The organism is Streptomyces spororaveus (assembly GCF_016755875.1).
Taxonomy (GTDB): Bacteria; Actinomycetota; Actinomycetes; order Streptomycetales; family Streptomycetaceae; genus Streptomyces; species Streptomyces spororaveus.
Genome location: NZ_BNED01000005.1, coordinates 6957501 through 7015171 on the forward strand (window position 1 = coordinate 6957501; position 57671 = coordinate 7015171).

Annotated in this window: 39 protein-coding genes, 2 rRNA genes and 1 riboswitch (2 of these 42 cut by a window edge); of the genes, 23 read left to right on the forward strand and 18 right to left on the reverse strand. The window is 71.2% G+C overall.

The genetic code is table 11. The annotated features are described in order from the left end of the window. From Sspor_RS34015 to Sspor_RS34070, 12 genes are all read left to right on the forward strand, one after another. Positions 1-3052, forward strand: a 23S ribosomal RNA gene (locus tag Sspor_RS34015); it begins 71 nt to the left of the window's first position. 78 nt (positions 3053-3130) lie between these two features. After that, a 5S ribosomal RNA gene (gene rrf, locus Sspor_RS34020) occupies positions 3131-3247 on the forward strand. 136 nt (positions 3248-3383) lie between these two features. Then, entirely contained in the window at positions 3384-3974 is a 591-nt protein-coding gene (gene clsA / locus Sspor_RS34025) for a cardiolipin synthase ClsA (RefSeq protein ID WP_030718774.1), read from the forward strand. 100 nt (positions 3975-4074) lie between these two features. Continuing rightward, a complete protein-coding gene (locus Sspor_RS34030; protein ID WP_202202517.1) occupies positions 4075-6570 on the forward strand; it encodes a mannose-1-phosphate guanyltransferase in 2496 nt (831 codons plus the stop codon). Positions 6571-6681: 111 nt separating this feature from the next. After that, complete coding sequence (locus Sspor_RS34035; RefSeq protein ID WP_202202518.1) at positions 6682-7590, forward strand: DUF881 domain-containing protein; 909 nt, start codon at positions 6682-6684, stop codon at positions 7588-7590. Then, a complete protein-coding gene (locus Sspor_RS34040) occupies positions 7587-7919 on the forward strand; it encodes a small basic family protein (protein ID WP_030010496.1) in 333 nt (110 codons plus the stop codon). The genes Sspor_RS34035 and Sspor_RS34040 overlap by 4 nt, the downstream gene beginning before the upstream one ends. Positions 7920-7924: 5 nt before the next feature. Further along, positions 7925-8833 (forward strand): DUF881 domain-containing protein, encoded by a 909-nt coding sequence (locus Sspor_RS34045; protein WP_202202519.1) that lies wholly within the window; start codon positions 7925-7927, stop codon positions 8831-8833. Between the two features lie 85 nt (positions 8834-8918). After that, positions 8919-9866 carry an FHA domain-containing protein gene (locus tag Sspor_RS34050; RefSeq protein ID WP_202204029.1) on the forward strand — a complete coding sequence of 316 codons (948 nt, stop codon included), beginning with the start codon at positions 8919-8921 and terminating at the stop codon, positions 9864-9866. 19 nt (positions 9867-9885) lie between these two features. Beyond that, positions 9886-10650: a transcriptional regulator FtsR gene (gene ftsR, locus Sspor_RS34055; protein ID WP_202202520.1), complete on the forward strand. Its 765-nt coding sequence runs from the start codon at positions 9886-9888 to the stop codon at positions 10648-10650. Between the two features lie 51 nt (positions 10651-10701). After that, on the forward strand, positions 10702-11175 hold the full coding sequence (locus Sspor_RS34060; RefSeq protein WP_007262890.1) for a bifunctional nuclease family protein: 474 nt from the start codon (positions 10702-10704) through the stop codon (positions 11173-11175). Between the two features lie 180 nt (positions 11176-11355). After that, positions 11356-11994: a MerR family transcriptional regulator gene (locus Sspor_RS34065; RefSeq protein WP_202202522.1), complete on the forward strand. Its 639-nt coding sequence runs from the start codon at positions 11356-11358 to the stop codon at positions 11992-11994. 43 nt (positions 11995-12037) lie between these two features. Next, complete coding sequence (locus Sspor_RS34070) at positions 12038-13489, forward strand: DNA polymerase IV (RefSeq protein ID WP_202202523.1); 1452 nt, start codon at positions 12038-12040, stop codon at positions 13487-13489. Positions 13490-13647: 158 nt separating this feature from the next. On the opposite strand, the gene Sspor_RS34075 is transcribed toward Sspor_RS34070, so the two are convergent. Continuing rightward, a complete protein-coding gene (locus Sspor_RS34075) occupies positions 13648-14013 on the reverse strand; it encodes a PRC-barrel domain-containing protein (RefSeq protein ID WP_030770347.1) in 366 nt (121 codons plus the stop codon). Positions 14014-14126: 113 nt separating this feature from the next. Then, positions 14127-14225: riboswitch (glycine riboswitch) on the forward strand. 195 nt (positions 14226-14420) lie between these two features. Here Sspor_RS34075 and gcvP point away from each other — a divergent pair. Continuing rightward, on the forward strand, positions 14421-17306 hold the full coding sequence (gene gcvP / locus Sspor_RS34080; RefSeq protein ID WP_202202524.1) for an aminomethyl-transferring glycine dehydrogenase: 2886 nt from the start codon (positions 14421-14423) through the stop codon (positions 17304-17306). Between the two features lie 123 nt (positions 17307-17429). On the opposite strand, the gene Sspor_RS34085 is transcribed toward gcvP, so the two are convergent. After that, the gene (locus Sspor_RS34085; RefSeq protein WP_030009772.1) at positions 17430-17618 is read right to left on the reverse strand and encodes a DUF5999 family protein; all 189 of its coding nucleotides are present in this window, start codon (positions 17616-17618) and stop codon (positions 17430-17432) included. Positions 17619-17879: 261 nt separating this feature from the next. Further along, the gene (locus Sspor_RS34090) at positions 17880-18500 is read right to left on the reverse strand and encodes a hypothetical protein (RefSeq protein ID WP_202202525.1); all 621 of its coding nucleotides are present in this window, start codon (positions 18498-18500) and stop codon (positions 17880-17882) included. A gap of 487 nt (positions 18501-18987) precedes the next feature. Here Sspor_RS34090 and Sspor_RS34095 point away from each other — a divergent pair, with 487 nt between their 5' ends. The 3 genes from Sspor_RS34095 to Sspor_RS34105 all read left to right on the forward strand — a co-directional run bounded on the left by Sspor_RS34095 (position 18988) and on the right by Sspor_RS34105 (position 22280). Beyond that, positions 18988-20520 carry a glutamate-cysteine ligase family protein gene (locus Sspor_RS34095; protein WP_202202526.1) on the forward strand — a complete coding sequence of 511 codons (1533 nt, stop codon included), beginning with the start codon at positions 18988-18990 and terminating at the stop codon, positions 20518-20520. A gap of 126 nt (positions 20521-20646) precedes the next feature. Continuing rightward, on the forward strand, positions 20647-21447 hold the full coding sequence (locus tag Sspor_RS34100; protein WP_237404143.1) for a CPBP family intramembrane glutamic endopeptidase: 801 nt from the start codon (positions 20647-20649) through the stop codon (positions 21445-21447). Between the two features lie 95 nt (positions 21448-21542). Further along, positions 21543-22280, forward strand: a complete 738-nt coding sequence (locus Sspor_RS34105; protein WP_202202527.1) for a hypothetical protein — start codon at positions 21543-21545, stop codon at positions 22278-22280. 62 nt (positions 22281-22342) lie between these two features. Here Sspor_RS34105 and Sspor_RS34110 read toward each other — a convergent pair whose 3' ends face one another. After that, positions 22343-23185, reverse strand: a complete 843-nt coding sequence (locus Sspor_RS34110) for a PhzF family phenazine biosynthesis protein (protein ID WP_202202528.1) — start codon at positions 23183-23185, stop codon at positions 22343-22345. A gap of 350 nt (positions 23186-23535) precedes the next feature. Here Sspor_RS34110 and Sspor_RS34115 point away from each other — a divergent pair, with 350 nt between their 5' ends. After that, positions 23536-24156 carry a PadR family transcriptional regulator gene (locus Sspor_RS34115; protein WP_202202529.1) on the forward strand — a complete coding sequence of 207 codons (621 nt, stop codon included), beginning with the start codon at positions 23536-23538 and terminating at the stop codon, positions 24154-24156. A gap of 120 nt (positions 24157-24276) precedes the next feature. Here the strand turns inward: Sspor_RS34115 and Sspor_RS34120 are convergent, their stop codons facing one another. Continuing rightward, positions 24277-24705, reverse strand: a complete 429-nt coding sequence (locus Sspor_RS34120) for a type II toxin-antitoxin system Rv0910 family toxin (RefSeq protein ID WP_202202530.1) — start codon at positions 24703-24705, stop codon at positions 24277-24279. Between the two features lie 171 nt (positions 24706-24876). Between Sspor_RS34120 and Sspor_RS34125 the strand changes: the two genes are divergently transcribed. Next, on the forward strand, positions 24877-25869 hold the full coding sequence (locus tag Sspor_RS34125) for an EamA family transporter (RefSeq protein ID WP_237404144.1): 993 nt from the start codon (positions 24877-24879) through the stop codon (positions 25867-25869). A 160-nt stretch (positions 25870-26029) separates the two neighbouring features. Further along, positions 26030-26992, forward strand: coding sequence for a DMT family transporter (locus tag Sspor_RS34130; RefSeq protein WP_237404145.1), 963 nt, complete (start codon positions 26030-26032; stop codon positions 26990-26992). On the opposite strand, the gene Sspor_RS34135 is transcribed toward Sspor_RS34130, so the two are convergent. Continuing rightward, positions 26974-27636 carry a pyridoxamine 5'-phosphate oxidase family protein gene (locus Sspor_RS34135; RefSeq protein ID WP_202202531.1) on the reverse strand — a complete coding sequence of 221 codons (663 nt, stop codon included), beginning with the start codon at positions 27634-27636 and terminating at the stop codon, positions 26974-26976. The two genes, Sspor_RS34130 and Sspor_RS34135, sit on opposite strands and share 19 nt — an antisense overlap. A gap of 37 nt (positions 27637-27673) precedes the next feature. On the opposite strand from Sspor_RS34135, the gene Sspor_RS34140 reads away from it, so the two are divergent. Then, entirely contained in the window at positions 27674-29005 is a 1332-nt protein-coding gene (locus Sspor_RS34140; RefSeq protein WP_202202532.1) for an aminotransferase class I/II-fold pyridoxal phosphate-dependent enzyme, read from the forward strand. Positions 29006-29029: 24 nt separating this feature from the next. Here the strand turns inward: Sspor_RS34140 and Sspor_RS34145 are convergent, their stop codons facing one another. Next, on the reverse strand, positions 29030-29287 hold the full coding sequence (locus tag Sspor_RS34145) for a hypothetical protein (RefSeq protein WP_202202533.1): 258 nt from the start codon (positions 29285-29287) through the stop codon (positions 29030-29032). A gap of 59 nt (positions 29288-29346) precedes the next feature. Next, a complete protein-coding gene (locus Sspor_RS34150) occupies positions 29347-30363 on the reverse strand; it encodes a DMT family transporter (protein ID WP_202202534.1) in 1017 nt (338 codons plus the stop codon). A gap of 74 nt (positions 30364-30437) precedes the next feature. On the opposite strand from Sspor_RS34150, the gene Sspor_RS34155 reads away from it, so the two are divergent. Beyond that, positions 30438-31358, forward strand: coding sequence for a LysR family transcriptional regulator (locus tag Sspor_RS34155; protein WP_202202535.1), 921 nt, complete (start codon positions 30438-30440; stop codon positions 31356-31358). Positions 31359-31399: 41 nt separating this feature from the next. Here Sspor_RS34155 and Sspor_RS34160 read toward each other — a convergent pair whose 3' ends face one another. Further along, on the reverse strand, positions 31400-31825 hold the full coding sequence (locus Sspor_RS34160; RefSeq protein ID WP_237404423.1) for a pyridoxamine 5'-phosphate oxidase family protein: 426 nt from the start codon (positions 31823-31825) through the stop codon (positions 31400-31402). A gap of 139 nt (positions 31826-31964) precedes the next feature. Between Sspor_RS34160 and Sspor_RS34165 the strand changes: the two genes are divergently transcribed. Beyond that, the gene (locus tag Sspor_RS34165; protein ID WP_202202537.1) at positions 31965-32591 is read left to right on the forward strand and encodes a cysteine hydrolase family protein; all 627 of its coding nucleotides are present in this window, start codon (positions 31965-31967) and stop codon (positions 32589-32591) included. 41 nt (positions 32592-32632) lie between these two features. Here the strand turns inward: Sspor_RS34165 and Sspor_RS34170 are convergent, their stop codons facing one another. From Sspor_RS34170 to Sspor_RS34185, 5 genes are all read right to left on the reverse strand, one after another. Further along, entirely contained in the window at positions 32633-33592 is a 960-nt protein-coding gene (locus Sspor_RS34170; protein ID WP_202202539.1) for a hypothetical protein, read from the reverse strand. Positions 33593-33667: 75 nt separating this feature from the next. Beyond that, positions 33668-33820 (reverse strand): hypothetical protein, encoded by a 153-nt coding sequence (locus Sspor_RS41805; protein WP_237404146.1) that lies wholly within the window; start codon positions 33818-33820, stop codon positions 33668-33670. Continuing rightward, positions 33817-34440 carry a thioesterase II family protein gene (locus Sspor_RS34175; protein ID WP_237404147.1) on the reverse strand — a complete coding sequence of 208 codons (624 nt, stop codon included), beginning with the start codon at positions 34438-34440 and terminating at the stop codon, positions 33817-33819. The genes Sspor_RS41805 and Sspor_RS34175 overlap by 4 nt, the downstream gene beginning before the upstream one ends. Positions 34441-34446: 6 nt before the next feature. Continuing rightward, complete coding sequence (locus Sspor_RS34180) at positions 34447-35070, reverse strand: ATP-dependent Clp protease proteolytic subunit (protein WP_202204032.1); 624 nt, start codon at positions 35068-35070, stop codon at positions 34447-34449. A gap of 124 nt (positions 35071-35194) precedes the next feature. Then, positions 35195-35794 (reverse strand): ATP-dependent Clp protease proteolytic subunit, encoded by a 600-nt coding sequence (locus Sspor_RS34185; protein ID WP_202204033.1) that lies wholly within the window; start codon positions 35792-35794, stop codon positions 35195-35197. Between the two features lie 423 nt (positions 35795-36217). Here Sspor_RS34185 and Sspor_RS34190 point away from each other — a divergent pair, with 423 nt between their 5' ends. Next, positions 36218-36955: a helix-turn-helix domain-containing protein gene (locus Sspor_RS34190; protein ID WP_237404148.1), complete on the forward strand. Its 738-nt coding sequence runs from the start codon at positions 36218-36220 to the stop codon at positions 36953-36955. A 55-nt stretch (positions 36956-37010) separates the two neighbouring features. Here Sspor_RS34190 and Sspor_RS34195 read toward each other — a convergent pair whose 3' ends face one another. The 4 genes from Sspor_RS34195 to Sspor_RS34210 form a co-directional block, all read right to left on the reverse strand. Further along, positions 37011-55139 carry a type I polyketide synthase gene (locus Sspor_RS34195; RefSeq protein WP_202202542.1) on the reverse strand — a complete coding sequence of 6043 codons (18129 nt, stop codon included), beginning with the start codon at positions 55137-55139 and terminating at the stop codon, positions 37011-37013. 130 nt (positions 55140-55269) lie between these two features. After that, the gene (locus Sspor_RS34200) at positions 55270-55731 is read right to left on the reverse strand and encodes a nuclear transport factor 2 family protein (protein WP_202202543.1); all 462 of its coding nucleotides are present in this window, start codon (positions 55729-55731) and stop codon (positions 55270-55272) included. Between the two features lie 84 nt (positions 55732-55815). Further along, entirely contained in the window at positions 55816-56703 is an 888-nt protein-coding gene (locus Sspor_RS34205) for an SDR family oxidoreductase (protein ID WP_237404149.1), read from the reverse strand. Between the two features lie 43 nt (positions 56704-56746). Then, a protein-coding gene (locus Sspor_RS34210; protein WP_202202545.1) for a phthiocerol/phthiodiolone dimycocerosyl transferase family protein crosses the window boundary here: on the reverse strand, positions 56747-57671 show its 3' portion. The gene runs 488 nt beyond the window's last position; only the last 925 of its 1413 coding nucleotides appear in the window; its start codon lies beyond the right edge, outside the window; the stop codon is at positions 56747-56749.

The following is a 57671-nucleotide window of genomic DNA, read 5'->3' on the forward strand; positions in this document are numbered from 1 at the left end:
TAGGCCCCGGGGAGCTGCCAACTGAGCTTTGATCCGGGGGTGTCCGAATGGGGAAACCCGGCAGTCGTCATGGGCTGTCACCCACTGCTGAACACATAGGCAGTGTGGAGGGAACGAGGGGAAGTGAAACATCTCAGTACCCTCAGGAAGAGAAAACAACCGTGATTCCGGGAGTAGTGGCGAGCGAAACCGGATGAGGCCAAACCGTATGCGTGTGATACCCGGCAGGGGTTGCGCATGCGGGGTTGTGGGAATTCTTTTGATCGGTCTGCCGGCCGGTCGGCGAGTCAGAAACCGTTGATGTAGTCGAAGGACATGCGAAAGGTCCGGCGTAGAGGGTAAGACCCCCGTAGACGAAACATCAGCGGCTTGCTTAAGAATCTCCCAAGTAGCACGGGGCCCGAGAAATCCCGTGTGAATCTGGCGGGACCACCCGCTAAGCCTAAATATTCCCTGGTGACCGATAGCGGATAGTACCGTGAGGGAATGGTGAAAAGTACCGCGGGAGCGGAGTGAAATAGTACCTGAAACCGTGTGCCTACAAGCCGTGGGAGCGTCGCTCATTGGGTTTACCCAATGGGTCGTGACTGCGTGCCTTTTGAAGAATGAGCCTGCGAGTTAGCGGTGTGTAGCGAGGTTAACCCGTGTGGGGAAGCCGTAGCGAAAGCGAGTCCGAATAGGGCGATTGAGTTGCACGCTCTAGACCCGAAGCGGAGTGATCTAGCCATGGGCAGGTTGAAGCGGAGGTAAGACTTCGTGGAGGACCGAACCCACCAGGGTTGAAAACCTGGGGGATGACCTGTGGTTAGGGGTGAAAGGCCAATCAAACTCCGTGATAGCTGGTTCTCCCCGAAATGCATTTAGGTGCAGCGTCGTGTGTTTCTTGCCGGAGGTAGAGCACTGGATAGGCGATGGGCCCTACCGGGTTACTGACCTTAGCCAAACTCCGAATGCCGGTAAGTGAGAGCACGGCAGTGAGACTGTGGGGGATAAGCTCCATGGTCGAGAGGGAAACAGCCCAGAGCATCGACTAAGGCCCCTAAGCGTACGCTAAGTGGGAAAGGATGTGGAGTCGCAGAGACAACCAGGAGGTTGGCTTAGAAGCAGCCACCCTTGAAAGAGTGCGTAATAGCTCACTGGTCAAGTGATTCCGCGCCGACAATGTAGCGGGGCTCAAGCGTACCGCCGAAGTCGTGTCATTGCAGCAATAGGGCCAACGCCCGCTGTGATGGGTAGGGGAGCGTCGTGTGCCGGGTGAAGCAGCAGCGGAAGCTAGTTGTGGACGGTTCACGAGTGAGAATGCAGGCATGAGTAGCGATACACACGTGAGAAACGTGTGCGCCGATTGACTAAGGGTTCCTGGGTCAAGCTGATCTGCCCAGGGTAAGTCGGGACCTAAGGCGAGGCCGACAGGCGTAGTCGATGGACAACCGGTTGATATTCCGGTACCCGCTTTGAAACGCCCAATATCGAATCAGGCGATGCTAAGTCCGTGAAGCCGTTCCGGACCCTTCGGGGAAAGGAAAGTGGTGGAGCCGACGAACCAGACTTGTAGTAGGTAAGCGATGGGGTGACGCAGGAAGGTAGTCCAGCCCGGGCGGTGGTAGTCCCGGGGTAAGGGTGTAGGCCGAGGGGTAGGCAAATCCGTCCCTCATTAAGGCTGAGACCTGATGCCGAGCCGATTGTGGTGAAGTGGATGATCCTATGCTGTCGAGAAAAGCCTCTAGCGAGTTTCATGGCGGCCCGTACCCTAAACCGACTCAGGTGGTCAGGTAGAGAATACCGAGGCGTTCGGGTGAACTATGGTTAAGGAACTCGGCAAAATGCCCCCGTAACTTCGGGAGAAGGGGGGCCATCACTGGTGATCGGACTTGCTCCGTGAGCTGGGGGTGGCCGCAGAGACCAGCGAGAAGCGACTGTTTACTAAAAACACAGGTCCGTGCGAAGCCGTAAGGCGATGTATACGGACTGACGCCTGCCCGGTGCTGGAACGTTAAGGGGACCGGTTAGTGACCTTTCGGGGTTGCGAAGCTGAGAACTTAAGCGCCAGTAAACGGCGGTGGTAACTATAACCATCCTAAGGTAGCGAAATTCCTTGTCGGGTAAGTTCCGACCTGCACGAATGGCGTAACGACTTCTCGACTGTCTCAACCATAGGCCCGGTGAAATTGCACTACGAGTAAAGATGCTCGTTTCGCGCAGCAGGACGGAAAGACCCCGGGACCTTTACTACAGTTTGATATTGGTGTTCGGTTCGGCTTGTGTAGGATAGGTGGGAGACTTTGAAGCAGCCACGCCAGTGGTTGTGGAGTCGCCGTTGAAATACCACTCTGGTCGTGCTGGATGTCTAACCTCGGTCCGTGATCCGGATCAGGGACAGTGTCTGATGGGTAGTTTAACTGGGGCGGTTGCCTCCCAAAGGGTAACGGAGGCGCCCAAAGGTTCCCTCAGCCTGGTTGGCAATCAGGTGTTGAGTGTAAGTGCACAAGGGAGCTTGACTGTGAGACCGACGGGTCGAGCAGGGACGAAAGTCGGGACTAGTGATCCGGCGGTGGCTTGTGGAAGCGCCGTCGCTCAACGGATAAAAGGTACCCCGGGGATAACAGGCTGATCTTCCCCAAGAGTCCATATCGACGGGATGGTTTGGCACCTCGATGTCGGCTCGTCGCATCCTGGGGCTGGAGTCGGTCCCAAGGGTTGGGCTGTTCGCCCATTAAAGCGGTACGCGAGCTGGGTTTAGAACGTCGTGAGACAGTTCGGTCCCTATCCGCTGTGCGCGTAGGAATATTGAGAAGGGCTGTCCCTAGTACGAGAGGACCGGGACGGACGAACCTCTGGTGTGCCAGTTGTCCTGCCAAGGGCATGGCTGGTTGGCTACGTTCGGGAGGGATAACCGCTGAAAGCATCTAAGCGGGAAGCCTGCTTCAAGATGAGTATTCCCACCTCCTTGAGAGGGTAAGGCTCCCAGTAGACGACTGGGTTGATAGGCCAGATGTGGAAGCCCGGTAACGGGTGAAGCTGACTGGTACTAATAGGCCGAGGGCTTGTCCTCAGTTGCTCGCGTCCACTGTGTTAGTTCTGAAATAACGAACAGCTGTGTCCATGCCAGCGTGTTCAAATTTCATAGTGTTTCGGTGGTCATAGCGTTAGGGAAACGCCCGGTTACATTCCGAACCCGGAAGCTAAGCCTTTCAGCGCCGATGGTACTGCAGGGGGGACCCTGTGGGAGAGTAGGACGCCGCCGAACAATCATTGCGGAAGCCCCGCACCAAACCTTCGGGTTCGGTGCGGGGCTTTTCTGCGTTCGGGACACGTGTGCGGTCTCCTGTAGGGTCAGGGGGCATCGAACGACCAATTTCTACAGTCACAGTGGAGGCCCCCGGGTGGAGGTCCAGGAGACTCGGGTTCAGACTGACCGAATTTTCACCATTCCCAACATCCTGAGCATGGCTCGCCTGGCCGGCGTGCCCCTGTTCTTGTGGCTGATCCTCGCTGAGTACGACGGGTGGGCCCTTGCCGTCCTCATGCTCAGCGGGATCAGTGACTACCTCGACGGGAAGCTCGCACGGCGCTGGAATCAGATCAGCAAGCTCGGCCGGCTGCTCGATCCCGCCGCGGACCGGCTCTACATCCTGTCGACACTCTTCGGTCTGACTTATCGCGAGATTCTGCCGCTGTGGCTCACCGGAGCGTTGCTCGCGCGCGAGCTGATGTTGCTGGTCATGGTGTGGATCCTGCGTCGTCACGGCTATCCGCCGCCGCAGGTCAACTTCCTCGGCAAGGCCGCCACCTTCAACCTCATGTACGCGTTTCCCTTGCTGCTGCTCAGTGATGGAAGCGGCTGGTTGGCCTGGTTGGCCGCAGTTTTCGGATGGGCGTTCGCCGTATGGGGTACAACCCTCTACTGGTGGGCAGGAATCCTTTACGTGGTTCAGGTCCGCCGTCTGGTGAAGGCCGACTCCACGGCCGATTGAGCCCGTCCGGCGCCGGATGACACGGAGGAGTTGCGGAGTCACCGCCCGAGACGGGTGAGGGTCGGCACGACTGTCGTCTCCCAAGGAGGACTCTTCCGACATGAAGGCCGTCGTGATGGCCGGTGGCGAAGGCACGCGTCTTCGCCCCATGACTTCGAGCATGCCCAAGCCGCTCCTGCCGGTGGCCAACCGGCCGATCATGGAGCACGTACTCAGGCTGCTCAAGCGGCATGGACTCAGTGAGACCGTGGTCACCGTGCAGTTCCTGGCGTCACTCGTCAAGAACTATTTCGGGGATGGCGAAGAGCTCGGAATGGAGCTCACCTATGCCCACGAGGAGAAGCCACTCGGGACCGCCGGCAGTGTGAAGAATGCCGAGGAGGCTCTCAAGGACGACGCCTTCGTCGTCATTTCCGGCGATGCGCTCACCGACTTCGACCTCACCGATCTGATCCGCTTCCACAAGGAGAAGGGCGCGCTCGTCACGGTGTGCCTGACACGGGTGCCGAACCCGCTGGAATTCGGCATCACGATCGTGGACGAGGAGGGCAAGGTCGAGCGGTTCCTGGAGAAGCCGACCTGGGGACAGGTGTTCTCGGACACCGTCAACACCGGCATCTACGTCATGGAGCCGGAGGTCTTCGACTACGTGGCCCCGGATGTATCCGTCGACTGGTCCGGCGACGTCTTCCCTCAGCTGATGAAGGAAGGCAAGCCGATCTTCGGCTACGTGGCCGAGGGCTACTGGGAGGACGTCGGCACGCACGAGAGCTACGTCAAGGCCCAGGCCGACGTGCTTGAGGGCAAGGTCCAGATCGAGATGGACGGCTTCGAGATCTCGCCCGGGGTGTGGATCGCCGAAGGTGCCGAGGTGAGCCCGGACGCGGTGCTGCGCGGGCCGCTGTACATCGGGGACTACGCCAAGGTCGAAGCCGGGGCGGAGATCCGGGAGCACACGGTCATCGGGTCGAACGTCGTCGTCAAGAGCGGGGCCTTCCTGCACCGGGCCGTCGTCCACGACAACGTGTACATCGGGCCGCACAGCAACCTCCGCGGCTGTGTCATCGGCAAGAACACCGACATCATGCGGGCCGCGCGAATCGAGGACGGCGCCGTCATCGGCGACGAGTGCCTCGTCGGTGAGGAATCGATCGTCCAGGGGAACGTGCGGGTCTACCCGTTCAAGACCATCGAGGCCGGCGCCTTCGTCAACACATCGGTGATCTGGGAGTCCCGCGGCCAGGCGCATCTGTTCGGCGCGCGCGGGGTCTCCGGGATCCTGAACGTGGAGATCACTCCCGAGGTGGTGGTCCGGCTCGCCGGCGCGTACGCCACGACCCTGAAGAAGGGGGCGACCGTCACCACGGCCCGTGACCACTCGCGAGGCGCCAGGGCGCTCAAGCGGGCCGTGATCTCCGCGCTCCAGGCCAGCGCCATCAACGTACGGGACCTGGAGAACGTACCGCTGCCGGTGGCACGGCAGCAGACCGCGCGCGGCAGCGCGGGCGGGATCGTCCTGCGGACGTCGCCGGGCGTGCCGGACTCCGTGGACATCATGTTCCTGGACGAGCGGGGAGCGGACCTCTCCCTGCAGGGGCAGCGCAAGCTGGACCGGGTGTACGCGCGCCAGGAGTACCGGCGGGCGTTCCCCGGTGAGATCGGCGACCTGCAGTTCCCGGGCAGTGTCTTCGACGCCTACACCGGCTCGCTGCTGCGGCGGGTGGACACCACCGGCATCGGCGACGCCGGGCTCAAGGTGGTCGTGGACGCCTCGAACGGAAGCGCCGGCCTGGTTCTGCCCAGCCTGCTCGGCCGGCTCGGTGTGGACGCACTGACGATCAATCCGGGGCTCGACGAGTCCCGCCCGACGGAGTCCCGGGAGTCCCGGCGGGCCGGGCTGGTGCGGCTGGGGGAGATGGTGGCCTCGGCGCGAGCGGCCTTCGGGGTGCGGTTCGACCCCGTGGGCGAGCGGATCTCCCTGGTCGACGAGCGCGGCCGGATCATCGAGGACGACCGGGCACTGCTGGTGATGCTCGACCTGGTGGCCGCGGAGAAGCGCAGCGGCAAGGTCGCGCTGCCGGTGACCACGACGCGGGTGGCCGAGCAGGTGGCGGCGTACCACGGTACGCAGGTCGAGTGGACGACGACCTCGCCCGACGACCTGACCCGGGTGGGGCGGGCGGAGAACACCATCTTCGGCGGAGACGGCCAGGGCGGCTTCATCGTTCCGGAGTTCAGCAGCGTCTTCGACGGTTCGGCCGCCTTCGTGCAGCTGCTCGGGCTGGTGGCGCGTACCCAGCTCACGCTGAGCCAGATCGACGCCCGGATCCCGCGGGCCCATGTCCTCAGGCGGGACGTTTCGACGCCGTGGGCCGTGAAGGGGCTCGTCATGCGGCGGGTCGTGGAGGTGGCCGGCGACCGGCAGGTCGACACGACCGACGGGGTACGGGTGGTCGAGGCCGACGGACGGTGGGCGCTGGTCCTGCCGGATCCGGCGGAAGCGGTCACCCACCTGTGGGCCGAGGGCCCCGACGACGCCACCGCGCAGGCCCTGCTCGACGAGTGGGCGGGCGTGGTGGAGGGCGCCGGGCAGTGAGTCCCGGGCCTGCGACGACGTAGGCCGGAAGTCCGGTGGGCCGGGTGCGGGGAGTGCCGGCCCGGCCCACCGGATGGACGCATTCGGTGACTGCGCCGCCGACATGCGACGATGTGCGGCATGTCGCAGCCGCCCCACAACCGGACGCCGGCGTCTCCTGTGCCCGCGCGCCCGGACGCTTCCATGTCGCTGCTGACGCACGTGATGGACCACAGTCTCGACGAGGGCTACGCGGAGGCCGCTGCCCGGCGCGAGGCGGAGGGCACGGCGGGCCTGCCGCGCACCCTCAAGGCCAAGCTGGGGCTCGCCGCCGGCCTCGTCGTCACCGCCATGGTCGTCACGCTCGGTGCGGCCGAGGCGCGGGTGGCCGCGCCGGTGCTGGCCAAGGAGCGTCAGGAACTGATCGACCGGGTGGAGCGGGCGGACGACCGCGCGCACGGCCTGGAGCGTGACATCGACCGCCTCAGGACCGATGTCGCGGCCCGCCAGCGTGCGGCGCTGAAGCAGCCCGGCGGGGGTCAGGGCGAGCTCGTGGCCCTCCTGGCGGGTGCCACGGAGGTCCGGGGGCCGGGGATCAAGCTGACGGTGGACGACGCGAAGGGCAGTTCGACGGGCGGCGGTGGCAAACCGCGCGAGAGCTCGGGCTTCTCGGACACCGGCCGGCTCCGCGACCGTGACATGCAGAAGATCGTCAACGGGCTCTGGCAGTCGGGTGCGGAGGCCATCTCCATCAACGGGCAGCGGCTGACCGAACTGTCGGCGATCAGAGCCGCGGGTGACGCGATACTGGTCGACAACAGGCCGCTGGTGCCGCCGTACGAAGTGCTGGCGGTGGGGGACAAGAAGCGGCTCGGCACGGCCTTCCAGGACTCGGCCGACGGACAGTACCTGCACGTGCTGCAGGAGAGCTACGGGATCCGTTACGGCCTGTCCCCGGCGGACGACCTGCGGTTGCCGGCCGCGTCGAGCCTGACCGTACGTACAGCTACACCGGCAGAGCAGCAGAAGGGTGCATCGTGATCGCGGTACTGGGCCTCTTGGCCGGAGTGGTGGCCGGACTTCTGGTCCGGCCCGAAGTGCCGGCCGTGGTGGAGCCATATCTGCCGATCGCCGTGGTGGCGGCGCTGGACGCGGTCTTCGGCGGCCTCCGCGCGATGCTGGACGGCATCTTCGTGGACAAGGTCTTCGTGGTGTCGTTCCTGTCGAACGTGGTCGTGGCCGCGCTGATCGTCTTCCTCGGTGACAAGCTCGGGGTCGGCTCGCAGCTGTCCACGGGTGTGGTCGTGGTCCTCGGCATCCGCATCTTCTCCAACGCCGCGGCCATCCGCCGGCACGTGTTCCGGGCGTGAGGCCGATGAGTGCGAACGACAGCCCCGAGGAGCCGGAGGGCGCGGCACGGCCGCCGGAGCCCCCGGAGGCGCCGCGCTCCCCGGAGCCCGCGCAGCCCCCGCGGTCCGCCGAGCCCGTACCGCCGGCCGAGCCCGCGCAGCGGCCGCCGGCGCCGGAGCCCGCGGAGCCGTCCGAGGAGGTGCCGGGGCAGCCCGAGGAGACCGGTCGGCAGCGGCTCGCGGCCGGGCTGTGGCCCCCGCGGGTGAGCCGGGCCCAACTGATCGTGGCGCTGCTGCTGTTCGTTCTGGGGCTGGGTCTGGCGATCCAGGTGCGGTCCAACAGCGACTCCAGCGCGCTGCGCGGGGCCCGCCAGGAGGACCTCGTACGGATCCTCGACGAGCTCGACGGGCGGACCAAGCGCCTGGAGGACGAGAAGCAGCGCCTGGAGGACCAGCGCAAGGAGTTGGAGAACAGCTCCAACCAGGCCGAGGAGGCCCGCAAGCAGACCGTCGAGAAGGAACGCCAACTGGGCATCCTGGCCGGTACGGTGGCAGCCCAGGGGCCGGGCATCACACTGAGGATCACGGATCCCACGGGTCAGGTGCAGTCCGACCAGCTGCTGGACACCCTTCAGGAGTTGCGGGCGGCCGGGGCCGAGGCGATCCAGATCAACGGGGTGCGCATCGTGGCGGGCTCGTACTTCTCGGACGAGGACGGCGGGGTCGCCATCGACGGTAAGAAGATCACACAACCCTATGAGTTCAGGGTGATCGGCAAGCCACAGGATCTGGAGCCCGCGCTGAACATCCCCGGCGGTGTCGTCCAGACGCTGGAGAAGGAGCAGGCCACCGTCGCCGTCACACGGTCGGCGAAGATCGTTGTGGATGCCTTGCGGGCAGCGAAGCAGCCTGACTACGCTCGGTCGTCATCGTGATGAATCGGAGTGAAGAGTGGTGCGGTCCACGCGGGCGGATGCCTGCGGGGGGTCGGCGCACCGAAGTCGCGGTGCGTGGTGGAAACTGTCTGGTGGTTACGGACGTTGTGAGAATGTCCGGGTCGGCAGGTGTCTGCATTCGGAGTTCGTCCTGCCCCACGGGCGGGTCTATTTCGGTCAAGGGGAATCGCCCGTGAAGTTGTTTGAGAAGTTGTTCGGCAAGAAGAACCGCGAGGAAGGCGGCGCGGCACGGCACCGCGCCGGGCACGGGGACGTGGAAGGGCAGGGCGACCGGCCGCTCTTCCGCGACGAGGTCGCCGGCGCGGGCGATGTTCCGGGTGGGACCGGCGCGTCGGCTGTTGACCCTGCTGGTACCGGCCGCATAGGTTTCGGTGAACCATCAACCTCAAGTGCGGGTGGAGGGTTTGCCCCCGACCCGTATGCCACCAATGCATCCGCGGGGCAGCCGCGGCGCGAGGAGCCGTCCATGTCGGCCGAGCAGATTTGCAGCAGGTGCGGACACCGCAGCGATGCGGCCAGTCGGTTCTGCTCGAACTGCGGCGCGCCGCTGCGGGCGGGTCTGACGCCGGAGCGTGCCTCGGAGACCACGTCCACGATCTCGATCTCGGGCCTTGAGGCCTACGAGGCCGAGGTGTCGGGACAGCCGCACGTGTCGTCCTCCTCGCTGTCCCCCGAGGCCCAGGCCGCGGTGGAAGCGCTGCCCCCCGGTTCCGCTCTGCTCATCGTGCGACGAGGCCCCAACTCCGGGAGCCGTTTCCTGCTGGACGGTGAGCTGACCACGGCCGGCCGCCACCCGCAGAGCGACATCTTCCTGGACGACGTCACCGTCTCCCGGCGCCATGTCGAGTTCCGCAGGAGCCAGGACGGCGGCTTCACCGTCGGCGATGTCGGCAGCCTCAACGGCACGTACGTGAACCGTGAGCCGATCGACTCCGTCGCCCTGCAGAACGGCGACGAGGTGCAGATCGGCAAGTACCGGCTGGTCTTCTACGCGAGCCTGCGGGGCATCTGACCCTTTTAGGGAAGGTTCCATGCTGCGTACCCCGACCGGCGGTGCCCCGCGAAGCGGCACCGCCGGCCCGGCCGGGCGGCTGGTGAGCATCGGCACGGTGCTCACCACGCTGCGTGACGAGTTCCCCGACGTCACCATCTCGAAGATCCGCTTCCTGGAGGCGGAAGGGCTCGTCGAGCCCCGGCGCACGCCTTCGGGATACCGCAAGTTCAGCACCGAGGACGTGGAACGGCTCGCTCGCATCCTGCGTCTTCAGCGCGACCACTACCTGCCGCTGAAGGTCATCCGAGAGCAGCTCGACGCGCTCGCACGCGGGGAGCAGATCCGCATCCCGGCGCCCACCGCGCACGGGGACTCCACCGATCCCGCCGGACCGGCGGCCGTCTACGGCGAAGTCGGGCGGGAACGGGCCACCGCGGCCCGGGTCGGCCGGGCGGAGCTGCTCGCTGCCGCCGGGGTGGACGAGGTGCAGCTGGTCGAGTGGGAGTCGTACGGGCTGCTCGCCGAGGGCCCGGACGGCGGGTTCGACGCCGAGGCGGTCACGGTCGCCCGCCTGGTGGCCGATCTGGGCCGCTTCGGGCTGGAGCCGCGGCACCTGCGTGCCATGAAGGCCGCCGCGGACCGCGAGGCGGGGCTGGTGGAGCAGGTCGTGGCACCGCTGCGCCGGCATCGCAACCCGCAGACCCGGGCTCATGCGGAGGCCACCCTGAAGGAGCTCGCGGGGCTTTCCGTACGGCTCCACGAGGCGCTCGTACAGACCGCTCTCGGGGTTCGGCTGCCCTGAGGTGAGGGGCCCGACTACCCAAACCTGCCGAGCAGGTCCTAGGGTTGCTGTGTGAACGAGCTCGACGTTGTGGGTGTCCGGGTGGAAATGCCCTCCAACCAACCGATCGTGCTCCTGCGTGAAGTGGGAGGCGACCGGTACCTCCCCATCTGGATCGGTCCAGGGGAGGCGACCGCCATTGCCTTCGCGCAGCAGGGGATGGCCCCTGCCCGACCGCTGACGCACGACCTGTTCAAGGACGTGCTGGAGGCGGTCGGCGAGGAGCTCACCGAGGTCCGCATCACGGATCTGCGGGAGGGTGTCTTCTACGCGGAGCTCGTCTTCGCCAGCGGGGTCGAGGTGAGTGCGCGGCCTTCGGACGCCATAGCTCTCGCCCTGCGGACGGGGACGCCGATCTACGGCAGTGACGGCGTGCTGGACGACGCCGGAATCGCCATTCCGGACGAGCAGGAGGACGAGGTGGAGAAGTTCCGCGAGTTCCTCGACCAGATCTCGCCGGAGGACTTCGGTACCGGCCCGCAGTGAGGTGTCGGCCGCGTCGTCCTCGGGGATCCTCCGCCCATTCGATTAGCCTTTCCCCGCAAAGGGATACGGGAAACCACTCTCAGGGTGATTATCACTCGGCGTGCCGAGTGTGGCGATCGTTGACGCACCCCTGGTGACTGCCTACCTTCGAGGTGGGCAGGTCAAGGACGGAGGGTCGGCGTGAGGATCACGGGCGACGGTACGACCGGGGGCACCCCCGCACGGAGTGAGGCTGGGCCGTACCCGTTGCACGGCGGGGCGGTCGGTGCCGCGCGCCGTCAGCCGGAGTCGACGCACGTCGGACCGGTGAGCGGTGACCCGGAGCCCGAGCAGATCGGCTACCGCGGGCCTACCGCGTGCGCCGCGGCCGGCATCACCTACCGGCAGCTCGACTACTGGGCCCGGACCGGGCTGGTGGAGCCCAGCGTGCGGGCCGCCCACGCGGCGGGGACGCAGCGGCTGTACAGCTTCCGCGACGTCATGGTCCTCAAGATCGTCAAGCGCTTCCTGGACACCGGGGTGGCGCTGCAGAACATCCGCACGGCGGTGCAGCACCTGCACGACCGGGACCTCGCGGACCTCGAACGGATGACGCTGATGAGCGACGGCGCCACCGTGTACGAGTGCACCTCGCCGGACCAGGTCGTGAGCCTGCTCCAGGGCGGTCAGGGCGTTTTCGGCATCGCCGTGGGCGTGGTGTGGCGCGACGTGGAGAGCGCGCTGTCGCAGCTGCACGGGGAGCGCGTGGACACCGGCGAGACCCTCGTCCGGCACAACCCGACCGACGAGCTCGCCGCCCGCCGCAACCGGGCCGTCTGACCCGAGCCCCGGCGTTGTCAGTGGCGTAGGGCAGCATCGGGCTGTGAGAGCCGCGCCGACCATCCTGCACCTGGACATGGACGCCTTCTACGCCTCCGTGGAGCAGGCGTCGAAGCCGAGCCTGCGGGGCAAGGCCGTCATCGTCGGCGGCCTCGGGCCCCGTGGGGTCGTCGCCACCGCCTCGTACGAGGCCAGGCGGTTCGGCGTGCATTCCGCGATGCCGATGGGGCAGGCACGGCGGCTCTGCCCGAACGGCGCGTACCTGATTCCCCGCTTCAGCCTCTACCGGCAGGTCAGCGACGTGGTGATGGCCATGCTGCGGGAACTGTCGCCCCTGGTGGAGCCCCTGAGCCTGGACGAGGCCTTCGTGGACCTGGAGGCGGGCGGGGTGGCCTTCGACTCGCGCAGCGCGCGGGAGACGGGGGAGCGGCTGCGGGCCGACATCAGGGCCGTGACGGGGCTCAGCGGGTCGGTGGGGCTGGCCGGGTCGAAGATGCTGGCCAAAGTGGCGTCGGAGGAGGCCAAGCCCGCCGGGCTGCTGCTGATCGAGCCGGGGACGGAGCGCGAGCTGCTCGCGCCGATGTCGGTGCGGACCCTGCCCGGGGTGGGGCCGGCCACGGGCGAGCACTTGCGCCGGGCCGGGATCACCACGGTGGGGGAGCTGGCGGAGGCCGGGGAGGACGAGCTGGTCCGGATGGTCGGCCGCTCGGCCGGTGCCGGGCTGTACCGGATGGCGCTCGGGCTGGACGACCGGCCGGTGGTCGCGGAGCGCGACGCCAAGTCGGTGTCGGTCGAGGACACCTTCGACGTGGACCTGCACGACCGGGTACGGATCCGCGGGGAGGTGCAGCGGCTCGCCGACCGGTGTGTGCAGCGGCTGCGGGGCTCGGGGCACTCGGGGCGCACGATCGTGCTCAAGGTGCGGCGGTACGACTTCTCCACGCTGACCCGGTCCGAGACCCTGCGCGGGCCCACGGACGACCCGGCGGTCGTGCGGGAGGCGGCGGCACGGCTGCTGGAGGGCGTGGACACCACGGGTGGGGTGCGGCTGCTGGGCGTGGGGGTGAGCGGCCTGGCGGACTACACGCAGGAGGACCTGTTCGCACAGTCGCTCGCCGCTGAGCCGGACGTGGCGGAAGGATCGGACGGAGCGGAAGGATCGGACGGAGCGGAAGGAGCGGGCGGGGCTGACGGAGCGGGCGGGGTCGGAGGGCAGGCGGCGGCCGTTGCCGCCCCGGCGGAGACCGAGGGGGCCCAGGAGGCGGCCGGGCCGCCAGGGGCGCCCGAACCGGCCCCTGAACGCCGCTGGACGGCCGGGAGCGACGTGCGGCATTCCGTGTACGGGCCCGGATGGGTGCAGGGCAGTGGCGTCGGGCGGGTGACCGTGCGGTTCGAGCAGCCCGGATCGGAGCCCGGCCGGGTGCGGACCTTCCGGGTGGACGACCCCGAGCTGGAGCCGTCCGATCCGCTCCCACTGGTGGGGGACACCCCCTAGCGGGTGTCTTGCCGATCAGGGCGGGCTCGCGGTGGCCGGTGCCGCGCCTCGCCGCGTTGTCCTCGGTCGGCGACGCTCCGCGTCGCCTCCCTCGTCCGCCTTGCCATGCACGGCACCGGCCACCGCTCCCTGATCCACCCTGATCGACAAGACACCCCCTAGCTCTCGTCACCCGCCAGGCGGCCGAAATCGCGGTTGAAGTCCGCGGGGAGGGTCGTGTCCAGCCCGTAGTGGTGGTAGAGCTGCAGCTCCTGCTCGGGGGAGAGGTGGCGCCCGACGCCGAAGTCCGGGGCGTCCCTGATCAGCGCGCGTTCGAAGGGCACCCGGAGGGTGTCGCCCACCAGCTCGCTCGGCTCCAGCGGGACGAAGGCGTCCCGGCTGAAGAGCCCCGTCCGGACCGCGGCCCACTCCGGCACGCCCGTGGCATCGTCGAGGTAGACCTCGTCGATCGTGCCGATCTTGGTGCCATTGCGGTCGAACGCCTTGCGGCCGATCAGGCTGCGCGGATCGATGTCGGTCTGCACGGTCCCTCCAAAAGGTCGCAACTGCTCCGTAATGACTACAGAAGTGCATATCCGCAGCGGAGGCCACTCGGGGGAGGGTCCAGATCCTCGCTGGTACGCTGGTGAACGGCTGTCGACCCTGTGCGGGAGAGTCCTCCGAGTGAACGAGACGGAGGCGCCGAAGGAGCAAATCCTCCCCGGAATCTCTCAGGCATACGTACCGCACGGACGAGGCCACTCTGGAAAGCAGGGCGGGTACCGGGCGCGCAGTGCCGGTCCCCCTCCTCACCGACGGTGAAAGCCGGACCTCTCGGGCGACCCCCGTGACTCCGGTGAAACTCTCAGGTGCAGATGACAGAGGGGGAGGCCGTCCGGGTGCCAGCGCCGTGGTGCCCCTCGCAGGTCATACGACCAGGAGGCCTCCGTACATGACCGCCAACCGCATTCCGCTCTCCCAGCTGGAGCGAGGCATCCCCTTCGAACAGCGCCACATCGGCCCGGATGCCGAGGCGCAGGCGAAGATGCTCGCCCAGGTGGGCTACGGCTCCCTGGACGAACTGACCGCTGCCGCGGTACCGGATGTGATCAAGACCGCCGAGGCGCTCGACCTGCCCGAGGCGCGCACCGAGGCCGAGGTGCTGGCCGAGCTGCGCTCGCTCGCCGACCGCAACCAGGTCCTCTCGCCGATGATCGGTCTCGGCTACTACGGGACCTTCACGCCGCCGGTGATCCTCCGCAACGTCATGGAGAACCCGGCCTGGTACACGGCGTACACGCCCTACCAGCCGGAGATCTCCCAGGGCCGCCTCGAAGCGCTCCTGAACTTCCAGACCGTCGTCGCCGAGCTGACCGGCCTGCCGACCTCGGGCGCCTCGCTGCTCGACGAGGGCACCGCGGCCGCCGAGGCCATGACCCTGGCCCGCCGCGTGGGCAGGGCCAAGGGCAACATCTTCCTGGTGGACGCCGACGCGCTGCCGCAGACCATCGCCGTCATCGAGACCCGCGCCGAGCCGATCGGCATCGAGGTCGTCGTCGCGGACCTGTCCGCCGGTATCCCGGCCGAGGTCGCCGAGCGCGGCATCTACGGCGTCCTGGTCCAGTACCCGGGTGCCTCCGGTGCCGTCCGGGACATCAAGCCGGTCATCGACCAGGCGCACGAGCTCGGCGCCATCGTCGCCGTCTCCGCCGACCTGCTCGCGCTGACCCTGCTGACCTCCCCGGGCGCGCTCGGCGCGGACATCGCCGTCGGCACCACCCAGCGCTTCGGTGTCCCGATGGGCTTCGGCGGACCGCACGCCGGCTACATGGCCGTCCAGGACAAGCACGCCCGCTCGCTGCCCGGCCGCCTCGTCGGCGTCTCCGTGGACGCGGACGGCAACAAGGCGTACCGCCTGGCGCTGCAGACCCGTGAGCAGCACATCCGCCGTGAGAAGGCCACCAGCAACATCTGTACCGCGCAGGTGCTGCTCGCCGTCATGGCCGGCATGTACGCCGTCTACCACGGCCCGGACGGCCTGCGGACGATCGCGAGCCGCACCCACCGCTACGCCACCCTGCTCGCCGCGGGTCTGAAGGCCGGCGGGGTCGAGATCGTGCACGGCTCGTACTTCGACACCATCACCGCCCGCGTCCCGGGCCGTGCGGCCGAGGTCGTCGCCGCAGCCCGCGAGGGCGGCGTCAACCTGTTCCAGGCCGACGCCGACCTGGTCTCCGTCGCCTGCGACGAGACCACCCTGCGCGCCGACATCGAGGCCGTCTGGGCCGCCTTCGGCGTCACCGCGGACATCGAGGCGCTGGACGCGGACACGGCCGACACCCTGCCCGAGGGCCTGCTGCGCTCGGACGCGTACCTGACGCACCCGGTCTTCCACCAGCACCGCTCCGAGACCGCGATGCTGCGCTACCTGCGCAAGCTCTCGGACAAGGACTACGCGCTGGACCGCGGCATGATCCCGCTGGGCTCCTGCACCATGAAGCTCAACGCGACCACCGAGATGGAGCCGGTGACCTGGCCCGAGTTCGGTCAGCTGCACCCCTTCGCGCCGGTGGAGCAGGCCGAGGGCTACCTCACGCTCATCACCGAGCTGGAGGAACGTCTCTGCGAGGTGACCGGCTACGACAAGGTCTCCATCCAGCCGAACGCCGGCTCCCAGGGTGAGCTCGCGGGCCTGCTGGCCGTCCGTGCCTACCACCGCGCGAACGGCGACGAGCAGCGCACCATCTGCCTGATCCCGTCCTCGGCGCACGGCACCAACGCCGCCAGCGCCGTGATGGCCGGGATGAAGGTCGTCGTCGTCAAGACCGCCGACGACGGCGAGGTGGACGCGGCCGACCTGCGCGCCAAGATCGAGCAGCACCGCGACGAGCTCGCCGTGCTGATGATCACGTACCCCTCGACGCACGGTGTGTTCGAGGAGCACGTCGCCGACATCTGCGCCCAGGTGCACGAGGCGGGCGGCCAGGTCTACGTCGACGGTGCCAACCTGAACGCCCTGGTGGGCCTGGCCAAGCCGGGTCACTTCGGCGGCGACGTCTCGCACCTGAACCTGCACAAGACCTTCTGCATCCCGCACGGCGGCGGCGGCCCGGGCGTCGGCCCGGTCGGTGTCCGGGCCCACCTGGCCCCGTACCTGCCCAACCACCCGCTCCAGCCCACCGCGGGCCCGGAGACGGGCGTCGGCCCGATCTCGGCCGCCCCGTGGGGCTCGGCGGGCATCCTGCCGATCTCGTGGTCGTACGTGCGCCTGATGGGCGGCGAGGGCCTCAAGCGCGCCACCCAGGTGGCCGTGCTCGGCGCCAACTACATCGCCAAGCGCCTGGAGCCGCACTACCCGGTGCTCTACACCGGCCCGGGCAACCTGGTCGCGCACGAGTGCATCATCGACCTGCGCCCGCTGTCGAAGGCCACGGGCGTGAGCGTGGACGACATCGCCAAGCGACTGATCGACTACGGCTTCCACGCGCCGACCATGTCCTTCCCGGTCGCCGGCACGCTGATGATCGAGCCGACGGAGTCCGAGGACCTCGCCGAGATCGACCGCTTCTGCGACGCGATGATCGCCATCCGCGGCGAGATCGAGCGGGTCGCGGGTGGCGAGTGGCCGCTGGATGACAACCCGCTGGCCAACGCCCCGCACACCGCGGCGGCGCTGGGCGGCGAGTGGAACCACCCGTACTCCCGGGACGAGGCCGTCTTCCCGGCCGGCGTCACGGCCGCCGAGAAGTACTGGCCGCCGGTGCGCCGCATCGACGGTGCGTTCGGCGACCGGAACCTGGTGTGCTCCTGCCCGCCGCTGGACGAGTACGACGCCTGAGGTGAACGCCGTCGTACGACTCACGTATGACGGTCGTACGACGTGAACAAGGGGCCGGTCCGGGAGAGTCTCCCGGACCGGCCCCTTCGTCTTTTGCTACGGTCGGCCGGACGTCTCGGTTGCTCAGGCCGCCGCGAGCGGGCGGTGCGGGGCGATGATCTGGCCGTCCGGCAGCAGTTCACCGGTGTCCTCGAAGAGCAGGACGCCATTGCACAGCAGGCTCCAGCCCTGCTCCGGGTGGTTGGCCACCGGGCGAGCGGCCTCCCGGTCGGCGGATTCGGCTGACGGGCAGGCAGGCTGGTGCTGGCACATGGATGCGTTCTTTCGCTGCGGTGTGGTCTGTGTGCTACGGCTCGATGCGTGATTCATGGCCGTCCCCCTGGGTCATCCCCGCACCCGCGGGGAGCGTGTCATCAGTCTTCCTCCATGACAGCCGCTTCGCAGGTATTTCCCGGCAGCCGTCCTCACAGATTGATGACGCATCACTCGTGCGGGCGGTTCAGGCCAACTCCCCTGTCATTTCGGATGGTTAGCAAGTGGCCCGGGCGGACTAGGCCGAATGGGTGATTCGGGTCAGGCGGCGGGCGCGGCCAGCGTGGGAGGGGCCGCCGCCGTTGCCGGGGTCAGCCGGCGGGTCAGTACGGGCAGCAGCTCGGAGACGGGATGCGGCCGGTACGCGGCGATACCGGGCGGGGCCGGGGCGAGGGGCACCAGCAGGTCCTCGCCGGCCGGCAGCCCGGCGTCGGCGTCGGCGCCCACCGCGCCGTGCAGCCACAGGGTCAGCATGTAGAGCTCCGGTACGGACAGCAGCCGCGGCTGGTAGCCGGTGGTGAGGGACTCCGCCTGGCGCAGGGCGCGTTCGGTGGCCGCGACATAGGGGCCCTCGAAGAAGTGGGAGAAGACCCAGCCGTCGGGAGTCAGCCGGGTGTCGGCCGCCGCGATGTACCGGTCACCGCTGCGGATCAGGAACCGCCAGCCCGTGAGCCGGGTACGCGGCGGCCTGCCGCCGGCCGCGAGGTTGGACATGCCCAGCCGGTCGAGGACGTGGACCGGAAGGGGGAGTTCGGCGGTCAGCGGCCCCTGGTTCGCGCGCAGGGCCGGGGTGTGTGCCTCATGGACGGCGGTGGGGGAACCGAGTGCCGCGAGGACGCTGCGCAGGGCGGGCGCGGGAGCCGGAGGGACATGCAGCGGCATGGTGGGTCGCCTCTCACTTGGGAGACCGGTGGAAAGGGGGCAGGTGCGGACTCGCATTCTGGGGCCAGAGGGGGGCCGAGGGGCAATGGCCGCGCGCCAACTCTCTGCCTCGTTTGCGGAGTTTATACGACATGTGTTCACGCAGTGTTTCGGCTAGCTGTCCCGCCTATCGCCGACAAGGCGCTTACCGGACCCGCTGACATGGCTTTCATGCCGGATGCACGCGAACATGTCGCGCTGACCTCGGAGGTTACCGGACGGGGGCTCGGCTGGAAAGCGTCGGTTATCCGAACAAGGCAAAGTCGAAGCGGAATTTGCAGACGACGACTTGCCAGGTGAATGTGCCGAAGCGCCCTTCGGCCAAACCGGCGCGCGCTCCTCGCCACGCACGCCCCCAGCGCGTTATGGATCACGCTGCCGGGGCATCATCGACCGTAACGCGCGCCTGGGTGTCACGGGCCAGGCCCACTCGAGGAGGGACGCTTCGATGGGGGAGAAGGTCGTGGCAGGCGGATTCGACCTGTCCGATCGGCAGCGGTATCGAAGGAAGCTTCACGAGTGTCTGGAGGGACTGGAGCGGCTCCTGGCGGAGAAGAGGTTCGATCGTCCGAAGAACATGATGGGACTGGAGATCGAGCTGAATCTCGCGGGTGCCGACGGGTTGCCGAGAATGGTGAATGCACAGGTGCTGGAGCGGATTGCGAGTCCCGATTTCCAGACCGAACTGGGAATGTTCAACCTGGAGGTGAACGTCCTTCCGCACCGGCTCGGAGGCCGGGTATTCGACCAGCTCGCCGAGGAACTCAGTGCCGGCCTCGGCTATGCCCACAGGCAGGCCGCGGAGATCGACGCCGGGGTGGTGATGATCGGTATTCTGCCGACGATCTCCCGCGCGGACCTGGTCACCGCGAACCTCTCGGCGGTGGACCGGTACTCGCTGCTCAACGAACAGATCCTGATGATGCGCGGGGAGGACTTCACGCTCGACATCGACGGCGTCGAACGGCTGATCTGGACCTCCGGGTCGATCGTGCCTGAGGCCGCCTGCACCTCCGTACAACTGCATCTGCAGGTGACGCCGGCCCGCTTCTCGGCGGTGTGGAACGCGGCGCAGGCGGTGGCCGCGGTGCAGATAGCCGTCGGCGCCAACTCGCCCTTCCTGTTCGGGCGTGAGCTGTGGCGGGAGTCGCGGCCTCCGCTGTTCACGCAGGCCACCGACACCCGGCCGCCCGAGCTGCAGGCCCAGGGCGTGCGGCCGCGCACCTGGTTCGGGGAGCGCTGGGTGGACTCGGCGTACGAGCTCTTCGCCGAGAACGTCCGCTACTTCCCCGCCCTGTTGCCCATATGCGACGAGGAGGAACCGCTGCGGGTGCTCGCGGAGGGCGGGGTACCTGGACTGCAGGAGCTGGTCCTGCACAACGGCACCGTCTACCGGTGGAACCGCCCCGTGTACGGCGTCGCCGACGGGGTGCCGCACCTGCGGGTGGAGAACCGGGTGCTGCCGGCCGGGCCGACGGTCGCCGACGTCGTCGCCAACGCCGCCTTCTACTACGGACTCGTACGCACCCTCGCGGACGAACCGCGCCCGGTGTGGACCCGGCTGCCCTTCGCCGAGGCGGAGGCGAACTTCGACGCGGCCTGCCGGTACGGGATCGACGCGCGGCTGCGGTGGCCGCGCCGCGGCCGGGCCGGGGGGCTGGCGAGCGTGCCCGCCGTACGGCTGGTCCTGGACGAGCTGCTGCCGATGGCGGCGGCGGGGCTGGACGCCTGGGGCATCGAGCCCGCGGACCGGGACCACTACCTCGGCATCATCGAGGAGCGCTGCCGGCGCCGGGTGAACGGGGCGACCTGGCAGGTGGACACCTACCACCGGGCGCTCGCCGCCGGACTGGAGCGCGACGAGGCGCTGGCCGCGACGACCCGGCGCTACAGCGAGCTCATGCACAAGGGCGACCCGGTGCACACCTGGCCGGTCGGGCTGACGGAGGAGGTGAGCGCCTCGGTGCCCGTCGTGCGCTGACCGGCCGCGGCGCGGGCCTCCGTCTGTCGTCCGGCGCTCCCCGTACAAGCCCCTCGGTGATCCTCGCGGTCCGCCGAGGGGGCAGTATGGGGTGGTCGCAAACGGGATGGCAGGACGGAGTCGGGCGTGCGGACGGAGCCGGAACCGGTGTTCGTGGGACTGGACGAGGACGGGCGGCGGAGCCTGCTGCGTACCGAGACGCTGCTCGTCCTCGCGCTGTCGCTGGGCGCGAGCGGGGTCTCGGCGCTGATCAGCTTCATCGGTTCGCTCACCAAGCCCGGCGGTCTCAAGGACCAGGCGGCCACGCTCAACGGCTCCTACGCCCCCGGTCGGCCCTGGCTGGACCTCGCCTGGCAGCTGTTCGGCATCGCGAGCGCCCTGGTGCCCGTACTGCTGGTGGCGCACCTGCTGACCCGCGAGGGCGCCCCCGGGCTGCGGGTGATCGGCTTCGACCGCACCCGGCCCTGGTGGGACCTGGGCCGGGGCGCTCTCGTCGCGGCCGGGATCGGCAGCGCCGGCCTGGCCTTCTACCTGGGCGCCCGGGCCGGCGGATTCAACCTCACGGTGGTGCCGGAGGCGCTGCCCGACGTGTGGTGGAAGTTCCCCGTACTGATCCTCTCCGCGCTGCAGAACGCCGTGGTGGAGGAGGTCATCGTGCTCGCCTACCTGCTGCGCCGGCTCGGCCAGCTGGGCTGGTCGCCGATGGCCGCGCTGCTGGCCAGCTCGGTGCTGCGCGGCTCGTACCACCTCTACCAGGGCATCGGCGGCTTCATCGGCAACATGGTGATGGGCGTCGTCTTCGTCCTCGCCTACCGGCGCTGGGGCCGGGTGGGACCGCTCGTCGCCGCACACGCGCTCCTCGACATCGTGGCCTTCGGCGGGTACGCCCTGCTCGCGGGCAAGGTGGGCTGGCTGCCGACACCGTGACCCGGGGCCGGCTCCGGCCCACCCGATCGGCCCTTCCGGGCGGTGGCGGACGTCGGTGCGGTGCGAGGCTGGGAGCGAGTGAGGAGGCGCGCCCGGTGGCTCTTACGGACACCCTGGTACCGTTCGCGCCCTTCTTCGTGCCCGTGGTCACGGGCCTGGTGGGCGGCATCAGCCTGCTCATCCGGGACCGCCGCGAGGCCCGCAGCTCCGACCACCACTACCGCCGGCGGCTGGAGAAGGCCCAGCTGGAGGTCCAGTTCCTCATCGCCTGGCTCCAGGCCAAGGAGCTCGCACCGACCGACGCCCCGGCCCCGGCCCAGGAGCCGGAGCCTGGGCGCTGGCTGGACGAGTGCTACGCCTCGGTGCGCCGCGCCAAGGCGGACACGGGCGGCCGCCACCGGACGGGGCCGGTCTCGCTGCGGCGCCTTCTGCTGCTGGGGGACGCGAGCGGCGCCGCGAAGAGCATGAGGGTCGCCTACTGGGTCTCCCTCGTCCTGTTCAACGTGGCTCTCGCCTGGTGGGTCAACGCGCTGATCCGCGGCGTACCCGGTTTCATGCACGAGGAAGGGGCCTCCGAGGCCGATGAGATCGGCGCCTACCTGGGGGTGGCGGGCGTCTTCTTCCTCGTGTCGGCCGTCCTGTGGGGGTGGACGGTGCACCTGGGCGCGGCGGAGCCGGAGCAGGTCTACCGCAAGAGGATCGACTCGGACGCCTGGATGGAGCAGGAGGAGAAGCGGCGGACCGCCGCACGCGCGAAGGCCGATGCGAACGAGCGGTCCAAGGGCGAGGCGAAGAGCGACGGGAAGGGCGACGGGGGCGGGTCCGCGGGCTGAGCCGGTCCGCCCGGGTGCCCGGCCGGGTTCCCGGTCCCGCTGCCCGCGTCCGCGCCCCGTGGTCACTTCGCCCGTCCGCCCCCGGGCGGGGCCGCGAGCAGCTCGCCGTCCACGACGGTGACGGCCCGGCCGGTCAGCAGGGTGCGGTCACCCGCCAGGGTCACCCGTACGAGACCGCGCCGCGCACCGCCCTGGAGCCCGGTCAGCTCGGTGCGGCCCAGCCGCCGCGCCCAGAACGGGGCGAGCGCGGTGTGGGCGCTCCCGGTGACCGGGTCCTCGTCGATCCCGAAGGCGGGGAAGAAGCCGCGGGAGACGAAGTCGTACCCGAGGGAGGGGTCCTCGGCGGGCGCGGTGACGATCACCCCGCGCCGGGCGAAGGCGCGCAGGGCGGCGTGGTCCGGCTCCAGTTCACGGACGGTCTTCTCGTCGGCGAGCTCGACGAGAAGGTCGCCGATGTGGTCGGCGGTGTCGTGCACGGAGAGGATCGGAGGCCCGCCGAGCGCGTGGTCCACGGCGGCCGGCGCCGGCACCGGGGTGAGCGAGGACGTCGGGAAGTCCATGGTGATCGTGCCGTCGTCCGCGGTCTCGGCCGTGAGGACGCCGCAGCGCGCGGAGAAGCGGATCAGTCCCGTGGCCAGCCCGCTGGTGGCCAGTACGTGCGCGGTCGCCAGGGTGGCGTGGCCGCACATGTCGACCTCGGCGGCCGGGGTGAACCAGCGCAGCGCCCAGTCGGCGTCCCCGCCGGGCGGCAGGGGGTGGGCGAAGGCGGTCTCGGAGAGGTTCATCTCGACGGCGACCTGCTGGAGCCACGCGTCCGGGGGGAACCCGGTGTCGAGGAGCAGGACGGCGGCGGGGTTCCCGTGGAAGGGGCGGTCGGTGAAGGCGTCGACGATTCGGATGCGCATGCCCCGACGGTAGGACGATTTCTTGATCATCGACAAAGGCCGGCCCGGGGACCGGCCCTGTCGTGTCGGCGGCGTCGGCGGTCAGGTCCGCAGGTACGCGCACTGATCCAGGTTGAGCTGGTTCCCGAGGAGCGCCCGGAGCCGTCGGCCGTGGCCGAGCCGGGCCGTACGAGGAGCGGCGCCGCGGGGCTGACTGCGGCCGCGTTCCGTTCCGCCGGCCGTGACGCATGTCGATAGCGCGTGTCGGCGATGCGTTCCGATATATCGTTGACACATCGCGAGCCGTCGCCGATAGTGGAGACATCGGACAACCGATGAAGCAACGACAACGTGACGAAAGGAGCGCAGTCATGCGTTCACACGGACAGCACGGACACGACCACGGACATGACCGCGGACGGGGCCACGACCACTGCGGGCCCGATCGTCGGGAGGGTTTCAAGGGGCGGCGCGCCGCCTTCGGCCCGTTCGGGCCGCCCTTCGGCGGTGGTCCCTTCGGCGGCCGCGGCGGACGCGGCGGACCGCGGGGCCGGGCCCGGCGCGGCGATGTGCGCGCCTCGATCCTGGCGCTGCTCGCCGACCGGCCGATGCACGGTTACGAGATGATCCAGGAGATCGGCGAGCGCAGCGGCGGGGCCTGGAAGCCCAGCCCGGGGTCGGTCTACCCGACCCTGCAGCTGCTGGAGGACGAGGGGCTCATCGAGAGCGCGAGCGAGGGCGGCAAGAAGCTGTTCACGCTCACCGACGCCGGCCGCGCCGAGGCCGAGTCGGGTCCGGACGCCCCCTGGGCGGATGCCGGGCGCGGCTTCGACTTCGAGGCGATGCAGGAGGTCCGGACGGCCGGGTTCGGGCTGATGGAAGCCTTCGGGCAGGTCTTCAAGACCGGCTCGCCCCAGCAGCGGGAGAAGGCGCTCGCGGTCATCAACGACGCCCGCAAGAAGCTCTACCTGATCCTGGCCGACGAGCACTGAGCCCGGCCGGCCCCGGCACGCGACGGCGCGCCCCGCGCGTTCGTCTCGCGGGGCGCGCCGTCGCGTTCGGTGCGGGCCGCCGGGCGGCCGCGCGTCGCCGGCGGTGCGGCGGTCCGGCGGTCAGACGACCAGGCCGGCCAGTTTGCGCAGCGACTCGTTCAGCGCGGCGGTGGCCGAGTCCTTGAGCTTGCCCGCCATCAGCGAGACGGCGGCCCCGGTGAACTCGCCGTCGATGCGGACCGTGGTGGCCTCGCCGTCCGGGGTCAGGGTGTACCGGGTGAGGACCGCCACGCCCATCGGGCCCTTGCCGGTGATCGCGAAGAGGCGCTCGGCCTCCAGCTCCGAGACGGTCCACACGACCTCGGCCGGGAAGCCCATCATCTTCATGTTCTCCGCGAAGGTGGCGCCGACCGCGAGGGTCTCGGGTCCGCCCGCGGGGAAGTTCGTGTGGGTCATGCTCCACTGCCCGTACGCGTCCCAGTCCGTCAGCTGGGACCAGAGCTGCGCGGCGGACGCCTCGATGCGTGATTCCGCGGTGACTTCGGCCATGCGGCCACCCCTTCTCGTCGGGTACGTGCGGCGGAAGGTAGCCCCGGCGGGCGGAACATTCAATACTGACGACCTGTCAGATCCGGCCGGTGATGGCGGGCTCGATCTCGACTCCGTCTCAACAGGTGTCACCCCCGTGACGCTCCTGACCACCCCTGTCATGATGGCTGGATGCAAGCGTCAGGGAGAAATGCCGGACTGGGCCTCGCCCTCGTCTCGGCGTTCGCGTTCGGTGGTTCCGGAGTGGCTGCGAAGCCGCTGATCGAGGCGGGTCTGGATCCCCTCCACATGGTCTGGCTCAGGGTGGCCGGGGCGGCGCTCGTGCTGTCCCCGCTGGCCTGGCGCCACCGCGGCCTGTTGCTGCGCAGGCCCGCACTGCTGGCGGGCTTCGGGCTGATCGCCGTCGCGGGCGTGCAGGCCTTCTACTTCGCCTCCCTGTCCCGCATCCCCGTCGGCGTGGCCCTGCTGCTGGAGTACCTGGGCCCGGCGCTGCTGCTCGGCTACATCCGCTTCGTGCAGCGCAAGCCCGTGACGCGCGGTGCCGCGGCGGGCGCGGCCGTGGCCGTCGTCGGCCTGGCCTGCGTGGTCGAGATCTGGGCCGGGCTGAGCCTGGACCCGCTCGGCGTGCTCTTCGGCCTCGCCGCCGCCTGCTGCCAGGCCTTCTACTTCGTCTTCGCCGACCAGGGCGCCGACGCGGACGACGCCCCCGACCCGCTCGGGGTGATCGCGTACGGCATGCTCGTCGGCGCCCTGGTGATGACCGTGATCGCCCGGCCCTGGGAGATCGACTGGCAGGTGCTGGGCGGCCAGGCCTCCGTGGGCGGCACCATGGTGCCCGCGCCCGTGCTGCTCGCCTGGGTGGTGCTCGTCGCGACGGTCTTCGCCTACCTGACCGGTGTGGTCTCGGTGCGCAGGCTCTCGCCCCAGATCGCCGGCGTCGTGGCCTTCCTGGAGGCCGTCGTCGCCACCGTGTTCGCCTGGATCCTGCTCGGCGAGCACCTTTCCACCTGGCAGATCGTCGGCGGCGGGCTGGTGCTGGGCGGCGCCTTCATCGCCCAGTCCTCCCGGCAGGCGCCCGCGACCGCGCCGGCCGCGGCGGTGGCGGCGACCGAGCACGATCGGGCCGCCCCGGACCGCGAGCCGTCCCCGGCCGCCAAGGGTTAGGGTGGCGGCCATGTACCTGACCGTGCTTTCGCCGCCGGCCGCCTAGCGCGGGCGGCGACACCTCGCAGTAACCCGGCCCGGGGTCTCCCGGGCGGGTCCGTGCTGCCCGCGAAGCGATGACCTGCTTCCTTCATCCTTCACGCATGCGCGGAGACATCTCGTGTCGAACCATTCGCCCGCTGCCGGGCGCAGTCTGCTGTACCTCGTCATCGCCGGAGCCGCCTGGGGCACCGCCGGGGCGGCCGCCTCCCTCCTCTTCCTGGCCAGTGACCTCGGCCCGCTCGCCCTGTCCTTCTGGCGGTGCGCGGGTGGGCTCCTGGTGCTGCTCGGTGTGCTCGCCGTACGCGGCTCCCGGCGCGGCCCGGTGCGGGTGCGGCCCTCGGCGGCCTCACTGATCGGGACCGGTCTGCTCTTCACCCTCTTCCAGGCCGCCTACTTCGCCTCCGTGCAGGCCACCGGCCTCGCGGTGGGCACCGTGGTCACGCTCGGCGCCGGGCCCGTGATCATCGCGCTGGGCGCGCGGTACTGGATGGGCGAGCGGCTCGGCCTCGGAGGTGTGGTCGCCGTACTGGGGGCCCTGGCCGGACTGGCCGTCCTGGTGCTGGGCAGCGGCGGCGGTGAGGTGCGCCCGCTCGGCGTGGGCTGGGCGCTGGTGTCCGCCGCCGGGTACGCCGGGATGACCCTGCGGGCCCGGTGGCTCGGGCAGCGCGGGGCCGGCGGGGACCCGCTGGTGACCACCGCCTGGTCGGTCGCGGTGGGCACGCTGTGTCTGCTGCCGCTCGCCGCGGTGGAGGGGCTGCTGCCGCACACCGCCGATCTCGGCCGGGTGCTCTGGCTGCTGGTGTACGTCGCCACCGTGCCGACCGCGCTGGCGTACGCGCTCTACTTCACGGGCGCCGCCGCGGTGCGGGCCGCGACCGTGTCGGTGATCATGCTGATCGAGCCGGTGAGCGCGGCGGCGATCGCCGTCCTGGTGCTCGGGGAGCGGCTGACCGGCGCCGTGGTGCTGGGCACCGTACTGCTGCTGACGGCGGTGGGCGCGCTGATCGTCGCGGAGTCGCGGCGGCCCGCGACCCCCGCGCCCACCGTCGTACGGAGGACTCCTCAGAGCGCGGTGAGGTAGTCCGGGACGGCGATGCCGGGGGTCAGGTCCGCGGCGGGCACCGGGGTTCCGTACACCGGGGCCACCGGGACCACGCCCGCCCAGTGGGGCAGGTCCAGGTCCTCGGCCCCGTCGTTTACCGGGCCGCTGCGGATCTTCGCGGACACCTCGGCGAGGTCCACACGGATCACCGAGGTGGCGGCGAGTTCCCTGGCGGTGGGCGGTCGGCTGTCCGCCGCGCGGCCCGGGGCGACCGCGTCGACCATGGCGGCGAGGGCCGTGCGGCACTCCGCCTCGTCCGTGACCTGGTGGGCCGTGCCGTGCACGACCACCGAGCGGTAGTTGAGCGAGTGGTGGAAGGCCGAGCGGGCCAGGACCAGTCCGTCGACCAGGGTCACGGTCACGCAGACGGGCAGGCCCGGGTCCGTGCGGCCGGCCGCGAGCAGCGGGCGCGAACCGGTGGAGCCGTGCATGTAGAGCGACTCGCCGACCCGGGCGAACAGGGTCGGCAGGACCACGGGCGCGCCGTCGCGGATGAAGCCGAGGTGGCAGATGTAGGCCTCGTCGAGTATCGAGTGCACGGTCTCGTGGTCGTAGCGCGCCCGGTCGCGGGACCGGGTGGGGACGGTGAGGGCGGTGGGCTCGTAGCTGTCGGTGGCGGTCATCGTGCGAACTCCATTGCACTAGTGCATAATAAGCTTTGTGCTAGGAGACTATCGGATCACAGGCCGGCGCGCAGCGGATATCGCGGCCGGCGTGGAAGCGGGTGTGGCATCGGGCGCGCTCCCGCCGGGCTCACTGCTGCCGCCGATGCGGGAGCTGGCGGGCGAACTGGGCGTGAACCCCAACACGGTGGCCGCCGCCTACCGGACGCTGCGCGAGCGCGGGGTCATCGAGACCGACGGGCGGCGCGGCAGCCGCGTGCGGTCCCGGCCCTCGAGCACCCCGCGGGACGCGCTGAGGATGACCGTGCCGGAGGGCGTACGGGACCTGGCGGAGGGCAGTCCGGACGTGGCGCTGCTGCCTTCGCTCGACGGTCCGCTGGCCGCGGCGGCCCGGCGGTACGCGCAGCGGCCGACCCTCTACGGGGCGGGCCCGGTCGCCCCCGAGCTCGCCGGCCTCGCGCGGGCCGGATTCGACGCGGACGGGGTTCCGTCGGGGCCGGTGGCGGTGGTCTCGGGTGCGCTCGACGGGATCGAACGCGTACTCACCGCCCACCTGCGGGCGGGCGACGCGGTGGCGGTCGAGGACCCCGGATGGGGCGGAGCGCTGGACCTGGTGCCGGCGCTGGGTCTGCGCGTACTGCCCGTGGCGGTGGACGACGAAGGGCCCCGGACCGACGCGGTGGCCCGGGCGCTGGAGGCCGGGGCGCGGGCGCTGGTGGTGACCTCGCGGGCGCAGAACCCGACCGGGGCCGCGGTGTCCGCACCGCGGGCGGCGGAGCTGCGGGAGCTGCTGGCGCGCCACCCCGGGGTGCTGCTGATCGAGGACGACCACGGGAACGGGATCGTCGACCTGCCCTTGCACCCGCTGGGCGGGGTGACCCGGCACTGGGTGCTGGTGCGGTCCACGGCGAAGGCGTACGGGCCGGACCTGCGGCTCGCCGTGCTGACCGGCGACGCGGTCACGCTGGACCGGCTGCGGGGGCGGCAGCGGCTCGGGCCGGGCTGGGTGAGCCGCCTGTTGCAGTACGCGGTGGTGGAGCTGTGGACCTCGGGCGCGGTGGATCCGGCGGCGGTGGCCCGCTCGTACGCGGCGCGACGGGACGCGCTGGTCGAGGCGCTGGGGGAGCGGGGGGTACGGGCGCACGGGCGCAGCGGCCTGCACGTCTGGGTCCCGGTGGTCGACGAGACGGTGGTGGTGACGAGGCTGCTGTCCGCCGGATGGGGAGTGTGCGCCGGTGCGGTCTTCCGGGTCGAGTCGGGACCGGGAGTGCGGCTGACGGTGTCGCAGCTGACGGTGGAGGAGGTGCCGGTCCTGGCCGACGCGGTGGCCGCGGCCGCCCGGGTGGGGGCGGGCGCCCGGTCCGACTGACCGCGGCACCCGACGCCCGGCCCGTCAGGCGAGTTCCAGCAGGCCGCCCAGGGTGAGGACGATCCCGCACAGCGCGAGCACCGAGCCCGCGAAGCGGTAGAACGCCGCGGAGGCGACCCGGCGGGCCGGGCCGAGGTCGCCCCGGGCGTGCATCGCGAGCTCGGCAGCGGCGGCCGCCCGGCGCTCCAGCGCGCCGGCGGAGCCGCGGATGTTCAGTGCGACCCAGCTGCCCGCGAGGAGGACCGCGGGTCCGACGGTCAGCAGGACGATGGCTCCGCCCATGGAATACCCCCCGGTGATGTGATGATCGCCCGGAGGGTATCAGGCCGGTTCAGGCCGGTTCAGGCGGGCTTCCGGGCCCCGGGCCGGGTCTGTGTGAGCGCCGCGCCGGCCAGGACGATCGCGGCGCCGACCGGGGTGTTCCAGTGGAGCTGCTCGCCGAGGACCAGGACGCCCGCCGTGGTGGCGATGACCGGGATGAAATAGGTGACCATCTGGGCGGTGGTGGGGCCGACCTCCGTCACCAGCCCGTACTGCATCTGCAGGGCCATGCCCGTGCCCAGGGCGCCCAGCGCGATCACCGACAGGGTCGGCCAGAGCGGGAACGAGCTCGGCGCCGAGGTGAACGCGGCGCTCACGAGCGCGAGCTGGAGCGTGGAGATCATGAGCTGGCCGCCGGTCAGGGCCACCGGGGAGCCGGGCGTCCCGGCCAGCGTGCGGCGGACGTAGATCCAGCCGACGGGGTAGCAGAGGGACGCCAGCAGGGCGAACGCGGTGCCCTTGGCGTCGACACCGGAGAAGCCCTGCCAGGCACCGAGCACGGTCAGGACACCGAGGAAGCCCAGCCCCAGCCCGGCGAAGCGGCGGCGGGTCGGGCGGTCCTCGGACAGGGCCACCAGCGACAGGGCCATGCCCCACAGCGGCGAGGTGGCGTTGCAGATGCCCGCCAGGCTGGAGGGGATGCTGAGCTCCGCGTAGGCGAAGAGCGAGAACGGGGCGGTGTTGAGCAGCAGCGCGGCCACGGTCAGGTGACCCCAGGTGCGCAGACCCCTGGGGAGCGGCTCGCGGCGGACCAGCAGCACGGTGAGAAGGGCGAGCGCGCCGAACAGGACCCGGCCCAGTGCCACCTGGAAAGGCGCGTACGCCTCGGTGCCGACCTTGATCAGGAGGAAGCTGAAGCCCCAGATCACCGAGAGGATCGCGAACCGGACCCGCCAGTCCAGGAGGCCGCCCCGGCGCCGGCCGGTGGTGGAGGCGGCGGCGGTCGTGGCGGCGGTCGTGGCGGCGGTCGTGGCAGGGGAGGCCGGGGTAGGGGAGGCCGCCGGGAGGGTCGGCCCGGAGGTGGTCGGTGCGCTCATGCCCCTTACTGTCCTCGTATCAACTTCGTAGGACAAGCGAGAGTTTCTCGGAGTGACGCCGTAGCATTGCTTATATGTTGAACCTGGAGCGCCTGCGCACCCTGGACGCCCTCGCCCGCCACGGCTCGGTCAGCGGCGCGGCCGACGGCCTCCATGTCACCACCTCCGCGGTGTCCCAGCAGATGGCCAAGCTGGAGCGCGAGGTCGGCCAGCCGCTGCTGGCGAAGAACGGGCGCGGGGTCCGCCTCACCGACGCCGGACGGCTGCTCGCCGATCACGCCGCCCGGATCATCTCCCAGGTGGAGCTCGCCCAGGCCGACGTCGAGGCCCAGCGCGGCTGCGCCGTCGGCGAGCTGCGGATCGGCGCCTTCCCGACCGCCATGCGCGGACTGCTGCCCCAGGCTCTGGCGGCACTGCGGGCCGGGCATCCGGAGCTGCGGGTCAGGGTGCGCGAGCAGGAGCCCGAGGAGGCCATGGCGGCCGTCGTGCGCGGGGACCTCGACCTGGCGCTGGCGATCGACTGGCACAACAAGCGGATGCCGGTGCCCGCCGAGCTCACCCGCACCCATCTGCTGGAGGACACCGTCGACATCGCGGTCCCGGCAGGCCACCGGCTGGCGGACCGGACCGGGGGCCCGGGGGCGTCCGGGATCTCCCTCGCGGAATTCGGCGACGACGACTGGATCTCCTGGAACGAGGGCCAGTTCTGCCACGAGTGGCTGGTCTTCACCCTGCGCGGTACGGGAATCGAGCCGCGTATCGCCCACATCGCCGAGGAGCACCACACGCAGCTGGCCTTCGTGGAGGCCGGACTCGGGGTGTGCGTGGCGCCGAAGCTGGGCCGCGGCCCGGTGCCGTCGGGCGTGCGGCTGCTGCCGGTCTGCGACAGCGTACGCCGCCACGTGTACGCCGTCTGGCGCGCGGACGCCGACCGGCGGCCCTCCGTCCGGGCCGCGGCCGACGCCCTGCGGGAGGCGGCCGCCGGACTTCGATAGGCCGCCGCCGGACGCCGATGGCCCGCCGCCGTGCCGCGGCCCTACAGCTTGCGGAAGTCCCAGGAGACGACCGTGTCGGGGGTCAGCCGGATCCACGCGTGCCGCCCGTCGTGCGGCATCTCCTCGATGCCGAAGTTCTTGACCGGGAAGATCCGCTCCGCCGCGGCGAGCTCGGGGCAGGGTTCGCCCGTGCGCGGGGCCTCGCCCACGAAGACCGCGCTGCCGGACAGTTCCACCCCGCGCAGTTCGTCGTACGACTCGCCGGAATCCACGACCACCGAGATCCGCGGGTCCTTCCTCAGGTCGGACCAGCGGCGGCTGCGCGTGATCGAGTACAGCCACAGCGAGCTGCCGTCCCACGCGAACCACAGGGCGCCCACGTGCGGGCGCCCGTCGGGGGAGACCGTCGCGACCCGGCAGGTCTTCTGCTCACGCAGGAAGGAGTCCACCTCCGCGTCGCTCATCATGATGCGCCGGCCCCGCCGCTGCGAGCGCGGCGAGGTTCCGGTTCGTGACCTGTCCACGTCCATCCGTCCTGCACCCCTTCACACCTGACTGTGTGTCAGGAATCATGGGGGCTCTTCCGTCGCCACGCCAGGGGGAGCCATGCCGGATCTCGATCCCGCCACCACCGCGCTGCTCACCGTCGAGTGCCAGAACGGTGTCGTGGGGGAGGAGAGCGCGCTGCCCGAACTGGCCAAGGAGGCCCGGGACTCGGGGATGCTGGGGAGGGTGGCCGCGCTGGTCGACGCCGCGCGCGGGGCCGGCGTACAGGTACTGCACGCGGTCGCCGAGCGGCGGCCCGACGGGCTCGGGGCGAACACCAACGCGCGGCTGTTCCGGGCCGCTGAGAAGCTGCCGGTGCGCCAGCTGAGCGGGAGCCGGGCGGTGGAGATCGCCGCGCCCATCGTGGTGGCCGGGCAGGACCTGGTGGTCCGCCGGCTGCACGGGCTCTCCCCGATGGCCGGCACGGATCTGGACCCCCTGCTGCGCAACCTCGGCATCCGCACCCTCGTCGTGACCGGCGTCTCCTCCAACATCGCCGTCCCGAACACCGTCTTCGACGCCGTGAACCTCGGCTACCGGGTGGTGGTCCCGGCCGACGCCATCGCGGGGGTGCCCGCCTCCTGCACGGCCGAGGTGATCCGCAACTCCCTCGCCCTGGTCGCGTCCATCACCACGGCCGGAGAACTCCTCGCGCAGTGGGTCCCGCTACGTCGTGCCTCTGCGTGAGGGCGGCTCGCTCCCCGGGATCAGCAGGTCCCGGCCGTCACTCACGGACCAGGCGTGCCCACCCGCGCCTCGCGCGCACCGGCGCCGGCCTCTGCCTGGACCGACGGCCCGGTGCGCGGGGTGCGCGGGGTGCGCAGCGCCAGCAGGGTGGCGGTCAGCCAGGCCAGGACCAGTCCGCCAGCCGCTCCGAGGGTCGGCCCGTCCGGTTGGGTCAAGGGCTGCCCGCGCAGCGCCTGCCAGGCCGCCAGGGCCACCAGCCCCGCGTACCCTGCCGCCGCGACGATCACCACGCGCAGCCGGACCGTGCCGTCGGCCGGCCGGCCCGCCCCGGATGCCCGGCGGGACAGGGCGAGGGCCAGCAGCGGCAGCACTTGGAGGGCGTGCATGCCGATGAAGTGGGCGATGCGCAAATCGCCGCCCTCGGCCGACCAGCCGGTCACCGGCAGGTTCCGCCCCCCGTCCGGCACGCCTACGCTGTGCGCGCCCACGATGCCGGAGGCCCCATCGGCGAGCTGGTCCGCCGTCGGCATGCTCATCAGGAAGCCGAGCGCGAGTCCGACGACCGAGATGGCCGCCCCCAGCCGGATGGCCCAGGCAGTCGCCCGGTCCGGCAAGGGCTGCCTGTACAGCAGCACGGCGATGACCACGGTGGCCAGCCAGAGCACGGCCACGATCACGCCCATGACGGCGTATACGCCCGCGTCCAGCGGGGTCTCCTGGTTGAAGTGGCTGCGCTTGCCACGAACCACCTGCGTGACGATGAGTGCCATCTCGGAGGAAGAGCCGGCCGCGATGGCCGTCCCGGCCCACCAACTGACCCGCCGGCCCCGACTGAGCAGCGAGTGCAGCCATGCCAGGGTGGCACCGTAGACACCCAGCGACACCGCGAACTTCAGCGGCTTGAGCCAAATCGGTTCACCGGCCAGCACACGGTCGTCGACAACGAGGCCGACCAGGCTGACCACGGCCGTGACGGCCATCGCGGCGACCAGGTACGTCAAGGGTTTGTGCAACCCACGCACTGGCATGGCTTCCCCCGGGATGTGAAGAGCGAACGGTTGAATGGGCCTGCTCGGCTATCCGACGGTCGCGCCGTCGAGCCGGGCGGCGAGGGCCGAAGCCACAGCCTCACGGTCAGAGTTGACGAAGAAGTGGCCGCCGGGGAAGGACTCCACGTCGCAGAGACCGGAGGTGAACGCCGCCCAGCCCTCGGCGCCCTCGCGGGTCACATGGGTGTCCTCGGTCCCCGTGAACACCGATACCGGGCAGGACAGTACGCCTTCCCCGGGTCCGGGCCCCACGTAGCACTCGACGGCCTTGTAGTCGCTGCGCAGGGTCGGCAGCAGCATCCGGACCAGTCGTCGTCGGCGAGCACCGCCTCGTCCGTGCCGCTCAGCCGGCGCAGCTCGGCGAGGATCGTCGCGTCATCCTGGTCGTGCAGGTCCGGGCGCGTGGCGGCGTGGCCGGGGGCGCGCCGACCGGACACGAACAGCCGGATCGGCCGGAGTCGCTCCGTGGTCTCCAGCCGGCGCGCGACCTCGTACGCCAGCAGAGCGCCCATGCTGTGTCCGAACAGGGCCAGTGGACGGTCCGGGGCGAGTTCGGTGAGTGCCTCGGTGATGCGGTCGGCCAGCTGGGTCAGCTCGTCCAGCGGCGGCTCGCTCCGGCGGTCCTGCCGCCCGGGGTACTGCACGGCGTACACGCCGATCCGGGGGGCAAGCAGTTTGGACATCGGGAAGTAGGTACTGGCGGCTCCCCCCGCGTGGGGGAAGCACAGCAGCGTCATCCCGTCCTCGGTCCCGGTGGAGAACCGTCGGAACCAGCTGCCCGCGGCATGGGAGACGGTCATGTCCGGTCAGGAACCGTTCTTGCCGCGCGGATGAACCACCTGGTCCACGATCCCGTACTCCAACGCGCCCTGCGCGGTGAGGATCTTGTCGCGGTCCAGGTCCTGGCGGATCTGCTCCTTGTCGCGACCGGTGTGGTGGGCCATGATCTCCTCGATCCGGTTCCGGATGCGCTCGATCTCCAGTGCCTGGATCTCAAGGTCGGACACCTGGCCCTGCTGACCGGGACTGGCCGGGGCGTGCATCAGGACCCGGGAGTTGGGCAGGGCGATCCGCTTGCCCTTGGTACCCGCGGCCAGGACGACCGAGGCGGCCGAGGTGGCCTGCCCGATGCAGACGGTCTGGATGTCCGGCTTGACGAACTGCATCGTGTCGTAGATGGCCAGCAGTGAAGTGATGGAACCACCGGGCGAGTTGATGTAGATGGAGATGTCGCGGTCCGGGTCGGCCGACTCCAGGCAGAGCAGCTGGGTCATGACGTCGCTGGCGGAGGTGTCGTCGATCTCGGAGCCGAGAAAGATGATCCGCTCCTCGAACAGCTTGCCGTAGGGGTCGAACTCCCGCGCACCCTGAGAGGTGCGCTCGACGAAGCGGGGAAGGACGTAACGGGCCTGGGGCGCGTACTCGTGCATGGGCAAGGCAGCCTCCGTACTTTCCGGGACTCGGATGGGATCGGGCGGGCGAGCGGCAGGTGACGACGCCGGCGCGGTGAGTGACACACCGTCATTCACCGCGCCGGCGCTGCAGAGTCGCCGGTCAGCGCGCGGCGAGTCCGCCGCCGCCAGGCATCGACGGGGTGGACTGGATCACGTCGTCGATGAGGCCGTACTCCTTGGCCTCCTGAGCGGAGAACCAGTAGTCGCGGTCGGAATCCTTGGTGATGCGCTCGACGTCGTTCCCGGAGTGCTGTGCGATGAGCTGCGCCATCTCCTTCTTGGTCTTCAGGAGATGCTGCACGTAGATGCGGATGTCGCTGGCCGAGCCGGAGAAGCCGGCCGAAGGCTGGTGCATGAGGATCTTCGCGTGCGGCAGGGCGAAGCGCTTTCCGGGGGCGCCGGAAGTCAGCAGGAACTGCCCCATGGAGGCGCAGAAGCCCATGGCGATGGTGACGACGTCGTTCTTGATGAGCTGCATCGTGTCGTACACCGCCATACCGGCGGTCACCGAACCGCCCGGCGAATTAATGTACAGGTAGATGTCTTCTTCGGTCTGGGCCGCGAGCATAAGAAGCTGCGCGGTGATGCGGTTGGCAATGTCGTCGTCGACAGCCTGACCAAGGAAGACGATGCGGTGGTTGAGGAGGCTGCTGAATACCTGATCGCCCATTCCCCAGGGCGGGCTGGCTCCATTGTCCATACGCGGCGCAGAATGGCCGAATTCCGCTGCCTGGTAATCATCCTGACGAGTCACTGAACCCCCATGTGGATCCACCGGCAGCAACCGCCACCGTTCGATACTTCCGTGCTGTTCCGGTTCCGTCGATCCGATCGGGGCGCCCAACTGCCGTGACGCTTGCCGATCTTCACTCATCGGACCGTAGCACGATCATTTCCGGAACCGCGTCCCACCAGCAAATCGTTTCGCTGAGAGCGCACGTGGGGGCCGGAGTGCGGCGCATTCCCCTAGGCGCCTGCCCGTCGTTCGCCTGTGGTTAGATGCAAAGATCATTCGGCACAGTTCACACGGGGGTGGAACGTGAGTATCGGTGAGCACAGGCGATTGGAACGCGCACACTTTTTAAGAAAACGGCGTGAAAGTATCTTGCCCTGCGAAGTCGGATTGCCGCAGGGCGTTCGCCGCAGGACCCCGGGGCTCCGCCGCGAGGAGGTCGCCGTCCTCGCCGGGGTGAGCCCCACCTGGTACACGTATCTGGAGCAGGGCCGGGACGTCTCGCCCTCGCCGGACGTGCTGGACGGCCTCGCCAGTGTGCTGGGGCTGTCGGTCTTCGAACGCGACTACCTGCTCGCACTGTCCCGCGAACCGGACGCTTGCGCGCTCGCCGCGGGACCGTCCGACTCCTGGAAGTACTTGAAGGCGGTCGCGGAAAACATGTACCCGTTCCCCGCCTACATCTGTTCGCCCTCCGGCGATCTGCTTGGCTGGAATCGAGCGGTACCGGCGTGGCTCACGGACTTCGGGCAACTGCCCGAGGAGGACCGAAACGTGCTCGTGTGGATGCTCACCTCCGAAGCGGCCCACCGGCGCTTCGTCGACTGGGAGAGCGCCTCCCGCCACGTCGTCGCCCGGTTCCGGGCCGAGCTGACCGACTGGCGGGCCCTTCCCCACACCCACCGGCTGGTCCACGAACTCTCCCGCCGCAGCTCCCAGTTCCGGGAGTGGTGGGACGAGCACCGGGTGTCCGGGCCGCTGACCAGGGTCCATCGCATGCGGCACCCCGAGCACGGCGTCGTCCCGGTGCGGATGGTCGAACTGCTCCACGAGGACCCCAACGGGACCGTCCGTCTCATCGTGCACACTCCGCTTGCCGCCGAACAGCTGGGAGTCGCCGCGGCCTAGGACAGCGCGCTTTCGCGGTCCGGCCGTGGGCCGGACCGCGCAAGCGCACCGCTGGCTACGCGTCGCCGGTACGCGGAGCCAGTTGCTCCGCAAGGTGGTCCGCCAGCTTCCCGACCGTCGGGAAGTCGAACACCAGCGAACTGGGAAGCACCAGACCGGTATCGGCGTTGAGCCGGTTGCGCAGTTCCACCGCCATCAGCGAGTCGAAGCCGAGGTCGAGCAGCTCCTCCTCGACCTCCACCTCATCCGGGTCGTCGTACCCGAGCACCTCGGCGACACTGCGCAGCACCAGTGCGTACGACTGCTCCGCGTCCAGCACCAGTCGTCCGGCCACTGCGCCCGCCGCACCGCCGGCCTCCTCACCGTCGCGCCCTTCGCCGGCCGCATCGACGGCCGGGAACACGGACGGCAGCGCGGACAGCACCCTCGGCAGAGCCCCCGCCATCGCGCGCTCCGCCAGCGCCGCCTCGTCCAGGTCCGCCGCGACCAGCGCCGCTTCACCGCGCGTCAGCGCCGCGTCGAGCAGGCACAGCGCCGACGTCGCCGTCATCGCCCGCACGCCGGCCCGGTCCAGCCGGCCCCGCTCGGTTTCGCCGAGCGTCCCGCCCATGCCCTCGCCCTCCCACAGGCCCCAGGCCAATGAGACGCCACACAACCCCCGAGCTGTCCGGTGCTCCGCGAGCGCGTCCAGGTAGGCATTGGCGGCCGCGTAGTTGGCCTGCCCTGCCGTGCCGAGCGTTCCCGCGAGCGAGGAGAAGAGGACGAACGCGTCGAGGTCCAGGTCCTGGGTGAGCTCGTGCAGATGCCGGGCCGCGTCCGCCTTCGGCGCGAGGACCGTGTCCAGACGCTCCGGGGTGAGGGATTCCAGGGTGCCGTCGTCCAGCACACCCGCTGTGTGGATCACAGCCGTCAACGGATACGCGGCCGGAATGCCGTCCAGCAACGCGGCGAGAGCATCCCGGTCCGCGATGTCACACGCCGAGACAGTGACCTGGGCACCGAGCGCCTCGAGCTCGGCGGTCAACTCCGCCGCACCGGCGGCAGCCGGCCCCCGACGGGAAACCAGCAGCAACCGCCGCACACCGTACTCGGTCACCACATGCCGGGCCATCAGGCCACCCAGCGCTCCGGTACCACCCGTGATCAGCGCCGTACCGTCGGCCCGGAAGACCGGACGCTCCCCGGCACCGAGCTCCCCGGCCCGGACCAGGCGCGGCACGTACGCCGTCCCCTCCCGGAGCGCGAGCTGCGGCTCGCCGAGCGCGAGCGCCGCCGACTGCGCCGCCCGGGAGGCGGGCGTCCCGTCGGTGTCCAGCAGCACGATCCTGCCCGGGAGTTCGGACTGCGCGCTGCGGCCCAAGCCCCAGGCCGCCGCTCCTCCCGGATCCGAAGCCAGCGGCTCACCCGCGACCGTGCACGCGCCCTCGGTGACCAGCACCAGCCGCCGTACCGAGGGGTCGGCCCCGGCCGCCAGCCGCTGCACCTGCGACAACGCCTCCCGGGCCGCGGCTTGTGCCCGGGCGGGCACCGACACCAGCAGGTCGCCCGGGTCGCCCTGGCCGTCGAAGCCCTCCGCCGGCGGCACCGGGATCCAGTCCACCCGGTACAGCGCGGCCTCCGGCGCACAGCCCGCCACGTCCGGCACCACGCCCTCTGCGTGCCGCTGCCACGCGCCGGGCGCCCCGCCCGCCGCCGGCACCGGCCGCGCGTGCAGGATCGCCGCGCGATGCCCGTGCCGGTCCGGCTGAGCGAGCGCCAGCTGCACGTCCAGCGCTCCTTCGGCGGGCAGCCGCAGAGAGGCCTCCCGGGTGAGCACCAGCGGTGTCCAGCCCAGCAGCGTGCCGTCCGTGCCGAGTTCCCGGTCTGCCAGCTCCGGATGGGTGGCGGCGGACAGCCGGGCCGTGTGCACCGTACTGCCGTCCGCCAGGTCCAGACCGCCGCCCAGTACCGGGTGCTCCCCGGCCCCCGGCAGTGCGGGAGCGGTCCGGGTCTCCGGCGTCGGCGACAACCAGTAGCGCTGCCGCTGGAAGGCGTACGTGGGTACGGCTGCCGGTCGCGTCGCCGCCGGGAACACCGCCTTCCACTCCGGTACGGCGGCACCCGTCACGTGGAGCCGGGCCATGGCCGCAGTGGCACCCGCCGGGTCCGGTACCGCGACGGCCGCGACCGGGCGGTCCTTCGCCGACTCGTCGAGCACCCGTTCCACCGCGGGAGTCAGGACCGGCACGGGGCCGATCTCCAGGTAGGTGGTGGTGCCTTGGCTGCGCAGGGTGCGGATGCCGTCGGCGAAGCGGACGGCCTGGCGGATGTGGTCGACCCAGTAGCCGGGGTCGCAGAGCTGTTCGTCGGTGGCGAGTTCACCGGTCAGGTTGGAGACCAGCGGGACATCCGCGCCACGGAAGGCCAGTGTCTCCAGCACGGCACGGAAATCGGCCAGGACGCTGTCCATGTGTGCCGAGTGGAACGCGTGGCTCACGCGCAGCCGTGTCGCCTTGACGCCCTGGGTCTTCCACTGCTGCACCACGGCGGCCACTGCCGCTTCGTCGCCTGAAACCACGGTCGCGTCGGGGGCGTTGACGGCCGCGATGTCCACGCCCTCCGGCAGGGCCGCGGCCACGTCGGCTTCCGGGGCCTGGACCGAGGCCATCGCTCCGCCCGGACGTGCGGACTGCATGAGCCGCCCACGCGCCGCCACCAGAGCGGCCGCGTCTTCCAATGACCACACGCCCGCCAGATAGGCGGCGGTCACCTCGCCGATCGAATGTCCGGCCAGGACATCGGGGCGCATGCCCCAGTGTTCCAGGAGCCGGTACAGGGCGACCTCGCAGGCGAAGATCGCAGGCTGGGCGTACTGGGTCAGATCCAGCAGAGCCGCCTCAGGGGAGTCCGCCTCCGCGAACACGATCCCGGCCAGCGGCTGGTCGAGGTGCACGTCCAACGCCGCGCACACCTCATCGAACGCGGCAGCGTAGCCAGGCTGGGCGGCATACAGCTCCCGTCCCATACCCACCCGCTGAGACCCCTGACCCGCGAACAGCACGGCGAGCCGGGACCCGGCCACCGGCCGCCCCTGGACCAGGGACGACACCGTACGGCCTTCGGCCAATGCCCGCAGCCCGGTCAGGAAATCCTCCCGGTCGGTGCCGACGACCACGGCACGGTGACCGAAGGCGGTACGGCCGGTCGCCAGGGCCAGGCCGGTCTCGGTCGCACCGGACTCCTCCGGGCGGGACTCGACATGCGCGGCCAGGGCCGCTGCCTGGGCGCGCAAGCCGGTGGCGGTCGGCGCGGAGACCACCCACGGCACCGGCTGTCCGCTGCCGGGGCCGTCCGTCGTCCGCGGCGGCAAGTCGGTTTCGGTTTCGGGTTCTTCGATGATGACGTGGGCGTTGGTGCCGCTGATGCCGAACGAGGAGACGGCGGCCCGGCGGGGCCGGTCGGCCGGTTCCCACGGGCGTGCCTGCGTGAGCAGGCTCACCGCGCCGGCCTGCCAGTCGATGCGGGTGGACGGGGTGTCGGCGTGCAAGGTCGCGGGCAGGGTGCGGTTCCGCATCGCCATGACCATCTTGATCACACCCGCGGCTCCTGCCGCGGCCTGAGTGTGACCGATGTTCGACTTGACGGAGCCCAGCCAGAGCGGGTTGTCGTCGCTGTGTTCCTGACCGTAGGTCGCCAGCAGGGCCTGGGCCTCGATCGGGTCACCCAGTCGTGTACCCGTTCCGTGGGCTTCCACGACGTCGACGTCGGCTGCGTTCAGTCCGGCCGAGGCGAGTGCCTGACGGATCACACGCTGCTGTGAAGGTCCGTTCGGTGCGGTCAGACCGTTGCTCGCCCCGTCCTGGTTCACGGCACTGCCACGGATCACCGCAAGGACCTGGTGCCCGTTGCGCCGTGCGTCCGACAACCGCTCCAGCAGCAGCAGACCCGCACCCTCACCGAACCCCGTCCCGTCGGCGTCGTCGGAGAAGGCCTTGCAACGCCCGTCCTCCGACAGCCCGCGCTGCCGACTGAACTCGATGAAGGTGGTGGGAGTCGACATCACGGTCACGCCGCCGGCCAGCGCCAGGGAGCATTCGCCCTGGCGCAGGGCCTGGGCGGCCAGGTGCATGGCGACCAGCGACGAGGAACACGCCGTGTCCACACTGACCGCCGGCCCCTCCAACCCGAAGGTGTAAGCCACCCGGCCCGAGGCCACACTGTTGGAACTGCCGTTGACCAGGTAGCCCTCCAGCTCCTTCGGTGCCCGAGTGATCCGCGAACCGTAGTCGTTGTACATGACACCCGTGAACACGCCGGTGCGGCTTCCGCGCAGGCTGGCCGGATCGATGCCTGCCCGCTCGAACGCCTCCCACGCCGTCTCCAGCAGCAGCCGTTGCTGCGGATCCGTCGCCAGCGCCTCGCGCGGACTGATCCCGAAGAACTCCGCGTCGAACCGGTCCGCGTCGTACAGGAACCCGCCATGACGCGTGAAGGACGTGCCGCTGCGCTCCGGATCCGGGTCGCGCAGTGCGGCCAGGTCCCAGTCGCGGTCTTCGGGAAAGTCCCCGATGACGTCGCGGCCCTCGGCCACCAGCCGCCACAGCCCCTCCGGACCGGTGACCCCGCCCGGGAAGCGGCAGCCGATGCCCACGATCGCGATCGGCTCGTCAGCCGCAAGGCCGGCGACGGCGACGTCGGCGCTGAGAGTGGTGTCGGCCGCTTCACCGCCGAGGAGTTCACCGGCGAGGTGAACGGCGAGCACGTTGACGGTCGGGTGGTCGAAGACCAGCGAGGCGGGCAGCTTGAGCCCGGTGGCCTGGTTGAGCCGGTTGCGGAGTTCCACAGCCGTCAGAGAGTCGAAGCCCAGATCGATGAAGGGGCGGTCCACCGGCACAGCGCGTGGGTCGGCGTGGCCGAGTACGGCCGCCGCCTGGGCGCCGACCAGTTCCGTCAGCAGCCGCTGCCGGTCCGTTCCCGACAGGCTTCGCAGCCGCTCGGCCAGTCCACCGCCGCCCGAGCCGTCGGCTGCGGATCCGGCCGCCGCCCGACGCGCGACGGGCCGTACGAGGCCCCGCAGGAGTACGGGAACGGGTGCGCTGCTCCGGGCCAGGGCAGCCAGGTCGAGGCGAGCTGCGACCACGGCGGGAGCCGTCCCGGCGACGGCCTCGTCGAACAGGGCGAGCCCTTGGCCGGCGGCGAGCGGTGCGACGCCGGAGCGGCCCAGGCGGGCCAGGTCGGCGCCGGTGAGTTCACCGGTCATCCCGCTCGCCTCGGCCCACAGGCCCCACGCCAGCGAGGTCGCGGGCAACCCGGCCGCTCGCCGCGCGGCGGCGAGTGCGTCCAGGTAGGTGTTGGCGGCCGCGTAGTTGGCCTGTCCTGCCGTGCCGAGCGTTCCCGCGAGCGAGGAGAAGAGGACGAAAGCGTCGAGGTCCAGGTCCTGGGTGAGCTCGTGCAGATGCCGGGCCGCGTCCGCCTTCGGCGCGAGGACGCGGGCCAGGCGGTCCGGGGTGAGGGACTCCAGCGTGCCGTCGTCCAGCACGCCGGCCGTGTGGATCACCGCGGTGAGCGGGTGGGCGGCCGGGATGCCCGCCAGCAGCGCGGCGAGGGCCTCCCGGTCGGCGGTGTCGCAGGCCGCGACCGTGACGTGGGCGCCGAGCGCGCCGAGCTCCTCGGCCAGCTCGCCGGCCCCGGCCGCAGCCGCTCCGCGTCGGGAAACCAGCAGCAGGTGCCTGACGCCGTACTCGGTCACCAGATGCCGCGCGAACAACGCACCCAGCGCCCCGGTACCGCCCGTGATCAGCACCGTGCCCCCGGCCCGGAACACCGAACGGTCTCCCGCACCGGAACCCTCCACCGCGACCGGCACGAGCCGCGGCAGGAACCAGCGCCCCCCGCGGACCGCGCACTGCGGCTCGGCGGTGTCCTCCAGCAGCGCGGGCACCTCCGCGCCCCCCTCCAGGTCCAGCAGTACGAACCGACCGGGGTGTTCGGTCTGCGCCGAACGCACCAACCCCCAGACGGCCGCCGCCGCCGGATCCGGCTGCTCCGGACCGGCCCCGGGCACGGCCACGGCCTGCCGCGTTACCACGACGAGCGGATCGGCGGTCTCGGCGGCCACCCGGGCCTGGAGCGCGGCCAGCACCTCCGCCAGCACCGAGCCGACGGTCCCGTTCCCGGTCACAGGCTCCAGAACGTCGAACTCGCCGCCCGTGCCGGACGACCCGGAGTACGGCTGCCAGTCCACGCGCAGCAGCGGCACCCGCCCGGACCCGGCCGTCCGCAGCCGCTCCTTGTCCACAGGGCGCAGGCTCAGCGAGGCCACGTCCGCCACCACGCCGCCCAGCACGTCGGCGACGGAGACCGAGATCTCGTTGCGGCCGGCCGAACGCAGCCGGACCCGCAGGGCGGTGGCACCCTCCGCGTGCAGGGTGACCCCGCTCCACGAGAACGGCAGCGCACTCTCCTCGACTGCGCCGAGCGCACCGAGCACCACGGGGTGCAGCGCCGCGTCCAGCAGCGCCGGGTGCAACCCGAACGCTCCGGCGTCCGCGCCTGCCTCGGCGGGCAGGGCGACCTCGGCGTACACCTCGTCATCGAGCTGCCACAGGGCGCGCAGGCCCTGGAAGACAGGCCCGTACTCGTACCCCTGTGCGGCGAGCCGCTCGTAGGCACCGTCCAGATCCACGGGGACCGCGCCCGGCGGCGGCCATGCGGCCGGCAGCGGATCGGCGGAGCCGACGGAACCGGCCGTGGAGTTCTGGCTGCCGGAGCTCAGGGTGCCACTGGCGTGTCGGGTCCACGTGCCGTGCGGATCCTCGTCGTCGGTCCGGGACAGGACGGCCACGTCGCGGCGGCCCTTCGCGTCCGGTTCGCCCACGGAGACCTGCAGGCGCAGCGCGGCGCCCTCGGCGAACACCATGGGTGCGTGGACGGTGAGTTCCTCCAGGTGCGGGCAGTCCGCGTCGCGCCCCGCCCGCAGGGCCAGTTCGGCGAAGGCGGTGCCGGGCAGCAGCACCGTGCCGCTGACGGCGTGGTCGGCGAGCCACGGGTGCGTGCGCAGCGAGAGCCGGCCGGTGAGCAGCAGGCCACTTCGGTCGCCGAGTTCGACGGCCGCGCCGAGCAGCGGGTGCGCCGCGGGGCGCAGCCCGGCGGTGTTCATGTCGCCGGTGCGGGCGACACCCTCCAGCCAGTACGAGGCGTGCTGGAAGGGGTAGGTGGGCAGCTCGACATGCCGGTACGGGCGTTCTCCCGATCCGGTTCCCGCGGCGGAGGCGAAGGCGGGGCTCCAGTCCACCGCCAGCCCTGCCGTGTAACCGGTGGCAGCGGAGGCGTGGAAGCGGTCCAGACCGCCCTCGTCCCGCCGCAAGGTGCCCAGGGCCACCGCCTCGGCTCCGAGCGTTCCGGGCCGCTCGTCGGCTGCCGCGGCGATCGACTCCTGCACGGCCGCGGCCAGCACGGGGTGGGCACTGACCTCCACGAACGCTCCGTGTCCGTGCTCCAGCAGAGCCCGGGTGGCGAGGTCGAAGCGCACGGTCTCCCGCAGGTTGCGGTACCAATAGGCGGCGTCGAGCTGACGGGTGTCCAGCAGGTCGCCGGTGACGGCGGAGTAGAACGGCGTGCGTGCCGTGCGGGGCACGACGGGCGCCAGCAGACCGAGGAGTTCCTCCTCGATCGCCTCGACGTGCGCGGAGTGGGAGGCGTAGTCCACCGGGATCCGGCGGGCCCGGACCTCTTCGGCAGCACAAGCGTCGAGCAACTCCTGCAGTGCCTCCGGGTCACCGGAGACCACGCACGATGCGGGCCCGTTGACCGTGGCGACCGACAGCCGGCCCGGCCAGGCCGTGATGCGCTGCTCGGTCTCCTCGTACGGCAGCGGGACGGACACCATGCCGCCGGTGCCCGCCAGCGCGCCGAGGGCGCGGCTGCGCAGGGCGACCACTCGGGCCGCGTCCTGGAGCGTGAGCGCACCGGCGACGGCGGCCGCCGCGATCTCGCCCTGGGAGTGCCCGACCACGGCGGCCGGGCGGACACCGTACGACTCCCAGAGCGCGGCCAGCGACACCATGACGGCGAACAGCACGGGCTGGACGACATCCACGCGGTCATAGCCGGGGGCACCGGGCTCGCCACGCAGCACATCGAACAGCGACCAGTCGGTGAACTCGGCCAGCGCGGCTTCGCATTCGGCCATGCGCTCCCGGAAGACCGGTGCGGTCTGCAGGAGTTCGAGAGCCATGCCCACCCACTGCGAGCCCTGGCCGGGGAAGACGAACACGGTGCCGCCGAGGCCGCCGGGGGCGGCGCCGCCGGTGACCACGCGGGGGTCGGGGCGGCCGTCGGCGAGGGCGGCCAGGGCCTCTCGTACGCCGTCGCGGTCGGGGGCGGTCACGACGGCCCTCTGATCGAAGACGGCCCGGGTCGTGTGCAGGGCCCAGGCCACGTCCGCCGCGCCGACGGAGTGGGGGGCGTCGGCTGCGAGCAGGTCGCGCAGCTGGGCGGCCAGCTCGGACAGCGGCTGCCCGGCGCGGGCGGACAGCACCAGCGGGGGCACCGGCTGTCCGCTGCCGGGGCCGTCCGTCGTCCGCGGCGGCAAGTCGGGTTCGGTTTCGGGTTCTTCGATGATGACGTGGGCGTTGGTGCCGCTGATGCCGAACGAGGAGACGGCGGCCCGGCGGGGCCGGTCGGCCGGTTCCCACGGGCGTGCCTGCGTGAGGAGGCTCACCGCGCCGGCCTGCCAGTCGATGCGGGTGGACGGGGTGTCGGCGTGCAAGGTCGCGGGCAGGGTGCGGTTCCGCATCGCCATGACCATCTTGATCACACCCGCGGCTCCTGCCGCGGCCTGAGTGTGACCGATGTTCGACTTGACCGAGCCGAGCCAGAGCGGGTTGTCGTCGCTGTGTTCCTGACCGTAGGTCGCCAGCAGGGCCTGGGCCTCGATCGGGTCACCCAGTCGTGTGCCCGTTCCGTGGGCTTCGACCACGTCGACGTCGGCTGCGTTCAGTCCGGCCGAGGCGAGTGCCTGACGGATCACACGCTGTTGTGAAGGTCCGTTCGGTGCGGTCAGGCCGTTGCTCGCCCCGTCCTGGTTCACGGCACTGCCCCGGATCACCGCGAGGACCTGGTGCCCGTTGCGCCGTGCGTCCGACAACCGTTCCAGCAGCAGCAGACCCGCACCCTCTCCCCAGCCGGTGCCGTCGGCGTCGTCGGAGAAGGCCTTGCAACGCCCGTCCTCGGACAGCCCGCGCTGCCGACTGAACTCGATGAAGGTGTTGGGGGTGGACATGATCGCCACGCCGCCGGCCAGCGCCAGGGAGCATTCGCCCTGGCGCAGGGCCTGGGCGGCCAGGTGCATGGCGACCAGCGACGAGGAACACGCTGTGTCGACACTGACCGCCGGCCCCTCCAACCCGAAGGTGTAAGCCACCCGGCCAGAGACCACGCTGCCGGTGTTCCCGGCGAGCAGCATGCCCTCGTACCCCTCGGGCGCCGGCTGGAGCCGCGAGGCGTAGTCGTTGTACATGACGCCCGTGAATACGCCGGTGCGGCTGCCGCGCAGGCTGGCCGGATCGATGCCCGCCCGCTCGAACGCCTCCCACGCGGTCTCCAGCAGCAGCCGCTGCTGCGGATCCGTCGCCAGCGCCTCGCGCGGACTGATCCCGAAGAACTCCGCGTCGAACCGGTCCGCGTCGTGGAGGAACCCGCCATGACGGGTGTAGGAGGTACCGCGTCGTTCCGGGTCGGGATCGTAGAGGGACTCCAGGTCCCAGCCCCGGTTCTCCGGGAAGCCGGAGATGGCGTCGCGGCCCTCGGCCACCAGCCGCCACAGCCCCTCCGGACCGGTGACCCCGCCCGGGAAGCGGCAGCCGATACCGACGATCGCGATCGGCTCGTCGGCGGCGATGGAGGAGGTGACGGAGGCCCCGTCCAAGGCGCCGGAGCCGTCCTCGCCGGTGCCGACGGCCTCGGCCAGCAGGTGGGCGGCGAGCAGGCCCGCGGTCGGGAAGTCGAACAGCAGGGAGGCGGGCAGCTTGAGCCCGGTGGCCTGGTTGAGCCGGTTGCGGAGTTCCACGGCCGTCAGCGAGTCGAAGCCGAGCTCGTGGAACGCCCGGTCGGTCGGCACCGCCTGGGGGCCGGAGTGCCCGAGCACGGCCGAGGCCTGTGCCCGGACCAGGGCCAGGGCGGTCTGCTCGCGCTCCGCGGCCGGCAGGGTACGCAGCAGCTCCGCCCAGGCCCCTGCCGCGCCCTGGCCGGCGGCGGCCCGGCGGCGGGCCGGAACCCTGACCAGTCGGCGGAAGAGAGAGGGTAGAGTGCCGTTCCCGGCCCGCCCGCGCAGCTGGTCCAGGTCGAGGCGGGCCGCGACCATGGCAGGAGCCGTCCCGGCGAGGGCCGCGTCGAAGAACGCCAGCCCTTCGGCGTTCGGCAGCGGGGCGATACCAGCCCGGCGCATCCGGACCAGGTCGGCGTCGGCCAGCTCGCCGGTCATCCCGCCGGCCTCGGCCCACAGACCCCACGCCAGCGAGGTCGCGGGCAGTCCGGCGGAGTGCCGGAGCCGGGCGAGCGCGTCCAGGGCGGCGTTGGCGGCCGCGTAGTTGGCCTGCCCGGCCGTGCCGAAGGTGCCCGCCACGGAGGAGAAGAGGACGAAAGCGTCGAGGTCCAGATCCTGGGTGAGCTCGTGCAGATGCCAGGCGGCGTCGGCCTTGGGGGCGAGGACGCGGGCCAGGCGGTCCGGGGTGAGGGATTCCAGGGTGCCGTCGTCCAGCACGCCGGCCGTGTGGATCACCGCGGTGAGCGGGTGGGCGGCCGGGATGCCCGCCAGCAGCGCGGCGAGGGCCTCCCGGTCGGCGGTGTCGCAGGCCGCGACCGTGACGTGGGCGCCGAGCGCGCCGAGCTCCTCGGCCAGCTCGCCGGCCCCGGCCGCAGCCGCTCCGCGTCGGGAAACCAGCAGCAGGTGGCCCACGCCGTACTCGGTCACCAGGTGCCGCGCGAACAACGCACCCAGCGCCCCGGTACCGCCCGTGATCAGCACCGTGCCCCCGGCCCGGAACACCGAACGGTCTCCCACACCGGAACCCTCCACCGCGACCGGCACGAGCCGGGCCGCGGACAACTCCCCGTTGCGCACGGCCAGCTGGGTCTCGCCCGCCGCCACGGCCGAGGCCACCGCCGCAGCCGGGACGTCCGTGCCGTCGGTGTCCAGCAGCACGAACCGGCCGGGGTGCTCCGCCTGCGCGGAGCGTACGAGCCCTTGGACGGCCGCGCCCGCCAGGTCACCGGCCGCATCCCGGGTACGGACGACCAGTACTCCCTCGTCGTCCTCCCCCAGCCTCTCCTGGATTCGGGACAGCGCCGCCGCGGCGGTCGCGTGGACCGACTGCCCGGTCACCCGGTATTCCGCCCACGCGACCGGCTCCTCGCCGGCTGCCGCGTCAAGCGGCAGCGGCACCCATTCCAGGGCCAGCAGCCGGTCCCCGCTGTCGGCCCGGGCCCCCGTGGCCAGCGGCCGGAACATCAGCTCGGTGATCTCGGCCACCGGCGCGCCCGTACCGTCGGTGAGCGTCAGCGTGGCGGTGCTGTCGCCGGTCGGGGCGATGCGCACCCGCAGCGAGTCCGCGCCGACGGCGTGCAGCCGTACGCCGGAGAAGGAGAACGGGATCCTGGGCGCCCCGCCGGCTCCGGCCGTCGTGGCGTCCGCCAGGACGAACGGGTGCAGGGCCGCGTCCAGCAGCGCCGGGTGCAGGCCGAATGCACCGGCGGAGGTGCCCGAGGCCTCCGAGGGCAGCCGGACTTCGGCGAACAGCTCCTCGCCCCGCCGCCACAGGCCGGTCAGGCCCTGGAAGACCGGGCCGTAGTCGTATCCCAGTCCGGCCAGCACCGCGTATGCGTCGGCCAGGGACACGGCCTCGGCACCCGGAACCGGCCAGGCCCCGGACGCGGCGGCCGGTGCGGTCTCGGAGCCGACGGGTTCCTCGGCGAGCACGCCCGATGCGTGCCGCGTCCACGGCGCGTCGACGCCGCTCGTCCCCGGGCCGCGGTGCGGCCGGGACAGCACGGTCACCGTGCGCCGGCCGTCGGCTTCCGGAGCCTTCACCGCCACCTGGAGCTGTACGGCACCCCGCTCGGGAAGGAAGAGGGGTGCTTCGAGGGTGAGTTCGTCCAGTACGCCGCAGCCGGACCGGTCTCCCGCGTGCAGCGCCAGCTCCACGAAGGCGGTGCCCGGCAGCAGCACCTGCCCGCCGACCGCGTGGTCGGCGAGCCACGGGTGCGTGCGCAGCGAGAGTTGGCCGGTGAGCAGCAGGCCCTGCTCGTCGCCCAGTTCGACGGCGGCGGCCAGCAGCGGGTGGCTTCCGTCGCCGTCCAGGCCGAGCCGGCCCAGGTCACCGGCCGTCGCGGCCGGCTCCAGCCAGTACCGCTCGCCCTGGAAGGCGTAGGTCGGCAGGGCGAGCGGGTTCGCCGGGGCGGGGCCGGACAGGGACTGCCAGTCGACGGACAGCGCGCCGCACGCGTGGGCGTCGGCCAGTGCGGAGAGCACCGAGATGCTCTCGTCGCCGGCCTGGCGCCGCAGGGCCGCGATCACCCGCACCCGCTCGTCATCGCCCAGGGTCGCGGCGACGGCCGGAGTGAGGACGGCGTCGGGGCCGATCTCCAGGTAGGTGGTGGTGCCTTGGCTGCGCAGGGTGCGGATGCCGTCGGCGAAGCGGACGGCCTGGCGGATGTGGTCGACCCAGTAGCCGGGGTCGCAGAGCTGTTCGTCGGTGGCGAGTTCACCGGTCAGGTTGGAGACCACCGGCACGTCCGCGCCACGGAAGGCCAGTGTCTCCAGCACGGCACGGAAATCGGCCAGGACGCTGTCCATGTGTGCCGAGTGGAACGCGTGGCTCACGCGCAGCCGTGTCGCCTTGACGCCCTGGGTCTTCCACTGCTGCACCACGGCGGCCACTGCCGCTTCGTCGCCTGAAACCACGGTCGCGTCGGGGGCGTTGACGGCCGCGATGTCCACGCCCTCCGGCAGGGCCGCGGCCACGTCGGCTTCCGGGGCCTGGACCGAGGCCATCGCTCCGCCCGGACGTGCGGACTGCATGAGCCGCCCACGCGCCGCCACCAGAGCGGCCGCGTCTTCCAATGACCACACGCCCGCCAGATAGGCGGCGGTCACCTCGCCGATCGAATGTCCGGCCAGGACATCGGGGCGCATGCCCCAGTGTTCCAGGAGCCGGTACAGGGCGACCTCGCAGGCGAAGATCGCAGGCTGGGCGTACTGGGTCAGATCCAGCAGAGCCGCCTCAGGGGAGTCCGCCTCCGCGAACACGATCCCGGCCAGCGGCTGGTCGAGGTGCACGTCCAACGCCGCGCACACCTCATCGAACGCGGCAGCGTAGCCAGGCTGGGCGGCATACAGCTCCCGTCCCATACCCACCCGCTGAGACCCCTGACCGGAGAAGACCGCCGCGAGCCGACCGGAATGCCGGGCCACCCCGGTCCGGACACCGGCCACATCGTCCCCTTGGGCGAACGCGTCGAGTGCGGTGAGGAGTTCCGTACGGTCGGTGCCGACGACCACGGCACGGTGGCTGAGCGCGGCCCGGGTGGTGGCGAGGGCGTGGGCGACGGCGAGTGGATCGCTGTCCGGCTGCCCGGCCAGCAGGTCCCGCAGCCGGGCGGCCTGCGCGCGCAGCGCCGGCAGCCCGGAGGCCGACAGCGGCCACAGCGCGGGCCGCCCGGCGCCCTCGGCTACGGGCTCCACCACAGCCACGGCCACAGGTGCGGGTTCGGTTTCGGGTTCTTCGATGATGATGTGGGCGTTGGTGCCGCTGATGCCGAACGAGGAGACGGCGGCCCGGCGGGGCCGGTCGGCCGGTTCCCACGGGCGTGCCTGCGTGAGGAGGCTCACCGCGCCGGCCTGCCAGTCGATGCGGGTGGACGGGGTGTCGGCGTGCAAGGTCGCGGGCAGGGTGCGGTTCCGCATCGCCATGACCATCTTGATCACACCCGCGGCTCCTGCCGCGGCCTGAGTGTGACCGATGTTCGACTTGACGGAGCCGAGCCAGAGCGGGTTGTCGTCGCTGTGTTCCTGACCGTAGGTCGCCAGCAGGGCCTGGGCCTCGATCGGGTCACCCAGTCGTGTGCCCGTTCCGTGGGCTTCGACCACGTCGACGTCAGCTGCGTTCAGTCCGGCCGAGGCGAGTGCCTGACGGATCACACGCTGTTGTGAAGGTCCGTTCGGTGCGGTCAGGCCGTTGCTCGCCCCGTCCTGGTTCACGGCACTGCCACGGATCACCGCGAGGACCTGGTGCCCGTTGCGCCGTGCGTCCGACAACCGTTCCAGCAGCAGCAGACCCGCACCCTCACCCCAGCCGGTGCCGTCGGCGTCGTCGGAGAAGGCCTTGCAACGCCCGTCCTCGGACAGCCCGCGCTGCCGACTGAACTCCACGAACGTGCCCGGCGTCGACATCACGGTCACGCCGCCGGCCAGCGCCAGGGAGCATTCGCCCTGGCGCAGGGCCTGGGCGGCCAGGTGCATGGCGACCAGCGACGAGGAACACGCTGTGTCGACACTGACCGCCGGCCCCTCCAACCCGAAGGTGTAAGCCACCCGGCCCGAGGCCACACTGTTGGAACTGCCGGTCAGCAGATAGCCGTCGGTGTCCTCCACGGCCTCGTGCAGCCGCGGCCCGTAGTCGGGGGACATCAGGCCGGTGAACACGCCGGTGCGGGTGCCGCGCAGGCTGGCCGGATCGATGCCCGCCCGCTCGAACGCCTCCCACGCCGTCTCCAGCAGCAGCCGCTGCTGCGGATCCGTCGCGAGCGCCTCGCGCGGACTGATTCCGAAGAACTCCGCGTCGAACCGGTCCGCGTCGTGGAGGAACCCGCCATGACGGGTGTAGGAGGTACCGCGTCGTTCCGGGTCGGGATCGTAGAGGGACTCCAGGTCCCAGCCCCGGTTCTCCGGGAAGCCGGAGATGGCGTCGCGGCCCTCGGCCACCAGCCGCCACAGCCCCTCCGGACCGGTGACCCCGCCCGGGAAGCGGCAGCCGATACCGACGATCGCGATCGGCTCGTCGGCGGCAACGACAGCGTCGGCACCTGCGCCCGGCGTCTGCTCCCGCTGTTCCGGCACGCCCTGGACGTCGTATGACGCCGTCAGCTCGGTCCGCAGGCGGGCGGCGAGCGAGGCGGGGGTCGGGAAGTCGAACAGCAGCGAGGCGGGCAGCCGCAGTCCGGTTGCCGTCTCCAGGTGGTTGCGCAGCTCGACGGCGCGCAGCGAGGTGAACCCGAGCTCGGAGAACACGGCCTGCGGGTCGAGGCCTTCACCACCGGGCTGCTGGAGCACCACCTCGGCGGCCGCGCCGACCAACTCCAGGAGGGAACGTTCCTGCTCGGCCTCGGACAGGGCGGCCAGACGCCGCCGCAGCCCGGCCGTCGGCCCGCTGTCCTCATCGGTGCCGGGGGTGCCGAGTGCATGCAGCCCGTCTGAGCCGGACCCGTTCGCCCGCGTGCGGCCGGCCGGGTCGGGCCAGTAGCGCTTGCGCTGGAAGGCGTACGGCGGAAGCGGGCTCAGCGGTGTCCCCGCCGGAAATACGGTGTGCCAGTCGCAGGCCACCCCGGCGGTGTGCAGCTGGGCGAGTGCGGCCATCACGGACTGCGGCTCGTCGCGGTCGCGCACCATCGCGGCGAAGGCTGCCGGGCGCGGTTCGGCGCCTTCGAGCGTGGCAGTGACGGCCTGGGTGAGCACCGGTGTGGGGGACAGCTCCAGGAAGGTGGTGACCCCGGCGTCCCGCAGCGCGCGCACCCCGTCGGCGAAGCGCACGGTGGCGCGGATGTGCCGGACCCAGTAACCGGGGTCGGTGAGCTGCTCGTCGGTGGCGATCGTTCCGGTGACGTTCGAGACAACCGGGATCCGTGCCGGGGAGTAGCGGAGGCTCTCGGCGGTCCGCCGGAACTCCTCCAGGATCGCGTCCATGTGCGGGGAGTGCCCGGCGACGGTGACGGCGAGCCGCTTCGTCTTGCGGCCCCGCTCCCTCCAGTACGCACACACAGCGAGGACGGCGTCCTCGTCGCCCGAGACGACGGTCCCGTCCGGGGAGTTGAGACCGGCGATGCCGACGGCGCCGGCGTACCCGGCGAGTTCGCCGAAGGAGGCGAGGACCTCCTCTTCGCCCGCCTGTACCGCGGCCATCGCGCCGCCCGCCCGGGACTGGATCAGGCGGGCCCGTACGGTGGCCAGGGTGCACACGTCGGGCAGCGACAGCACTCCGGCGACGTGTGCGGCGGCGAGCTCGCCCATCGAGTGGCCGGTGACGTAGTCGGGGGTCACGCCCCAGCTCTCGTAGAGCCGGTAGAGGGCGACCTCGACGGCGAGCAGAGCGGGCAGCGCGTAGTCGGTACGGTCGAGCAGCTCGGCCTCGAGGCTGCCGGGCGCGGCGAAGATCAGCTCGCGGACGGGCCGGTCGAGGTGCCGGTCGAGTTCGTCGCAGACCGCGTCGAAGGCGGCGGCGTAGACGGGGTGGGCCGCGTACAGGTCCCGGCCCATGCCCACGCTCTGGCTGCCGCCGCCGCCGAACAGTACGGCGGTACGGCCCGGCCGGGTGGTACCGGCGACGGCGTACGGGGAAGGCAGCCCACCGGCCAGGGCGCGCAGCCCGGCCAGCAGCTCGGCCCGGGAACCGGCCACGACCGCGGCCCGGTGCTCGAAGGCGGTGCGGGAGGTGGCGAGGGAGAGACCGGCGGAGGCGGTCCCGATGGCGGGGTGGGCGTCCAGGTGGTCGGCGAGCCGGCCGGCCTGGGCGCGTACGGCGGCCTCGGTGCGGCCGGACAGCACCCAGGGCAGCGCGGTGCCCGGCTCCTGCCCTGCGTCGGCCTCGGCGGTCGTATCGGCCTCGGCGTCGGACCCGACCGGGGCCTCGGCCAGGACCATGTGACAGTTGGTGCCGCCCAGGCCGAGGGAGCCGACGGCGGCCAGCAGCGGGGCGTCCTCGTGCGGCCAGTCGGCCAGCTCGTCCTGGACCCGCAGGCGCAGCTCGTCCAGCGGGATCGCCGGGTTGGGGATCTCGTAGTTGAGGCTGGGCGGCAACGCCCGGTGATGGATGCTCAGCGCCACCTTCAGCAGGCCGACGACGCCCGCGGCGGCCTCCAGGTGACCGACGTTGGTTTTGGCGGAACCGACCCGCAGCGGGCGGTCGTCCGCCCGGCCGGGGGCGGTGACGGCGCCGACCGCACGAGCTTCGACCGGGTCGCCGACCGCGGTGCCGGTGCCGTGCAGCTCCATGTACTGGAGGTCGGCCGGGTCGATGCCGGCCCGTCGGCAGGCGGCCCGCAGCGCCGCGCTCTGGGTTTCCTCGCCCGGGGTGGTCAGACCGGGCGTGGCACCGTCGTTGTTGACGGAGCTGCCCCGGATCACGCAGTACACGGGGTCACCGTCGGCCAGCGCCGCGGACAGCGGCTTCAGGACGACGAGGGCGCCGCCCTCGCCGCGCACGATCCCGTTGGCGCGGGCGTCGAACACGTGGCAGCGGGCATCGGGGGAAAGCGCGCCGAGGCGGGTCAGGGCGAGGGTGCTCTCCGGTATCAGGTTCAGGTTGACCCCGCCGGCCAGCGCGGTGGTCGACTCGCCGTTGCGCAGGCTGGCGCAGGCCGCGTGCACAGCGACCAGCGAGGAGGATTGGGCGGTGTCGAGGGTCATGCTCGGCCCGCGCAGTCCGAGGGCGTGGCTGACCCGGTTGGCGATGATGCCCCGGTGCGTGCCGGTCACGCTGTACTGGCTGATGGCGGGGGCGCCGTACTCGTGCAGCAGCTTGGCGTAGTCGTCCCAGATGGCGCCGACGAAGATGCCGGTGCTGCTGCCGTCGAGGCTGCCCGGCAGGATCCGGGCGTCCTCCAGGGCCTCCCAGGCCAGTTCGAGGACCAGCCGCTGCTGCGGGTCCATGGCCAGGGCCTCCTGCGGCGAGATGCCGAAGAAGGCCGCGTCGAAGGATTCGGCGTCCGTGATGAATCCGCCGCGCCGCTCCACCGTGCCGCCGGCCCCCGGCTCCCACCGGCCCTGCGGAACCTCACCGATCGCGTCGCGGCCCGAGGCGAGCAGCTCCCAGAACGCCGCGGGCCCGTCGGCCCCGGGCAACCTGCAGGACAGGCCGATCACCGCGATCGGCCCGTCCGGAGCCCGGTCCGTGTCCGCCGCCGCGCTGCTGCCGATGCCGTGCTGGTTGATCATGTGGAGCCTGTCTCCTGTCGGGTACGAAAGGGCGGTGTTGCCGGAACGAAGGGCCGGGAGCCGGGGGGTGGGGGACCGGAGGGTGGGGGACCGGGGGGACCGGGGGACCGGGGCCGGGCCTACGGCCGGGTCAGGAGGCGGCGGCGTTGCCGGCGAGCGCCTGGAGTGCCTGCTTCCAGGGCAGTTCGCCGCCCGCGGCCTCCATGACCAGCCACGGGTTCCAGAAGTCGCGGTAGAGCTTGATCTTGCCGTCCTCGAAGCGGACCACCGACAGGTACGTCTGGGTGTACTGGCCGCCGGTGGCCAGCAGGGTGGCCTCGCCGGTGAACGCGGCGATCACCAGGCCGTCCTCGGCCGTGGCGTAGAACTCCGGCTCGGAGAACTCCACCTTCAGCTGCTGGCCGAACATGGCCATCTGGCCGAGCAGCTGCTCACGGCCCTGCATCCGGCCGGGGAAACCCCAGGCGGGGTAGGGGAATTCGAGGATGCCGTCCTCGGCGAACAGGCCGACCCACTCCTCGACGCGCCCGCTGGAGAGCAGCTCCAGGCTGTGGCGGAAGAGGTCCTTGAGGTCCTGCGGGGAAGTGGTCATGGAGGGACTCTTTCTCTGTGAGGGGTTGCGCAGGGGACAGTGGGGATCCGGGCGGAACGGCCGCCCGGCCGGGCGAGCGGCCGTTCAGGAAGCGTCGGCGGTGACGATGCCGCCGAAGACCTTGTCGATCGCGCGGTCCGGCAGCAGCCGGGCGAGCAGCCGGCCGCCCGTGGCGTCCTTGCCGACCCCGTACCGGGTCCGCGGCCGCTTGCTCACCAGCGCCCGCATCACCGTGCGGGCCACGTCGTCGGCGGTGGTGCCGCTGGTGCGCGCCGCATGCTCGTTGGTCTCCAGGAAGCGCAGGAAGGTGTCGCGGTACAGCTCCGACACCGCCTCCGGGGCATCGTCGAGGGTGCGGGTCGCCTCCAGCGACATCTTGTCCCAGATCGGCGTCATGATCGCGCCCGGCTGAACGACCGACACCGGGATGTCGAACGGCGCCAGCTCGCGCCGGAGCGCGTCGCTGAGGGCCTCCTTGGCGAACTGGGCCGCCGCGTACGCCCCCATGTAGGGGATGGCCACATTGCCCAGACCGGAGGTGATGTTGACGATCCGTCCGGCGCCGGTCCGCAGCAGCGGAAGGAGCCCCTGGATCACCGACAGCTGCCCGACCACGTTCGTGTCGAGCTGGCGGCGCAGCAGCTCGGGGGCGACGCACTCCAGCGGTGCGGTCACCGCGATGCCCGCATTGTTGACCAGGCCGAACAGACCCGCGTCCGCGGTCTCCTCGGCGATCCGGTCCGCGGTGTCGCGGACGGTCGCCTCGTCGGTGACGTCGAGGACGACGGGGGTGAGCCGGGCGGCCCCGGAGGCGGCGAGCCGCTCGGCGTCCTCGGTGCGCCGGACCCCGGCGTAGACCTGGAAGCCGACGCGGGCGAGGTGGCGGGCGCAGGCCTCGCCGAGGCCGGAGGAGGCTCCGGTGATGACGACGGCCTTCCCCTGGGGGGACAGCAGGGGCGTCCTGTTGGGCACAGTGGTTCTCCGGTTCGAGAAGGCTTCTGAAAGTGAGGGGCCGTCAGGATTTGGCGGCGGTGAGGATCGTCTCCAGCGAGGCGTCGGCCAGGCGCTCGGCCCGTTCCGCGGACACGGCACCCTCGACATGGGTGACGTTCCATGCCAGGCGCCCGTGGCTGGTGTTGATCGCGGCGGCGTAGTACGCGTTCACGGACAGGCCCGCGATGAACTCGGCGGAGGAGACCTGCCAGGGGCCGACGGTGTCCGGGAAGTCGTAACGGCCGATGTTGGAGATGCAGAGCGTGATCGGGCCCTTGTCCTCCATGAAGCGCAGGAACCGCTCGCTCCTGGCGACCGACTTGGGAGCCACCGGACGCAGCGTGGCGACCGATGTGAGGGGCGCGCCGCGCCGCCGCGCGCGGGCCAGGTCCCGGCTGATCGACCGGGCCATGGGCCACAGCGAGGCGCCTGGCCGGTAGTCGACCACCGTCGGCACGGTGGCGACGTACGAGCCGATCTCGTCCTCGCGGACCGGCGGCACCAGCTCGTCCCGGAAGGTCATCGGCGAACCGATCGTCAGCGGACCGGGCCGGTCACCGGCATCCTGCGCGACGGCGGTGGCCAGCGCGGCCGCGAGCGCGCCGTGGACCGTCGTCTGCTCGCGCTTGCACGCCTCGACGAGCTCGGCCAGCTGGTCGGCCGGCAGCGAGCGGGGCAGCAGCTGGGTGACGCGCTCCTCGAACGGGACCCGGAGGGTCGGCTCGAAGCGGCGCGGCCGGACCCGCTTGGCCACGCCCTGGTCGGCGATCTGCTGGGCGACGATCTTGCGCACGCCGGCCAGGCCGCGGTGGCTCGCGGGCAGCAGCTGCTCGGGGGCGGGAAGCATCCGCACCGACCGGACCTCCGGCGCGCCCTGGCCGGCGCCGGATCCGTCCTCGTACGAGGCGATCTCGGCAGCGAGTTCGATCCACTGGCGGAGCAGCGTG

What these genes read in the sequence shown, in the direction of transcription:
- Sspor_RS34125 (WP_237404144.1), top strand. Translation starts at nt 24,877, where the DNA reads ATGCAAGCGTCAGGGAGAAATGCCGGACTGGGCCTCGCCCTCGTCTCG.
- Sspor_RS34030 (WP_202202517.1), top strand. Translation starts at nt 4,075, where the DNA reads ATGAAGGCCGTCGTGATGGCCGGTGGCGAAGGCACGCGTCTTCGCCCC.
- Sspor_RS34085 (WP_030009772.1), bottom strand. Translation starts at nt 17,618, where the DNA reads ATGTGCCAGCACCAGCCTGCCTGCCCGTCAGCCGAATCCGCCGACCGG.
- Sspor_RS34110 (WP_202202528.1), bottom strand. Translation starts at nt 23,185, where the DNA reads ATGCGCATCCGAATCGTCGACGCCTTCACCGACCGCCCCTTCCACGGG.
- Sspor_RS34150 (WP_202202534.1), bottom strand. Translation starts at nt 30,363, where the DNA reads ATGAGCGCACCGACCACCTCCGGGCCGACCCTCCCGGCGGCCTCCCCT.
- Sspor_RS34185 (WP_202204033.1), bottom strand. Translation starts at nt 35,794, where the DNA reads ATGGACAATGGAGCCAGCCCGCCCTGGGGAATGGGCGATCAGGTATTC.
- Sspor_RS34120 (WP_202202530.1), bottom strand. Translation starts at nt 24,705, where the DNA reads ATGGCCGAAGTCACCGCGGAATCACGCATCGAGGCGTCCGCCGCGCAG.
- Sspor_RS34145 (WP_202202533.1), bottom strand. Translation starts at nt 29,287, where the DNA reads ATGGGCGGAGCCATCGTCCTGCTGACCGTCGGACCCGCGGTCCTCCTC.
- Sspor_RS34155 (WP_202202535.1), top strand. Translation starts at nt 30,438, where the DNA reads ATGTTGAACCTGGAGCGCCTGCGCACCCTGGACGCCCTCGCCCGCCAC.
- Sspor_RS34115 (WP_202202529.1), top strand. Translation starts at nt 23,536, where the DNA reads ATGCGTTCACACGGACAGCACGGACACGACCACGGACATGACCGCGGA.
- Sspor_RS34180 (WP_202204032.1), bottom strand. Translation starts at nt 35,070, where the DNA reads ATGCACGAGTACGCGCCCCAGGCCCGTTACGTCCTTCCCCGCTTCGTC.
- ftsR (WP_202202520.1), top strand. Translation starts at nt 9,886, where the DNA reads ATGCTGCGTACCCCGACCGGCGGTGCCCCGCGAAGCGGCACCGCCGGC.
- Sspor_RS34095 (WP_202202526.1), top strand. Translation starts at nt 18,988, where the DNA reads ATGGGGGAGAAGGTCGTGGCAGGCGGATTCGACCTGTCCGATCGGCAG.
- Sspor_RS34135 (WP_202202531.1), bottom strand. Translation starts at nt 27,636, where the DNA reads ATGACCGCCACCGACAGCTACGAGCCCACCGCCCTCACCGTCCCCACC.
- Sspor_RS34160 (WP_237404423.1), bottom strand. Translation starts at nt 31,825, where the DNA reads ATGATGAGCGACGCGGAGGTGGACTCCTTCCTGCGTGAGCAGAAGACC.
- gcvP (WP_202202524.1), top strand. Translation starts at nt 14,421, where the DNA reads ATGACCGCCAACCGCATTCCGCTCTCCCAGCTGGAGCGAGGCATCCCC.
- Sspor_RS34090 (WP_202202525.1), bottom strand. Translation starts at nt 18,500, where the DNA reads ATGCCGCTGCATGTCCCTCCGGCTCCCGCGCCCGCCCTGCGCAGCGTC.
- Sspor_RS34035 (WP_202202518.1), top strand. Translation starts at nt 6,682, where the DNA reads ATGTGCGGCATGTCGCAGCCGCCCCACAACCGGACGCCGGCGTCTCCT.
- Sspor_RS34045 (WP_202202519.1), top strand. Translation starts at nt 7,925, where the DNA reads ATGAGTGCGAACGACAGCCCCGAGGAGCCGGAGGGCGCGGCACGGCCG.
- Sspor_RS34175 (WP_237404147.1), bottom strand. Translation starts at nt 34,440, where the DNA reads ATGACCGTCTCCCATGCCGCGGGCAGCTGGTTCCGACGGTTCTCCACC.
- Sspor_RS34165 (WP_202202537.1), top strand. Translation starts at nt 31,965, where the DNA reads ATGCCGGATCTCGATCCCGCCACCACCGCGCTGCTCACCGTCGAGTGC.
- Sspor_RS34195 (WP_202202542.1), bottom strand. Translation starts at nt 55,139, where the DNA reads ATGATCAACCAGCACGGCATCGGCAGCAGCGCGGCGGCGGACACGGAC.
- Sspor_RS34200 (WP_202202543.1), bottom strand. Translation starts at nt 55,731, where the DNA reads ATGACCACTTCCCCGCAGGACCTCAAGGACCTCTTCCGCCACAGCCTG.